This is a genomic window from Janibacter terrae (genome assembly GCF_039636765.1).
Classification (GTDB): domain Bacteria; phylum Actinomycetota; class Actinomycetes; order Actinomycetales; family Dermatophilaceae; genus Janibacter; species Janibacter terrae.
Genome location: NZ_CP144167.1, coordinates 1 through 55688 on the forward strand (window position 1 = coordinate 1; position 55688 = coordinate 55688).

Genomic DNA, 55688 nt, shown 5'->3' on the forward strand with positions numbered 1-55688 from the left:
CGCTCCCTGAGGAGGTCGCGCAGCGAGGCCCCCACCGCTCCCTGAGGAGGTCGCGCAGCGACCGTCTCGAAGGGTCAGATGTCCGTGCGGTGGAAGTTCGCGAAGGACCGGCTCGCCGTCGGCCCCCGCTGCCCCTGGTAGTGCGAGCCGTACGGGCCCGAGCCGTACGGGTGCTCCGCGGGCGAGGAGAGGCGGAAGAAGCACAGCTGGCCGATCTTCATCCCCGGCCACAGCCGGATGGGCAGGGTGGCGACGTTGCTGAGCTCGAGGGTCACGTGCCCGGAGAAGCCGGGGTCGACGAAGCCGGCCGTCGCGTGGGTCAGGAGGCCGAGGCGCCCGAGCGAGGACTTGCCCTCGACACGGGCGGCGAGGTCGTCGGGCAGCGTCACGGTCTCGTAGGTCGAGCCGAGCACGAACTCGCCGGGGTGCAGCACGAAGCCCTCGTCCGGCTCGACCTCGATCAGCCGGGTGAGGTCGGGCTGGTCGGCCGCCGGGTCGATGACCGGGTACTTGTGGTTGTCGAAGAGACGGAAGTACTTGTCCAGCCGCACGTCGACGCTGCTGGGCTGGACCATCGTCGGGTCCCAGGGGTCGAGGACGACCCGCCCGCCGTCGATCTCGGCCCGGATGTCCCTGTCGGATAGCAGCATGGCCCGACCTTAGGGGAGCACGCCGGGCACATGCACCAGGGCGGCCATGCTCCGGGTCACCCACAGAGCGCGTTGCAGGCTTCGACATCAGTTGGCTTACACCGTTTGCATTCCTTAGATTACTGCGTAAGCATGGAAGCCCTCAACGCCGAGAAGAGAGTCCTTTCAATGGATAACGCACTGAACGAACTATGGGTCGCGGTCGCCCTGTACGTACCCAAGATCGTCATGTTCCTGCTGATCCTCGTGATCGGCTGGATCGTCGCCAAGATGATCGGCAAGACCGTCGACAAGGTCCTCGAGCGCGTCGGCTTCGACCGCGCCGTCGAGCGCGGTGGCATCAAACGGGCCCTGGCGGCGTCCCGGTATGACGCCTCGTCCATCGTCGGCAAGCTCGTCTACTACACCCTGATCCTGTTCGTGCTGCAGCTGGCCTTCGGGGTCTTCGGGCCCAACCCGATCAGCGACCTGCTCACCCGGGTCATCGCCTTCCTGCCCAGCATCGTCGTGGCCATCGTCATCGTGGTCATCGCCGCCGCCATCGCCACTGCGGTGCGTGAACTGATCGCCAACACGCTCGGCGGGCTGTCCTACGGCAAGGTCCTGGCCAACATCGCCGCCGCCTTCATCCTGGGCCTGGGCATCATCGCCGCCCTCAACCAGGTCGGCATCGCGACGACCGTCACCCTGCCGGTCCTGATCACCGTCCTGGCCACCATCGGCGGCATCCTCGTCGTCGGCGTCGGCGGCGGCCTCATCAAGCCGATGCAGGCGCGCTGGGAGAGCTACCTCGGCACGATGGAGACCGAGACCCAGAACATCAAGGACGAGGCAGCCAAGGCCCCGTCGGTCAAGGCCCAGGCCCAGCAGGCCAAGGAGGAGATGCAGACCAGCGGGGCACGCCCTCACCCCATTGCGGGCGCCACCTCCACCGACGCTCCCTTCGACGGCACCCGAGGCTGAGCCGGGCTGCGCCGGCGAACCCAGAGAAACAACACGACTTATCGCGTAAACCTATTCCTACGGAGGATCGCATGATTTCCACAGATCAGATCAACACCTTGGTTTCCGGCGGCATCGTCACCGACACGTCCGGCGAGAAGGTCGGGCAGGTCGGGCAGATCTACCTCGACGACGCGAACGGTCGGCCCGAGTGGGTGACCGTGTCCACCGGCTTGTTCGGCACCAGCGAGTCCTTCGTCCCCCTGCGTGGAGCAACGGTGCGCGACGACTCCGAGATCCAGGTCGCCTTCACCAAGGCCGTCATCAAGGACGCACCGCGGGTCGACGCCGATGGCCACCTCGACGCGGACGACGAGGCGGGGCTGTACCGGTACTACGAGATCGAGGACACCGGTGGCGGCGACGAGCGTGTCGGCGAGGGCCAGGACACCTCCGGCCCGAACACCGACGACGCGATGACTCGCTCCGAGGAACGTCTCGACGTGGGCACCGAGAAGGTCGCCACCGGACGAGCGCGTCTGCGCAAGTACGTCGTAACCGAGAACGTCACGACCACCGTGCCCGTCCAGCGCGAGGAGGTCCGCCTCGAGCGCGAGCCGATCACGGACGCCAACCGCGACCAGGCGCTGGCCGGGGGCGAGCTCACCGAGGAGGAGCACGAGGTCACCCTCACGCAGGAGCGCGTCGTGGTGAACAAGGAGACGGTCCCCGTCGAGCGGGTCAGGCTCGGCACCGAGACGGTCACCGAGGAGCAGCAGATCACCGAGCAGGTCCGCAAGGAGCAGATCGAGGCGGACCTGCCCGACGGGGTCGACCCGCGCGACCGCTCCTGAGCCTCGAGCAGCAGTCCCCCATGGCCCGACGCGGGCCGTGGGGGACTGCCCGCGTCACCCCTCGCAACCGCAGCCCACAGGAGCATCATGTGCACGAGCCCCGGCGGTACACAGGTCGGCGTGGTCTTCGTCGGATGGCTCACAGCAGTCGTCCTGGCCCTCCTCCTGACCGCCCTCGCGGCCGGCGTCGGCGTGACCATCGGGACCGGAGCGCACGACTCAGCGACCTACGCCCCCGACAGCGGCAGGGGCATCGGCCCGGCCCGGATGGTGACGCTGCTCGTCATCCTGTTCATCGCCTTCCTCGTCGGAGGCTATGTCGCCGCCCGGCTCGCCTCGTCGGGCGGTGGCCGGCAGGGCGTCGCCGTCTGGCTGGGGGCCGCACTGGTCTCAATCGTCCTCGCGGCCCTCGGTCTCGTCGCGGGTGACAGCCTCGACGTGCTGACCCAGATCGACGTCCTCGCCAGCATCCCCGTCCGCCCCCAGCAGGCAGCGACCGGGAGGCCCCTGCCCCTCGTCACCACCGCGCCAGTCACGCTCCTCGGAGCAGTCCTCGGAGGCTTCGCCGGGGAGCGGCACCGACGCATGATCCATGCCGCCGACTTGCCGATGTAGGCAGCAGTCCGACGGTGGCCGCCCTCACTGCGACATGTGCAGCTCGATCCGCTCGATGAGAGTCTCCAGTCCGATCTCGAACTCTGCCTTCGAGTGGTCCTCGCTCAGCTCTCGCCGCAATCGCTCCACCGTCGGGAAGCCGCTCAGGTCCATGTCGGCGTCGCCCTCGGGGATCGACGCCTGCCCCTCGTCGAGCGCCACCTCCACCGGAGCGGTCTCGGCCCCGCGCACCACCGACTCCAGCAGCAGATGCCCCAGGAGGAAGCTGCTGAAGGCCCGGTACACGCGCACTGCCTCCTTCTCGCCGAACCCGTGGCCGATCATCGTGTGGAGGAAGTCCTCCACCAACGACAGGCTCCGCAGCGGAGGACGCAACCAGGGAGCGGCCGGGTGTCGGGTCGCGATCAGGGGAAAGGCCGATGGATGTTCGGTCGCCACCCGCCGGACCTCGTGCGCGAACGTCTGCAGGTAGCCCTGCCACGTGTCGACAAGCTCGACGTCGAGATCATCCTCGAGGCCGCGCAACAGGTGAGCGACCACCGCCTCGAGCAGGTCCTCGCGACCGGAGACGTGCCGGTACAAGGACATGGCTTCCACGCCCAGCGCCTTCCCCAACGACCGCATCGTCAGCTTCTGGGGTCCCTGGGCGTCGATGTATGCCAGGGCCGCACGCACGATCAGGTCGCGGCTCAGGCGCCCCCGGGTCAGCGTCCCGCTCATCCCGATCAACCCCCCACATCCGTCTCGGCCGGGCTGCTCCCCGTCGAGCTGAGTCTTGACCAGCCTAACCTCGGCGCCGTCAGCCGTCTCGGCCTGCGTCGGCGACCGCGCGTCGCGCGGGCCAGAACCCGAAGCAGTCGATGACCACCGACAGCAGGGGGAAGGTCACCGCGAGCAGCGCCGAGGCGAGCCAGACCTCGCCCTGGTACCCGGGGCCACCGAAGGGCACATCTCCTGACACCCGCGTGGCGAGGACGGCGTACAGTCCGGCCAGCACCAGTCCGATCACGGCCGCAAGGACGGCGGAGGCGAGGCCTCGCACGGGCTGGGCAGCGGGCAGAGGCAGAGCCCCCTCGAAGACGTTGAGCACGACGATCGAGCCGAAGATGAAGGGGATGGCGACCCCGACGAGGAAGGTCGGCGGGTCCAGGCCCCCGACACCGGTCCCCAGCCACATCGCGAGGGCACTGACCACCAGGATGACCGCCGTCAGCGCTCCCGCGCGTCGCGCCCCACCCGCGAGCGCCGGGGTGCCGGCGAGCGGCCAGAGGTCCAGGTGCAGCAGGAGCAGCGCCACGGCCATGGTCGTGACGACGAAGGTCATCAGCGCCCAGGCGTCGAAGGGCCCACCGGGGTCGATGGCCGCGACGTAGGCGGGCCCGGCCTTGAAGGAGTCGTAGCTGGCCAGGGCCAGGTAGGCGGCGACGGCGACGAGGTAGGCGGCCAGCTGGAGCGCGAGGCCCGCCAGGACCTGGTGGCCCATCCGCCGGAAGGGCCACCCGTCCCACACCACCGCGAAGAGGAAGGTGAACGGCACCGCCATGATGACGATGTGGGCGACGTTGGGCGAAGGGGGTGTCCGCCCCTCCCCGAGCACGACGTTGACCACGACGGCCACGATGGCCGCGACCACGAGGGCGAGTCCGGTCAGTGCGAGGCCACGCCAGGGCTGCGCCAGGCGGGTGAGCGCCCGCGGGTGCTCTCCCCGCCAGAAGGGCCCGACGACGAAGAGCGTCGGCACCGCGCAGACGAGGTAGTAGGAGACCGAGTCACGGAAGGTCGGCCATTCGAGCGTCGCGATGAGGCCGAGGGAGACGATGACGACGCCCACCAGGACGAGGAGACCGAGGAAAGGCTGCCGCAGCGCGGGTCCCGGCCCTCCGTTCGTGCGGGCGGTACCGGTCACGGGTTCGGCTGCTGGCATGGGGCGAAGGTAGGTCGCCCCCGACGTCCACGGGCTCGGTGTTCCTCGGACGGAAACTGCGGTCGGCGGTGTTCGGGATTGTTCGGAGTGGTCGCTCCGGGCGCCGCGTGTGCCGCATCCTCGATCACGGACGGTGAGGGACGCCGATCAGGCACTGCCAGTGACCTCCGGGGGGAGGATCCGTTCGCCGACGCGCGGCGAACGGACGACGTCCGGTGATGACCCGTCCGGGGGACGGGACGGGTCATCACCGCGCCACTCGGGGCCCGCGATCGCGTCGGCCGTCGTCAGCCCGATGAATCCCGAGACCAGCTTGTCGAGGACCGAGGTCAGCAGGTTCATCACGAGCACGGCCGCCGGCAGGCTGTGCAGGCCCAGCCGGACGCGCTCGGTGAGCTCGTCGCCGGAGTGGCCGACCGACCCGCCGTAGACCACCAGCAGGGTCGGGGTCGCGACGAGCGTGCAGACGAGCGCCGCGACGAGGTTGAGCACGAAGAACCGCGGCATGGTCCGCGCCATGCCGAACCGGCGCGCGCCGTACCCCCACACCAAGGCGCCCGCGACGTTGACCAGCGTGAAGGCGGACGAGACCCCCGGTGGGGAGCCGGCCTCGCCGAGGACATTGGTGCTCACCCCCACGAGCGCGCCCCACCACGGCCCGAGAGCGAGCGCGGAGACGGCCGTGCCCATCATGTCGAGGTAGAGCGGCAGGTGCAGGGTGTCGACGAGGAGCCGACCCAGCAGGTTGAGCACGACGCACCCCACGAGGACCGCAACCAGCCGGCGCACCGGCAGGGGCAGCCGCGGTCGAGGGGCCGGCGGCTCATCGCCCTTCGCAGCCGCGGGCGCGGCCTCCGCCTCCGGCGCGGGCTCCGGCACGCTCTCCCCCGGCTCCGGCTCCTCCGGGGCGGGCTCGCGCACCGGCGCCGGCTCCACGCTCAGGTCGTGGTGGCGCTGCGTCCACGCCTCGACGTCGTCCTCCGTGCCGCCCAGTGCCCGGACGATGTCGCGCAGGAGGTTCACGTCGAGGCGGCGCCGACCGGACCGGAAGGCGTCGTACACGGTCGTCCGTCCGGGTCGCGCGCTGCCAGCAGGTATCCCGCGCTCGCCTCGTACGCGGTCGATGCGCAGGGCGATCTCTGCGTAGGAGGGGTTCCCGGCGTGATGGCGCAGCTCGCGCAGGTCCGCCGCCAGGGCGTCGAGCCCGCGGGGCGCTGCGTCGTCGCCGACGGGCTCGCCGTCGTCGCCCGGGGCCGCCTCAGTCACGGGGGTCAGGTTAGCCGTCGCAGGACAGGAGAAAAGGGAGAGAAGAGAGCCGGTGACGGGAATCGAACCCGCGTGTCCAGCTTGGGAAGCTGGCGCTCTACCATTGAGCTACACCGGCGCGCGAGGCGCAGCGGCCATGCTAACCCACCGATGCAGGGCTACGGACACCAGTCGTCCCTTCGAGACGTTTGCAGCGCAAGCTCCTCCGGGAGCGGTGGCCGGAGCGGCGGTCGGGTCCGCGCGGACCAGACCTCAGATGACGATCGTCCCGCCCTCGAAGGTGCACGACCACCGACCATCGGAGCGGCGGGTCGTGTCGGAGGTCGGGTAGCCGTAGGGGCCGGAGTGTCCCCCCTTCGCCACCCACGCGTCGAGCATCGCGGTGGTGACGAGGCGAGGCGTGCCCGACCCCAGGCGCCAGAGCTGGCCGCCGGCGAAACGTTGGCGGCTGCCGCGCAGGGTCTTGGCCGCGACGGCCACGGGCAGCACGAGCACGCCGCTCTCCGCGCCGTGCCGGCGCCAGGCCCTGGCGAACTCGCCGGAGACGTGCACCCCCCGGGCGCTGCCACGCTGGCTGATCGCGCCGCGCTGGAAGTGCTGCACCCACCCGGACGAGACCGTCCTGCGGTTGGACGTCGGGTAGCCCAGCTCGCCCGAGGTGCGGCCGGTGTCCTCCCAGATCGTCCAGGCCCCGGCGTACACCGCGTAGAGCGTGCCGAGCGAGGGCCCGGCGACCGCGCCCTTCTCGAACCGCTGGGTCAGTCCCCCGGACTTCGAGAGGTACTCCAGGCCCGACGGGTAGCCGAGGCGCCCCTTGACCGAGCCCTGGGAGACGAGCACGTCCACGACGCCCTTGCGGATCGGGATCGCCCGCTTGACCCGGGTCGAGTGGTAGATGCGACCGTTCGAGTACCGCACGTAGGTGCCGACACCGTCCCCGACGGAGCGCACGGGACCCATGGAGTGGCCGAGGTGGGAGCGCTGCTCCCCCATGGCGTAGTACCGCGAGGAGATCGCGCCCCACTTCGGCAGGAGCGAGGTCGAGTGCTCGGAGGTGCGGTTGTCGACGAGGGAGGTCGTCGTGCAGTTCTCCCACTGATAGGGCGGCGTGCAGCTGACGACGCGGCAGTGGACGCCGCCGCTGCACGAGACGTGCGTGTTGCACTGCCCGTAGCGGAAGGCGTTGCAGCAGATCCGGCGCTGGTCGCACGTCGCGCTCGAGCCGGTGCCGCAGCTGCAGGACCAGCAGCGGGAGTCGCAGATGTGGTCCCGGCAGCCGGTGGTGCACCGCGAGCAGGTCGCGTTGCAGTCGACGATGTACCGGTACCTGCCGCCGCACCACGAGGAGCCGGCGGCCTTCCACCAGCCGGCCGCGAAGCTGCCAGGCGGGCAGGCGTTCGCCCCCTTGTTGATCGTCGCGCAGAAGACCGTCCAGCCGGAGGAGGCCGTGCTGCCGGGGCCGCAGACGGTCGCGTAGGCCGAGACGGGGCGAAGGGCGTAGGCCTTGGGGTCGACGACGAGGGCCGACCCGGCGACCGCGGAGCCGACGAGGACGTCGCGCCGGGACACCTCCGGCAGGCGTCCGGCGATCGAGTCGACGAGGCGCGCGGTCCACGACCCCCTGCTCATCGGACCCCCTCCACGGTCCCGGCCCCGGAGACCCTGATGCCGGCGACGACCCGCGCGATGCGCGGCACGACCGCCATCCGGCGCGAGTGCGCCCCGGTGACGGCGTAGAGGCAGAAGCCGTGGCCCCCTTCGCTGAAGAACCACTGGCCGGCGCTGCGGCCGGGCACGTACCTGGCCAGCCGGTTGGCGGCGAACTGCGAGGGCGAGACGACCGGGCGCCCCTGCCGGGCGAAGAGCCCCGTCCCCGCGACCTCCGGACCGTGGTCGATGAGCGCGACGAAGCCGTCGTCCGGGCCGAGGACGTCGATGAGCTCGCCCCCGAAGTCCCCGAGATCGGTCGGGAGCGGCCGCGAGGCCGCGTGGAGGATCGGGCGGGTGTGGTCACCGGCCCCCGATGTCGCTGAGCGCAGGGGCACCTGCGGCCGCCGTCGCACCCGCACGTGCCACCCCGTGGGCACCTGCGCCGAGATCGTCACTGCCATGTGATGCGCTCCCCTTCAGACTCCGACCGCCGTGCCGGCGCACAGCAGCGCGGCCAGGGTCAGTGTGGTCCACGCCACCCTAGCGGCCGGGGCCTCCCAGCGGCCGAGTACGCCGAAGACGTCGTGCAGGTCCTGCGGCGAGTCCACGCGGCGCACCAGCGCGAGCGGGAGCGAGCGCACGAGCCCGAAGACGAGCCCGATGAGCGCGCCGGCCCACCACCGCCCGGCGAGGAGCTCGGCGAGGAAGACGGCGTAGGTCGTCGTGCTCGTGATGATCGTGACGAAGCCCAGCCCGAGCTGCACGCCGAATCCCAGCCCGGTCACCCAGCCGCGGTAGCGCCCGATCCACTCGCGCTCGACCTGCCGCCGCCACGAGGGCACGCCGTGCCCACCCGAGCGCACGTCGAGCACGAGCCCCACGACCAGCAGCAGCGCGAACCCGCCGAGCACCGGCGCCGACCCCCGCACGCCGTCGGGCACGAGGGAGCCCACGAGGCCCAGCAGCGCTCCCACGAGGCCGGCCGCGAGCACCGAGCCCACGAGGTACGCCGCGGCCGTGCGCGTCCAGCTCGCTCCACGTCCCCGCTCACCGAGCGGGGTGATGCTCGAGAGCATCGACTCGCCTCAAGGCGACCACGTGGCGCGGATGGCGGCGACGACCGCCACCGGCACGCCGAGCACCAGCCCGAGGAGGACGGGCGTCATCTGGGGTCGGCGCCCCGCCCCGGCTCGCCCCCGCGCCCCGGCAGCGGCTCCGGCCGCAGGCTCGGGTGGTCCGGGCCGATCCCGGCCGCCAGCAGCTCGGCGTCGACCGACGCCGGGTGGTCCCGGTCGCCCCGGTCGACGAAATCCTCGTTCGCACCCGGCCGCTGCTCGTCGTCCGCCACGGCCTGGGCCATGAGGTCGCTCACCTGGGCCCACGTCGTCGCGGAGCCCTCCCCGAGCACGCGTCCACCCTCGACGTAGACGAAGTACGGGCTGCCCGGGATCTCGAAGTCGCCCCACGCGGTGCTGGAGCGCACGAGGTCGAGGTGGGGCGGGGCGACCTTGGCGAGGGCGGACGGGGACTCCTCGTCGTCCCCCTTCGTCACGACGAGCAAGCGGCCGCCGCCCGGGACGTCGACCGGCTGCCGGAACTCGGTCCAGAAGCTCGCGCACACGCTGCACCCGGTCGTGAGGAAGGCGAGCAGGGTGCGCCCGGAGAGGTCCTCGCGACGCTCGTCGCCGCCACCCAGCCGCGTCCCGACGAGCTCGGGCACCCCGGCACCGTCGGCGCGGCCCCGCGCGACGACCCCCGTCTCGAGCTCGACGGGGACGGGCCCGGGCGAGCCGGTGGCCGCCTCCGCGGCGCGGTCCAGCTCGAGGCCGGCGCCGAGGTCGTGGAGCGACTTGAGGATGAGCGCGTGGCTGCGCAGGAGCCCGAGGACGAGCACCGACAGGAGCACGAGGACGACGAGCTCGCCGATGACGAGGGTGAGCAGGAGCGGGTTCACGGGGTCAGGCCTTCCGGGTCGAGCGGATCGCGGCAGCGGTCGTGGTGGGCAGGACGGCGATGACCTGCCAGGCGAGGAAGCCGACGAGCCCGGCGAGCACCACGGTCACGGCGAGCCCGCCGATGTCCGCACCCCACCACGGGGCGGCGGGCGGGGCCACCGCGACCGCGAGCGCGGCGAGCGCGAGCAGCCCGGTGACGAGGGCGTGGCTGCGGGTCGGGGGCGTGTCCGCCCGACCGAAGCACCCGCACGAGGCGAGCACTCCCCCCTTCGCCAGGGCGAGGAGGACGAACCCGGTGAAGCCGGCGTGCAGGAGGGCCACGGCGAGCGCGCTCCACCGTCCGGGCAGGACGAGGGCGGCCGCGCCGGCGACCACCTCGGCCGCGGCGAACCCACGGACGACGAAGGGGGGCACCCGCGCCCCGACGGAGCGCAGCGCGCGCACGAGGTCACCCGGGTCGAGGACCTTGGGCAGGCCGGCGAGGACGAGCAGGGCCCCCGCGGCCAGGAAGGTCGGACCGGCCCACGCCCAGACGAACATGCGGATCCCCCTCACGGGTCTCGGTTCCCGCGGCACGCTACCCGTTCGTGTGCGTCAGGTCACCGCGACCGCCGCTTGCCACAGCTCGCACCTCGGGTGAAGATGGATGAAAAGCCGAGGTAAGCGCTTGCTTACCCCACCCGAGCAGACCAGGAGTCACCCCCGATGGGTCACTACAAGAGCAACCTGCGCGACATCGAGTTCAACCTCTTCGAGGTCTTCGGTCGCGACGAGGTCCTGGGCCAGGGCCCCTACGAGGCGGTCGACGCCGACACCGCGCGCGAGATGCTCAAGGAGTACGCGCGTCTGGCCGAGAACGAGCTCGCCGAGTCCTTCGCCGACGCCGACCGCAACCCCCCGGTCTTCGACCCCGAGACCTCGTCCGTGGCGATGCCCGAGTCCTTCAAGAAGTCGTACAAGGCCTTCCAGGACGCTGGCTTCTGGTCGCTCGACCTGCCCGAGGAGCTCGACGGCACCGTCGCTCCCCCGTCGCTGCGCTGGGCGATGAACGAGCTCGTCCTCGGCGCCAACCCGGCCATCGGCATGTTCGGCGCGAGCTACTCCTTCGCCAAGCTGCTCTACCTGCTCGGCACCGACGAGCAGAAGAAGCTCGCGAAGTGGATTGCCGAGAAGGGCTGGCACTGCACCATGGTGCTCACCGAGCCCGACGCCGGCTCGGACGTCGGCGCCGGGCGGACCAAGGCCACCGACAACGGCGACGGCACGTGGAACATCGAGGGCGTCAAGCGCTTCATCACCTCGGCCGAGTCGGACATGACCGACAACGTCGTCCACTTCGTCCTCGCCCGCCCCGAGGGCGCCGGCCCGGGCACCAAGGGCCTGAGCCTCTTCATCCTCACCAAGTACGCCGTCGACCTCGAGACCGGCGAGTTGGGCGAGCGCAACGGCGTCTACGTCACCAACGTCGAGAAGAAGATGGGCCTGAAGGTCTCGACGACCTGCGAGGTGACCTTCGGCGAGAAGCACGCCGCCGTCGGCACCCTCTTCGGCGACGTCCACGACGGCATCGCCCAGATGTTCCGCGTCATCGAGAACGCCCGGATGATGGTCGGCACCAAGGCCATCGCCACCCTCTCCACCGGCTACCTCAACGCGCTCGAGTACGCCAAGGAGCGCGTCCAGGGCGCCGACCTGACGACGCCCGCCAAGGACGCGCCGCGTGTGACGATCACCCACCACCCGGACGTGCGCCGCAGCCTCATGCTGCAGAAGGCCTACGCCGAGGGCCTGCGGGCGCTCGTCACGCTCACGTCGAGCCAGCAGGACACCGTCGACGTCGAGCAGCTCGCGACGGGCGTCGAGGAGATCGCCGACGACTCCCCCGCCGCGATGGCCAACCGGGTCAACGACCTGCTGCTGCCGATCGTCAAGGGCCTGGGCTCCGAGCGGGCCTGGACCCTCCTCGGCACCGAGTCGCTGCAGACCTTCGGTGGCTCCGGCTTCCTGCAGGAGTACCCGATCGAGCAGTACGTCCGCGACGCGAAGATCGACACCCTCTACGAGGGCACCACGGCCATCCAGGGTCAGGACTTCTTCTTCCGCAAGATCGTGCGTGACAACGGCCAGGCGCTGGGTCACCTCGCGATGCAGATCCAGGAGTTCGCCCAGGACGTCGACGCGCAGGGCGGTGCGCTCAAGCACGAGCGCGAGCTGCTCGGCCAGGGCCTGGAAAACGTCCAGGGCATCCTCGGCGCGATGTTCCAGGCGCTCATGGCCTCCGACCCCAAGCAGGAGGGCTCGGACATCACCAACATCTACAAGGTCGGCCAGAACACCTCGCGTCTGCTGCTCGGCGCCGGCGACCTCGTCGTCGGCTGGCTGCTGCTGCGCCAGGCCGCCGTTGCCACCGAGGCCCTCGAGGCCGGCGCGGAGGGCAAGGACAAGGACTTCTACACGGGTAAGATCGCCGCGGCGAGCTTCTTCGCCAAGAACGTCCTGCCGCTCCTGGCCGGCGAGCGCGCCATCGCCGAGGCCACGGACAACACCCTCATGGACGTGCCCGAGTCGGCCTTCTGACCGGATGGGCACATGACGAAGGGGGCGCCCCGCCAGCTGGCGGGGCGCCCCCTTCGGGCTGTGCCCGGTGCGTCAGAAGCGACGGTCGTCGTGCACGACCGTCTCGCGACGACTGCGGTTGAGCACGAGGCTGAGGATGATGGCGAGGACGCCCAGACCGATGGCGATCCAGCCGATGACCCCGAGGTCGAGGCCGACGACCGTCATGTCGCCGTTGTAGGCGAAGACGATGACCAGGCCGACGAGCAGGAGGAAGATCCCGGCTCCGATGTACATGTGGCGCTCCTTCTTGTCTCCGGCTCAGAGCCGGCTGTCGGTCTCTCTGACGTCGACCCGCGGGGCGGGGTCATGACGGCCACGCGGCTCACGAGGATCGGTGTGGACCGAGAGCTTGGTGGGGATGCTGCGCTTGCGGGGCGGACGGTCGAGGAGGAAGAAGGCGACCAGCATGACGAGGCTGAACACGACGACGAAGATCCAGAACACGGCCTCACCACCCATCGCGCACCTCCCTCCTCGGCGTTTCGGTCCAGCGTAACGCGGGGAAGGGGGCACACTCGGGGTTGTGACCCCGCGAGTCACAGCAGCCACACTCGCCACACCCTTGGAGCTCCTCATGCACCCGACCCGCGCGATGTCCCTGACCGCCACGGCCGCCCTCGCCCTCTCGCTCGCCCCCACCGCCGCGAACGCCGGGACCGAGGCCTCGGCGGCCACGACCGCGGCCTCCGCCAAGCGTTCGTCGACGGTGACGATCACCGTCGAGCCGCTGTGGAGCGGCATCGGCGAGAAGCTCGTCGCCCGCGGCGAGGTCTACGAGACCGACACCTACCGACCGCTCGCCAACCGCTCCATCGTCTTCCAGGCGCGCAACGTCGGCTCCTCCACGTGGACGACCATCGCCCGTCCCGAGACCAGCTCGGACGGCGCCTTCCGCGTGGACCTCAAGCCCGACCGCTCCAAGACCTACCGCGCCGTCTACAAGGGCAACGCGTGGTACGACGGCGACCACAGCAACTGGGAGCGCCAGACCGCGACGCCGGGCACCAAGGTGCGCACGAGCGTGCGGCTCTACCAGACCTCCACCGGAGGCACCCAGGTCAGGGGGCGTCTCACCAAGCTGTGGTCGAGCTCGATCCGGCCGCTGCGCTCGGCCAACGTCTACATCCAGGCCCGCCAGGCCTACGGGACCTACTGGTTCGACGCCGGTCACACCAAGACCAACGGCCACGGCTACTACGCGTGGAGCACGTCGGTGAAGCCCAACGCCTGCTACCGCTACCGCGCCATCTACAAGGGCAACAGCACGTGGGCGGCCAAGAGCAACGAGGCCGAGTGGACCAGCTGCAGCTGACCCCACACCCCACGGCGCCGACCGGCCGAGCTCAGTCCTGACGACCGAGCTCGGCCAGTCGCGCGTTGTAGGCCTCGAGCTCGGCGTCGCCGTCACGGTCTGCCGTGCGGTCCCGGCGACGGGTCTCCTTGTCGTCGTTGCGCATCCACTGCCAGGCGACCGCGACGGCGAGCACGAGCGTGGGCGCCTCGCCGACGCCCCACGCGATGGCCCCACCGGTGCGCTGGTCGCCGAGCGGGTCGTCCATCCACGGCAGGTTGAGCCGGCCGAAGAAGTCCGGCGCGAGCAGCTCCGTGGACTGCGTGAGGATCACGCCGAAGAAGGCGTGGAAGCTGATCGTCGTGAAGAGGACGACGAGCAGCGCCAGGGGCGACCAGCGCCTGGGCCCCGGGTCGATGCCGATGAGCACCCAGGTGAACATGTACCCGGTCGCGAGGAAGTGCACCATCATCAGCACGTGGCCCGTGTGGGTGCTCATCGCCAGCTCGAAGAGCGGGCTGTAGTAGAAGATCGCCAGGCTGAAGAAGAAGAGCGCGGCCGCGACGGCCGGGTTGGCGAGCACCCGCAGGTAGGTCGAGTGGACGGTCGCGAGGACGAGCTCCCGGGGACCGAGGGTCTTGTCCCTGCGAGCCGGCAGCGCGCGCAGCGCCAAGGTGATCGGCGCCCCCGGCACCATGAGCAGCGGGGCGATCATCGCCACGCCCATGTGCTCGACCATGTGCCAGGAGAAGAGGAGCTTGCCGTAGACGGCCGGCCCCCCCGAGGTGAAGTAGACGAAGACGAGCCAGCCGGCCACCCAGCTGAGCGTGCGCAGCGTCGACCAGTGGTCACCGCGGGCGCGCAGCCGCAGGACCCAGCGCACGTAGACGAAGATCGCGATGGCCGCGACGGCCAGCCACAGCCAGTCCACCTGCCAGGCGGTGAGCCAGCTCGAGCCGGTCGGCGCCCCCGGGTCCGGGTAGCCGCTGAGGTCGTAGACGATCGCGTTCTCCGGAGCGGTGGGCGCGCTGCCGGGAGTCGGCGTGCGGCCCACCGCAACGCCCAGACCCATGGCAGCGGCCATGACGGCGACCTCGCCGACGGCCAGCCGGACGAAGGGGGCGACCCCCTCCGCGCCCGCCTCCAGGACGGCGATGGTCCGGCTGCGGTGCCACCAGCCCAGGGCGCCGAGCACGACGGCCGCGACGGTCTTGGCGACGAGGAGGACCCCGTAGCGCGACGCGAGCCCGCTGAGGTCACCGATGTTGATCCACGCGGCGAGCAGGCCCGAGCCGACGAGCAGGACGAAGCACCACGCCGCGATGCTCGAGTACCGACGGACCGTCACCGCGACGTGCGAGCCGAGCGAAGGGCGGACCACGAGGAGCGCGACGAGCCCGCCGACCCACACGGTCGCCGAGACGAGGTGGAAGGCGAGGGCGTTGACCCCGCTCATGTGGTCCAGGCTCGCCGACGAGTGCCCGGACAGGGCGAGGGGCAGCAGCGCCAGGACCGAGCCGCCGGCGCACCAGGCCAGGGCCCCCTTCGTCCTCGCCAGCGGGGCGGCGAGGGCCACGACGGCCACGAGGAGCGAGGAGATGACCGCCGTGCGGGTGCTGTCGAGGTCCCAGACGAAGGCGGTGAGCTGCGAGACGTAGGCCGGGTCGGTGAGGGGGATGCCGGCCAGCGAGGCGAAGTCGGTGAGCAGGCGCCCGACGCCCGCGAGGAACCAGACGATCGCCGCCACGCCCGCGAGCTGGGCGAGCGTCTCGCGCCGAGCCGTCCTCGTCGTCTCCGGCACGAGGAAGGCACCGACCACGAGGGCACCGACGGTGACCGCGGCGGCCGCGTCGTGGACGACCCGCAGCACCGGCAGCGACCAGCGCACGAAGGGACCGGGGTCGCCGAGCTCGAGCGGTGCCGCGCCGCCACCGAAAACCGTCGCGGCGAGGACCACCGCGACCGCCACGACCCCCAGGACCACCAGGGGGACGGGGGTGCTGCGGGGGGTGCTCGACGTGCTCGACATGCCCTCTAATCTAGGCAACGAGGGGGCCGGCGCCCGCATCGGTGCGCGGGGCCCCCTTCGTCGACCTGAGGAGGACCGGTGCCCACCACCCCACGCCAGCTGAGCCTGAGCGTCATCCGGATGCTGCGGATGCTGCACGCGACGCGTGCCCGCGCTCCACGCGTGCACCCCTCGGTCGAGCCGAGCCACCACTCCGTGCTCGTCGCGGTGCGCGACGCCCCGAGCCGCGTGGGCGACATCGCCGAGCGCAACCTCTCCGACGCCTCGACCGTGAGCCGGCAGGTGAGCCACCTCGTCGGCCTCGGGCTGCTGGAGAAGGTCCCGGACCCCGACGACGGCCGCGCCCAGCTCGTGGCCCTCACGCAGGAGGGCACGGCCCTGCTCGACGACCTCGTCGCCCGCCGCGAGGCCTGGTTCGGCGAGCTGCTCGCCGACTGGAGCGACGAGGACCTCGACGCCTTCATCGGGTACGTCGACCGGTTCTGCGACGCGGTCGCCGCGGACCAGCGACACCGTCCCTGAACCGCGCGGCGCAACCGGGCCCGTCCCCCCTGCGTCTGGGATGATGTCCGCGTCGCACCGCCACCCAGGGGGATCCACCATGTCGCACCGCCGCGCCGTCCTCACGGCCCTCGCACTCAGCACCTCCGTGGCGCTCGCCGCCGCCCCGGCGACCGCCGTGCCGGGGGACGTCACCGCTCCCCAGCCGGTCGAGCTCGACGTCATCTGCGACGGCATCGGCGCCGACACGGTGACCGTCACCGGTGACCTCGCCGACGGCGGCACCGCGAAGATCGAGCGCGGACCGCTCCGGGTCGTCGGCCGCCCGGGCTTCACCGGCACCGATGCCGACGGCGACCGGGTCGCGGTCGCGCCGAGCGGCACGGGCACCACCTGCACCGTGCAGGAGCCCACGCGCGACGAGGCGCTCGACGAGGTCCTCCCCCGAGCCCAGGCCGCCAAGGCTGCGCCCACGGGCGACGTGACCGGCGCGCTGACCTTCACCGTGACCGTCGACGACTCCGTCGCCAAGGCCACGCGGGGCGTCGACTCGACGACCGCCGCGCAGGCCGCGCTCCCCTTCGAGTCCGAGCTGCGTCGCTACCTCGGTTCCCGCCCGGGCGCCGTCGGCGTCGCCGTCCGCCTGCCCGGCACCGGCCGCTCGTGGACCTACACCAAGACCTCGTCGCGCAATGTGACTGCCAGCATCGTCAAGGTGCAGATCATGTCCGCCGTGATGATCAAGGCGCAGGAGGCCGGCCGCGGGCTCACCTCCTGGGAGAAGTCGAAGATCGTCCCGATGATCCGCTACAGCGACAACAACGCGACGACGGCCCTCTTCGACCACATCGGTGGCCGAGCCGGCCTCGACCGCGCGGGCTCGCGGCTCGGCATGACCCAGACCTACGCCGACCCGTACAACCACTGGGGGCTGACGAGCACGACCGCCTTCGACCAGGCCCGGCTCATGGAGCACTACGCCCGCCCGTCGTCGGTCCTGAGCTACAGCAACCGGGTCTACGGCCTGAGCCAGATGCGCCAGGTCACCGCGAGCCAGGACTGGGGCGTGAGCGCCGGCCCGCCCGCCGGGACCGTCGCCCTGAAGAACGGCTGGCTGCCGCGCACCGACGGCTGGCACGTCAACAGCATCGGCTGGTCGAACTACGGCTCCGCCGACTACACGATCGGCGTCCTGACGCACGACGACCCGGGATCGATGGGCACGCAGATCTCGACGATCGAGGGCGTCTCGCGCATCGTCTACAAGAACCGGCTCTCGCTGCTGCCGAGCACCCCGCCCGCGCAGCGCGGCGCACGCGGTGACCTGGACGGCGACGGCAGGGTCGACCTCATGGGCACCTCCGGCACCGGACGGGTCTACGTCATGAAGGGCAACGGCAGCGACGACTTCGGCGGCAAGACCCTCGTGAAGTCCGCGCTCTCCGACGCCACCTGGTTCGGCCACGCCGGCGACGTCAACAGGGACGGTCGCTCCGACGTGCTCGTGCGCCGTGGCGACGGCCGGCTGCAGCTCATGTACGCGACGAGCACCGGTCAGCTCGGCGTGCTGAAGACGATCGCCACGGGCTGGGGCTCGTACACCGACATCGCCTCCGGTCTCGACGTCGACGGCAATGGCCGCCTCGACGTCGTCAACCGCAAGGTCGGCGGGTACGTCGACCACTACGAGCTGAGCGACTCCGGCACCCTCAAGCGGGTTCGCTCGATGGGTCGGCCGGCGCGCTACTACCCCAACGTCGAGCTCGTCCAGGACGTCGACGGCGACGGCCGGGACGACCTGCGCGGCATCGCCTCCGGCGGCCGGATGCGCACCTGGACCTCGCAGGGCACCTCGTGGAGCCAGACGGCCGCGACGAGCACCGGCTGGGACACGTACCGCACCGTGCTCGTCCCCGGTGACGTCAACGGCTCCTCGACCCACCAGGACGACATCGTCGCCGTCCTGCCCTCCGGTCGTGGACGGGTCTGGTACGGCGCGACGGGCGGCGGCCACACGAGCAGCTACCACGTCCTCTCGGAGGGCCTGGGCAACCTGCCCTTCCTCTTCTGACCCGGCCCCCTCCCTTCCCTCCCGATGCTGCATTCCCCTAGGGCAACGCAGACCTGAACCCGCATTGCCCTAGGGGAATGCGGGTTCAGGTCTGCGGGCTCGGACCCGGGTCCTGCGGGGGGGGTCAGGCCCAGAGGAAGGCGGTGCCGGGGTCGTGCAGGAGGGCTCCGACATCGGCGAGGAGCTTGGAGCCGAGCTCGCCGTCGACGAACCGGTGGTCGAAGGAGAGCGCCAGCTGGGTCACCCAGCGCGGCTCGATCGACTCGCTGCCGTCCGCAGCCGTGACGACCCACGGCATGCGGCGGACCGCGCCGAAGGCGAGGATCGTCGCCTCGCCAGGGTTGAGGATCGGCGTGCCCGTGTCGACGCCGAAGACGCCGACGTTGGTGATCGTCGCCGTGCCGCCACCGAGGTCTGCCGGCTGGGTGCGACCCTCGCGCGCCGTCGCGACGAGCCCACCGAGCGCGGCGGCGAGGTCGTGCAGCGAGAGCGAGTCGGCAGCCTTGATGTTGGGCACGAGCAGCCCGCGCGGCGTCGCCGCGGCGATGCCCAGGTTCACGTCGGCGTGCAGCACGATCTCCTGCGCCGCCTCGTCCCAGCTCGCGTTGGCCTCGTGGTTGCGGCGCAGCGCCAGGCAGAACGCCTTGGCGACGAGCAGCAGGGGCGTGACCTTGACGTCCTTGAAGGCCTTGTCCCGCTTCAGCCGCTCGACCATGTCCATCATCGCCGTGACGTCGACGGTGACGAACTCCGTCACGTGCGGCGCGGTGAAGGCCGAGGCCACCATCGCCTCGGCGGTCGCCTTGCGCACACCCTTGATCGGGACCCGGACGTCCTGACCCGGCGCTCCGCGGCCCACCTGGCCCACCGCTCCCTGAGGAGCTTGTCCAGCAGCCGTCTCGACGGGGGCGGCCGACGCACCCGACGCCGCCGACTCGACGTCGGAACGGGTGACGATGCCCCCTTCGCCGGTGGGGGTCACCGACTGCAGGTCGACGCCGAGGTCCTTGGCGAGCTTGCGCACCGGTGGCTTGGCCAGGGCGCGGGTCTGCGCCCCGGTGAGCGGCGCCGGGGCCGCAGCCACGGGCGCCGCCGGTGGCTCGGGAGCCGGTGAAGGAGCCGCCTCCGCGGCAGGGGCGACGCCTCCCCGGCGGGCACGCCGACGGGTGCTGCCCGCCTTGGCGCCGTAGCCGACGAGGTTCGGCCCGGAGGCCTCCTCGGTCTCGCCCGGCGCGGCCGGGGCACTGGCCGGGGCCGCGCCGGCGACCTCGACCGAGATGATCGGGGCACCGACGTCGACGGTGTCGCCCTCGGCGACGAGGAGCTCGACGACGGTGCCCGCGAAGGGGATCGGGAGCTCGACGAGCGACTTGGCGGTCTCGACCTCGATGACGATGTCGTTGACGGCGACCTCGTCACCGACCTGGACCTTCCAGGTGGTGACCTCGGCCTCGGTGAGGCCCTCGCCGGGGTCGGGCAGGTTGAAGAGCTGGACGGCCACGGGGGTCCTCCTGGTCAGTGGGCGAGCGAGCGGTCGACGGCGTCGAGGACCCTGTCGAGGGTCGGGAGGAACTCATCCTCGAAGCGGCTGGGCGGGTACGGGATGTTGTACCCACCGACCCGGAGGACGGGCGCCTCGAGGTGGTAGAAGCACTCCTCCTGGATGCGCGCGACGATCTCCGCGCCCAGGCCGACGAAGGTGGACGCCTCGTGGACGACGACCGCCCGGCGAGTCTTCTTGACCGACTCGATGATCGTCGGCAGGTCGAGCGGGCTGAGGCTGCGCAGGTCGACGACCTCGAGGTCGCGGCCCTCCTCCTGCGCGGCCGCAGCCGCCTGGAGACAGGTCTTGACCATGGGGCCGTAGCAGAGCAGTGTCGCGTCGCTGCCCTCCCGGACCACACGGGCGTCGTACAGACCGAGGTCCGGGGACCCCCCTTCGTCGATCTCGGTCTCGCCGCGCTCGTGGTAGCGACGCTTGGGCTCGAAGAAGATCACCGGGTCGTCGGTGCGGATCGCCTGCTGGATCATCCAGTACGCGTCCGCCGCGTTGCTGCAGGAGACGACGCGCAGGCCCGCGGTGTGCGCGAAGTAGGCCTCGTTGGACTCGCTGTGGTGCTCGACCGCGCCGATGCCGCCGCCGCAGGGGATGCGGATGACCATCGGCACCCGGAGGTGGCCGAGGGAGCGGGCGTGCATCTTGGCGACCTGGCTGACGATCTGGTCGAAGGCCGGGTAGACGAAGCCGTCGAACTGGATCTCGACGACCGGGCGGTACCCGCGCAGGGCCAGGCCGACCGCGGTGCCGACGATGCCGGACTCGGCGAGCGGGGTGTCGAGGACGCGGTGCTCGCCGAAGTCCTTCTGCAGCCCCTCGGTGATGCGGAAGACGCCGCCGAGCTTGCCGACGTCCTCACCGAGGAGGACGACCTTGGGGTCCTCCTCCATGGCGCGGCGCAGCCCGGCGTTGAGGCCCTTGGCCAGGGACAGGCGGGTGCCGGTCATGCCCGGCCTCCTTCCTCGGCGAAGCCGGCGTGGTAGGCGATGAACTCCTCGCGCTCCGCGTCGACGAGCGGGTGCGGCTCGGTGTACTGGTGGTCGAACATCGTCGACAGCTCAGGATCCGGCATCTCCTGGCAGGCCGTGCGGATCCGGGCGGCGACCTCGTCGGCCTCCGCGTCGACGGCGGCGAAGAAGTCCGGGTCGGCGTGGCCGCGCTCGGCCATGAAGCCGCGCATGCGCTTGATCGGGTCCTTGTGCTTCCAGATCTCGACCTCGGCGTCGCTGCGGTACTTCGTCGGGTCGTCGGAGGTCGTGTGCGCACCCATGCGGTACGTGTACGCCTCGATCAGGGTCGGGCCCTGGCCGCTGCGGGCCTTGTCGAGCGCGTGCTTGGCGACCGCGTAGCTGGCGAGCGGGTCGTTGCCGTCGACGAGGACGCCGGGGAAGCCGAAGCCGCGGGCGCGCTGGTAGGGCGGGATGATGAACTGCTTGTCGTTGGGCTCGGAGATCGCCCACTGGTTGTTCTGGACGAAGAAGACGACCGGGGCGTTGCTCACGGCCGCGAAGACGAGGGCCTCGTTGAAGTCGCCCTGGCTCGTGCCGCCGTCGCCGGTGAAGGCCATGACCGCGCAGTCGCGCTCGGGGTCGCCGGTGCCCACCGCGCCGTCGGCCGTGATGCCCATCGCGTAGCCGACCGCGTGGAGCATCTGGTTGCCGATGACGATCGTGTACAGGTGGAAGTTGTTCGCGTTGGAGTCCCACCCGCCGTGGTTGACCCCGCGGAACATGCCGAAGAGGCTCACCGGGTCGACGCCGCGGCACCAGGCGACGCCGTGCTCCCGGTACCCCGGGAAGGCGTAGTCGTGGGGGCGCAGGGCGCGGCCGGCACCGACCTGGGCGGCCTCCTGGCCGAAGAGGCTCGGCCACAGACCGAGCTCGCCCTGGCGCTGCAGCGCGAAGCCCTCGGCGTCGATGCGCCGCACGAGGACGAGGTCACGGTAGATCGTGCGCGCGTCCTCGCTCGTCATGTCCTCGACGATCTGCGCGTACGGCTCGTTGGTCGCGTTCGTCGCGAGCCGGTTGCCGTCGGCGTCGACGAACTGGACCATCTCCGGGTTGTCGTCGGAGAAGTGGCCGGTGATCGCCGACGGGGGCTTCGGGCCGCTCTCCGGCGAGGGCTCGAAGGCCCCGGCCATCTGGGTACCGGCGCGGCCGGTGACCTCGTTGTCACTCACGGTTGGTGCTCCCTTCGGCCCGGCACGGGGGTCGCCCGCACCGCGGCTGTGCTGCGTGCGGCGGGTTGTGACCCGAGCCACAGATCTCTGGTGGGGGCCAACCTAGCGTCTCACCCACTGGACACCAAAAGCGCTGGCGCGGGCTCACCGGGGAGGGCGTTAGGGTGCCGCGCATGGACACCCCGCGGCTGCGCCCCGCCCTCGACCAGGTCCCTGCGTACGTGGCCGGGAAGCCGCCCGTCCCCCGCGAGGGCCTCACGGTCTACAAGGTGTCGTCCAACGAGAACCCCAACCCGCCGCTCCCCTCGGTCGTCAAGGTCATCGAGGAGGCGGCGACGCAGGTCAACCGCTACCCGGACATGGGCGTCACCGCCCTCACCGACGCGCTCGCCGCCCACCTCGCCGTGCCCCGCGAGCAGATCGCGACCGGCACCGGCTCCGTCGGCGTGCTCGCCCAGATCATCCAGTCGACGTGCGACCCGGGTGATGAGGTCGTGTACGCGTGGCGCTCCTTCGAGGCGTACCCGATCGTCGTCGCGATCGCCGGTGCGACGTCCGTCCAGGTCCCGCTGACCGCCGACCACCGCCACGACCTCGACGCCATGGCCGCCGCGATCACGGACCGCACACGGGTCGTGCTCGTCTGCACCCCCAACAACCCCACGGGCCCGTCGGTGCAGCACGCCGAGCTCGAGGACTTCATCGCCAAGGTCCCGAAGGACGTCCTCGTCGTCGTCGACGAGGCCTACCTCGAGTTCGTCGAGGGCGAAGGGGAGGTCGACGGCCTCGACCTGCGCCGGCGGCACGACAACGTCATGCTCCTGCGCACCTTCTCGAAGGCCTACGGCCTGGCGGGCCTGCGCGTCGGGTACGCGGTCGCGCCGGAGCCGGTGGCCGAGGCGCTGCGCAAGACCGCGACCCCCTTCGGCGTCAACCTCATCGCGCAGGCCGCGGCCATCGCCTCGCTCGAGGCCCAGCACGAGCTCGACGTGCGGGTCAAGGAGATCGTCGCCGAGCGCGGTCGGGTCCTGGACGCCCTGCGCGAGGCGGGTTGGGAGATGAGCGAGAGCCAGGCGAACTTCGTGTGGTTCCCGCTCGGCGCGCGGACGCCCGACTTCGTCGCGGCCTGCGGCGAGGCCGGGCTGTCGGTGCGCCCGTACGGCACCGACGGCGTACGGGTGACGATCGGCGAGCCCGAGGCCAACGACCGGCTCATCGAGGTGGCTCGGGCCTTCGGCCCCGCCTGATCCGGCCGGGAGGCTGCATTGCCCTAGGGGAATGCAGACGAACGGTCGGCGTGGGGTCCGGGCACGAAGGGGGGCTCACGCCGGCCCGGCCACCGCGACGGCGTCGCGGACGCGTCCGAGCAGGATCGAGGGATTGTCGAGATCGCCCCAGCCGATCCGCACGAAGACCCACCCCTCCGCCTCGAGCGCGGTCTGCCGCGCCAGCTGCGCCTGCATCACCTCGGGGCCGGTGTACTTGACCTCGCCGTCGAACTCGATGGCGACCTTGCGACCCCGCAGCGCGAAGTCGAGCCGGTACCAGCGACCCCCGGCCCGCACCCAGACCTGCGGGTCGTACTCCCAAGCGCCCAGGCGCAGGACGGCGGCGGTCAGCGTCTCCCCCGGCGACTCGTGCCGGGGGTCGACGTGGGCCAGGGCACGACGCGCCGCCGCGACACCTCGCGTCCCGGACCGCACCCGGAGGCCCTCCTCGAGGTCGGCTACCGTGCACAGCCCGTGGCGGACTGCATGGTCCGCCGCCACGAGCGCCCCCGACGGGCTGTTGGCGGCGGCCATGCCCACGATCGCCGTCGCCGGGTCGACGACCCGCACCCGGCCGCCCACCAGAGGCACGTCGATGAGTCGGCAGTCCGCCCCCTTCGCCGCGAACTCGCTGACGCGCACGCTGCGGCGGGTCCGGCCGTGACCAGCACCCAGGACCGCGATCTCGACGGTCGCGAGGTCGCACCGGGCGATCGGCATCCCGTGGAGGAGCACCGCGGAGACGCGGCAGGCCGCGGCGCCGTCCCCGAGGAGTCGCAGGTTGGCGGCCACGCGCAGGACGTGGCGCTCCTCGTCCGTCGCGTCCGGGCGGCACGAGTACCACCCCGGCGCCGGCCGCCAGATCAGCTCGCGGCGGACCAGGGCGGCCAGGTCGTGGCCGGAGATCGCTGCGTCATGGGCCTGCGCGGTCGAGAAGAGCGCCAAGTCCTGGAAGGCGGAGATGTCGACGTGCCGCGGTCTGGTGGGGGCCATGGACCCACCGTGGCCGAATCCTGAGTCACGCGCGGCGACTTGTCCACAGGCAGCCCCAGAGGGGTGCATTGCCCTAGGGGAATGCAGCCTCTGGGCGACCGCTCGTCTGCATTGCCCTAGGGGAATGCAGGGGTGCGGGGCCTCAGCGGTCGAGGTCCTCCTTGTCGGGGAGGACCCAGTTGAGGACCATCGAGACGATGGTGATGACGAGCGCGCCGATCACGGCGTCCCACCAGAAGTCGGTGATCTCGAAGCTCAGCCCGAGCGGCGAGGCGATCCACTCCGTCAGCTGCAGCAGGAAGGCGTTGACGACGAACGTGAACAGCCCGAGCGTGAGGACGATGGCGGGGAAGGCGATGACCTTGGCGATGGGCTTGACGACCGCGTTGACCAGACCGAAGAGCAGCGCCACGAGGACGACCGTGGCGAACGTCGAGGCGAAAGTCGCATCGTCCTCGGCGAGGACGATGCCGTCGATGAGCCAGGCGGCGACCCACAGCGCGACCGCGTTGACACCCGTGCGGATGAGGAAGTTGGTCATGCACGCCAGCATGGCAGGTGGGTGACGATCCGCACACGGCGCCGACGAGGCCGTCCGGCGCGGTCCGTGGGCCATACTTGACCGGCCGGTAACCAAGCGCCCGGTAGGCACGGCACGGCACGGCACGGAGGAGAAAAGATGAGTGGCGACGGCCGCCCCGACCGCCCCACGCGGCGACACGACCTGTGGGACGAGGCAGAGTCCTCCCAGACCTCCCAGACCTCCCAGACCTCCCAGACCTCGCAGACCGCCCGGACCGCGGAGCCGCCCCGCTCCCGCCGGGAGCACCGCGCGAGGACGAAGCGCTCCCGCCGCGGCTGGCTCGTCCCCCTCGCCATCGTCCTCGTGCTCGCCCTCTGCGGTGGCGGCGCCTTCGCCGCCCTGCGCGGCGGAGACGACGTCGCCGGTTGCGGCGGCACGACGATCACGGTCGCCGCGACCCCCGAGATCGCCGGCCCCCTCGAGGAGGCCCTGGCCACGGTGAGCGCCCGGGACGAGTGCGCGGAGTTCGAGGTGAGCTCGACCTCCGCGGCACAGGCCGCCAAGGACATCAGCGAGAGCAACGCCCCCGACGTGTGGATCCCGGACAGCTCGACCTGGATCGACGCCGTCGACTCCAGCCGGTCGCGCGGCCAGTGGCTGGAGGGCCAGTCGATCGCCTCCTCCCCCGTCGTGCTCGCCGCTGGCACCGAGCTCGACGACGAGGTCGGCCCCGTCTCGTCGTGGGGCACCCTGCTCAACACCGAGGGCAGCGTGCACATGGCCAACCCCGAAGTCGACACCGCGAGCCGACTGGCCTTCCACGCCAGCCGGATCGGCCAGCCCGGCCGCATCGGGCTGGACACGGGCAAGCGCCTGATCTTCATGTCGCGCTTCGCCGCGCCCTCGCTCGACACGCTCTTCGCCGACTACCGGGCGGACACCAGGACGTCCGAGCCCTTCCCCGCATCCGAGCAGCAGATCGCCGCGTTCAACGACGAGAACCCGCAGGTCGCCCCCCTTCGCGCCGTGATGCCGAAGAAGGGGACGCTGACGCTCGACTACCCGTGGATCATCAACCCGGCGCTCACCGGTGATGCCCTCAGGACCGCCGACAGCGCGCGGACCCGGCTCGGCACGCTCGAGGTGCGCGAGGCGCTCACCGAGGCGGGCTTCCGCGACTCCAGCGGTCGGGGCGGCCCCCGGGTCGACGGCCGCGCCGCGGCAGAGCTCACCGAGCTCGAGCCGCTCGACCGCGACGAACGCCTGGCCGCCGTCGAGCAGTGGGACCTCATGCGCACCGACATGCGCATGCTCGCGGTCATCGACGTCTCCGGCTCGATGGAGTGGGACAGCCCCACCCCCGGCCTGACCCGCTGGGACGTCACCCAGGGTTCGCTGCAGAAGGGGGTCGACATCCTGCCTGCGGGCAGCCAGGTCGGCGGCTGGATGTTCAGCAGCGACCTGACCAGGACCGCCGACCACCGCGAGCTCGCGCCCATCCGTCGGCTCGACGCCACGGTCGGCAGGGGCACCCAGCGCGACACCCTGCGACGGCTCGTCGGCGACGGTGACGAGTACATCGGCGGGGACACCGCGCTGTACGACACGATCTGGGCGGCCCACCAGAAGATGGTCAAGGAGTACGACCCGGACTACGTCAACTCGATCGTCGTCTTCACCGACGGGGAGAACGACGACCCCAACGGTGGCCTGAGCCTGAAACAGCTGCTGAGGAAGCTCGACGACTCCTACGACGCCGAGCGCCCCGTCCGCGTCATCACCATCGGGATGGGCGAGGCCAACCCCACGGCCCTGCAGAGGATCGCCGACGAGACCGGCGGCACGAGCTACATCGCCGAGACGCCGGGGGACATCGAGCGGGTCTTCGTCCAGGCGCTCCTGGCGCGTGGCCGCAGCTGACCGGAGTCACGGCTGAGTGACGGTCGCGGCGGGGTGCTCCCCGTTGGGACCGGCACGATGGCACGATGTCCCGCACCGGGCACGTACCCAGTGCCCCTCGTGCATCTGGAGGACCACCATGCGCCGTGCCCACGTCGCTCTCTTCACCACCCTCGCCCTCGGGACGGCTGCCCTGTCCGCGTGCGGTTCCGACACGCTCGAGGGCAGCGGGGGCGGGTCCGACTCCCCCACGTCGGCCGCCGAGGTCTCGGTGGACGAGGACGTCGCGTCGCTGGTGCCGGAGGACGTCAAGAGCAAGGGCACGCTCAAGGTCGGGTCCGACGCCTCGTACGCGCCCAACGAGTTCCTGGGTGACGACGGCAAGACCGTCGAGGGCATGGACGTCGACCTCTTCGACGCCGCCGCGGCGAAGATGGGCCTGAAGACCGAGTGGAGCAATGCCCCCTTCGACTCGCTGATCCTGGGCGTCACCTCCGAGAAGTACGACGTCGCGGTCAGCTCCTTCACGATCAACGACGAGCGGAAGAAGTCGGTCAACATGATCAGCTACTTCGACGCCGGCACGCAGTGGGTCACGACCAAGGGCAACCCGGCCGAGGTCGACCCCAAGGACCCGTGCGGCAAGACCGTCGGCGTCCAGAAGGGCACCGTCCAGCTCGACGAGCTCGAGGCGCTCAACAAGAAGTGCGACGACAAGATCAAGCTCGTCATCGAGCAGGAGCAGTCGAAGGTCACCGCGAGCCTCGTCTCCGGCAAGACCGAGGCGATGGCGGCCGACTCCCCGATCAGCCTCTACGCCGTCAAGCAGCAAGGTGACAAGCTCGAGGCGCTCGGCGAGACCTACGACTCCGCCCCCTACGGCATCGTCACCCCCAAGGGCCAGGAGAAGTTCGGCGAGGCCATCGCCGCCGCCTTCGAGAGCATGAAGGAGGACGGCTCGTACGAGGAGATCCTCAAGAACTGGGGCAACGAGTCCGGCGGCATCGACGAGTTCGCCGTCAACCCCTGATGACCGCGGACCACAGCGTGAGAGTCCCCCCGACGCCCGGCGAAGGGGGGACCTCCGCCGCTCTCGACACGGGCCCGATCAAGGCCGTCCCCGTGCGCCATCCCGGGCGGTGGGTCGCCCTCGTGGTCATCGGCATCGTCTTCGCGATGATCATCAGCAGCTTCGTGACCAACGAGCGCTGGGACTGGCCCTTCGCCTTCCAGGTGATGAACTACAGCCCCGTCCTCGAGGGGCTGCTCAAGGGCACGATCCTCGCGACGATCGGCTCGATGATCATCGGGGTGAGCCTGGGCATCGTCATCGGTGTCATGCGGCTGTCGGACAACCCGGTGCTGAAGCTCGTCGGGTTCGCGTACACGTGGTTCTTCCGCGGGATCCCGCGCCTGGTGCTCGTCGTGCTCTTCGGTACCGGCATCGGCTACCTGTACCCGCGCTTCGACATCGGCCCCTTCCCCTTCAGCCAGCAGCTGGCCGGGGCGCTCGGGCTGAGCAGCGACCTCACGATCCTCACGCTCAACGTCAACGACATCAGCAACACGCTCATCTGGGGCATCATCGCGATGGGCCTGTCCGAGGCGGCCTACATGGCCGAGATCGCCCGCGCCGGGATCATGTCGGTCGACGAGGGGCAGCGCGAGGCCGCCGCCGCGCTCGGCATGAAGCCGAGCCTGTCGATGCGCCGGGTCATCCTGCCGCAGGCGATGCGGGTCATCATCCCGCCCACCGGCAACGAGACGATCGCGATGCTCAAGGACACCTCGCTGCTCATGGCTCTGCCCCTGAGCACCGAGCTGTTCTTCCAGGCGCAGGCCATCGGCAACCGGACCCTGAAGATCATGCCCACGCTCATGGCGGCCTGCATGTGGTACCTGGTCATCACCTCGGTCCTCATGGTCGGTCAGTACTTCCTCGAGCGTCGCTTCGGACGCGGCTACGGCAACACCGCCACGCAGACCTCGACGGACACGACGAGGACCCGCCTCATGGGTCTGACGATCGGAGGCGGCAAGTGAGCCAGCCACTCGTGCGCGCGGCGCAGGTCCGCAAGTCCTACGGCAGCAACGAGGTGCTCAAGGGCATCGACATGGACGTCGCGGCCGGTGAGGTCGTCTGCCTGCTCGGGCCGTCGGGCTCGGGCAAGACGACCTTCCTGCGGTGCATCAACCAGCTCGAGGACATCCAGGCCGGCCGGATCTGGGTCGACGACGACCTCATGGGCTACCGCGACACCGGGACGCCGGACGCCTCCAAGCTGCACCGGCTCAAGGACAAGGAGATCGCCGCCCAGCGCCGGGAGATCGGCATGGTCTTCCAGCGGTTCAACCTCTTCCCCCACATGACGGCGATCGACAACGTCATGGAGGCCCCGGTCAAGGTGCAGAGGCGACCGCGGGCCGAGGTGCGCGCCGAGGCGCAGGAGCTGCTCGACAAGGTGGGTCTCGCCGACAAGGCGCACGCCTACCCCAACCAGCTCTCGGGCGGGCAGCAGCAGCGCGTCGCGATCGCGCGGGCGCTGGCCATGAAGCCCAAGCTCATGCTCTTCGACGAGCCGACCTCCGCCCTCGACCCCGAGCTCGTCGGTGAGGTCCTCGAGGTCATGCGAGACCTCGCCGGGCTGGGCATGACGATGATCGTCGTCACCCACGAGATGGCCTTCGCCCGCGACGTCGCCGACCGGGTCGTCTTCATGGACGACGGCGTCGTCGTCGAGCAGGGCGTGCCCAAGGACGTCATCAACAACCCGCAGCACGCCCGGACCAAGGACTTCCTCAAGCGCCTGCGCTCGGAGCACGAAAAGGTCGCCGAGGCGGCCGCGGAGCTCATCTGACGGCGGAGCGTAGGGTGACGCGGTGCGTCGCCTCCGGGGCCTGCTGGCCGACACCCGCCCCCTCCAGGTCCCGGCGTACCGTCGTCTCTTCACCGCCCAGATCGTCACGGTCATCGGGGCGCAGCTGACGGTCGTCACCGTCCCGGCGCAGATCTACTCGATGACCGGGTCGAGCGCCTACGTCGGGCTGACCGGGCTCTTCGGGCTCGTGCCCCTGGTGGTCTTCGGGCTCTACGGCGGCTCGCTGGCCGACCACTTCGACCGACGGCGGCTGCTCACGGTGACGACGTGGGGGCTGATCCTCACCTCCGCGGCGTTCTGGGTCCAGGCGGCCCTCGGCAACACCAATGTCTGGCTGCTGCTGTCGATCTTCTCCGTGCAGCAGGCCTTCTTCGGCGTCAACCAGCCGACCCGCTCGGCGGTGCTGCCGCGGATCCTGCCGGTCGAGCTGCTGCCGTCGGCCAACACCCTCAACATGACGGTCTTCACCGGCGGCGCGATCGCCGGGCCGCTCGTCGGCGGCGCGCTCATCCCCGTCCTGGGGTTCTCGTGGCTCTACCTCGTCGACACACTCTTCCTCTTCGCCACGCTCCGCGCGGTGATCTCCCTTCCGCCCCTGCCGGTCGAGGTCGTCGCCGGCTCCTCCCCCGGCGTCCGCTCGGTCGTCGACGGGTTCGCCTACCTCGCGACGCAGCCGGTGCTGCTCATGTCCTTCGTCGTCGACCTCATCGCGATGGTCTTCGGCATGCCCCGCGCCCTCATCCCGGAGATGGCCCACGTCGACTTCGGCGGGCCGGCCGAAGGCGGCCTGGCCTTCGCCGTGCTCTTCGCGGCCATGCCGATCGGTGCCTTCCTCGGCGGTGTGATGTCGGGCTGGGTCTCCCGGGTGGAGCGGCAGGGGCTGGCGGTCACCGCCGCGATCCTCGTGTGGGGTGGCGCGATCATCGGCTTCGGTGTCGCCGTCGCGCTGGCCGACGGCCTCGTCGTGCCGTGGCTGGCGATCGCGTGCGTGTCCTTCGCCATCGGCGGCGCGGCCGACACGGCGTCCGCGGCCTTCCGCTCGACGATGCTGCAGACCTCCGCGACGGACGCGATGCGCGGGCGCCTGCAGGGCGTCTTCGTCGTCGTCGTGGCCGGCGGGCCCCGCGTGGCCGACGTGCTGCACGGCCTCGTCGCCGGGGAGATCGGCACCGCGGCGACGACCATCGGTGGCGGCGTGCTCGTCATCGTGCTGACGCTCGTCGCGACCGCCGTCAGCCCTGCCTTCGTGCGGTACCGGGTGCCGCGGGCCTGACTGTTCGCTGACCGGGTCTTCATGCCCGGACCACGAAGGGGGAGGGTCTGGTTCATGCGGCCTGCCCGGTGGGTTCACGTCGCTGCGGGAACGTGCCGCCATGACCCTCTCCCGTCGCCACGTCCTCGCCGGCGGTCTCGCCGCCGGCACCATCGCCACGACCTCCGCGGTTGCGTCCGCCGCCCCCGCCACCTCCCTCCTCGTCGCCACCGGACCGATCCGGGATTCCCCCTTCGCCCTCGGGATCGCGTCCGGCGACCCGACCCCCTCGGGCGTCGTCCTGTGGACCCGCCTGGCGCTCGAGCCGCTCGCCGAGGACGGGAAGGGAGGCATGCCCAGCCGTGCAGTCGCCGTCCAGTGGGAGGTCGCGACCGACGAGGGGATGGGCCGCCCGGTCGCGCGCGGCACCGCCGTCGCCCGTCCCGAGGACGCGCACGCCGTGCACGTCGAGGTCGAGGGGCTGCGTCCCGGCCGCGAGTACTGGTACCGGTTCCGCGTCGACGGCCACCTGAGTCCCGTCGGACGCACCCGGACCGCCCCGGCGCGGCACGAGCTGCCCTCGTCCCTGGCGATGTCCTTCGCGAGCTGCGCGCACTTCGAGGCGGGGTACTTCACCGCCTACCGCTACCTCGCCGACGACCAGCCGGACCTCGTCCTGCACCTCGGCGACTACCAGTACGAGGGCAAGGGCAACCCGACCGCGGTCCGCACGCACGCGGGCACCGAGACCGTGACCCTCGGCGGGTACCGGCTGCGGCACGCGCAGTACAAGGCCGACCCCGACCTGCAGACGGCGCACGCCGTCGCCCCCTGGCTCGTCGTCTGGGACGACCACGAGGTCGACAACAACTGGGCGGCCGGCATCCCGGAGAACCAGCGCGCCGACCAGTGGAACGACACCCCCGAGCGCTTCCTCGCCCGCCGGGCCAACGCCTTCAGGGCCTACTACGAGAACATGCCGCTGCGCCGCTCCTCCCTCCCGAACGGTCCGGACATGCGGATCTACCGGCGGATGCAGTGGGGTCAGCTGGCCAACTTCCACATGCTCGACACCCGCCAGTACCGCGACGACCAGGCCTGCGGGGACGGGTGGGACACCAACTGCGCGGAGGCGAGCGACCCGAGCCGCAGCCTGACCGGCGACCAGCAAGAAGCCTGGCTGCGCGACGGCTTCTCCCGCAGCCGCGCCCGCTGGGACTTCCTCGGTCAGCAGGTCTTCTTCGCGCAGCGCGACGGCAAGGTCGAGCCGGAGCTGCTCCACACGAGCAACGACAGCTGGGACGGGTACACCGGCTCGCGCGACCGGGTGACCCAGGCCTGGGTCGACGCAGGCGTGCGCAACCCCGTCGTGCTCACCGGCGACGTGCACAAGCACTGGGCCGCGGACCTCAAGGCCGACTACGCCGACCCCGACAGCGCCGTCGTCGGGACCGAGCTCGTCACGACGTCCATCACCTCGGGCGGCGACGGCAACGGGGCGTGGTCGGACCCGATCATGGCGTGGAACCCGCACCTGAAGTTCTCCGGCAACCAGCGCGGGTACGTGCGCACGACCGTCACCCCCACCTCGATGCGCGCGGACTTCCGCTCGCTCGACAGGGTGACGACCCGCGGCTCCGCGGTGCGGACCCAGGCGAGCTTCGAGCTCGCGGACGGCCAGCGGGGGCTGCAGCGGGTGGGGTGACCCCCCTTCGCTCGACCCGACAAACCTCGCCTTCGCAAGAGTTTCAAACTCTTGCGAAGGCGAGGTTTCTCGGGTCACCCGAGAAACCTGGGACGGACGAGGTTTGGACCCGCCCCGCAACAGGCGTACCGTCTACGACGATCTGTAGTACTAGACGTCGTAGGAGATGCGATGGACGTGCTCGACCTCGCGCGGTGGCAGTTCGCGATCACCACCGTGTACCACTTCTTCTTCGTGCCGGTCACGATCGGCCTGTCGGCGATCGTGGCCTGGTACCACTCGCGGTGGATCCGCACGCGCGACGAGGGCCACCTGCGGATGGCGAAGTTCCTCGGCAAGCTCTTCACGATCAACTTCGCGCTCGGGCTCGTCACGGGCATCGTCCAGGAGTTCCAGTTCGGGATGAACTGGTCCTCCTACAGCCGCTTCGTCGGGGACATCTTCGGTGCGCCGCTCGCGCTCGAGGCGCTGCTCGCGTTCTTCCTCGAGTCGACCTTCCTCGGCCTGTGGATCTTCGGCTGGGGACGCATCCCCGAGCGGTTGCACGCCGCGACGATGTGGATCGTGCACATCGGCACGCTGCTGTCGGCGTACTTCATCCTCGCCGCCAACTCCTTCATGCAGCACCCCGTCGGCTACCGGATCAACCCGGAGACCGGCCGCGCCGAGATGGCCGACTTCCTCGCGATCCTCACCAACAAGGTCCAGCTCGTCGCCTTCCCCCACGTCATCACCGCCTGCTACCTCGTCGGTGGCGCGCTCGTCATGGCCGTCGCGCTGCACAAGCTGCGCCTGCACCGGGCGAAGGGGGGACCCGACGCCGACCGCAGGATGTACCGCCACGCGGCGCGCCTCGGGGCCGTCGTCGTCCTCGTCTCCGGCATGGGCGTCGCGATCAGCGGCGACCTCCAGGGCAAGGTGATGACCGAGGTCCAGCCGATGAAGATGGCGGCGGCCGAGGCCCTGTACGACACCCCGCCCGCGGGTGAGTGCGCCCCCTTCTCCGTCCTGACCGTCGCCGGGCTCGGCGGCGAGGACCCCAAGCACGTCATCGAGATCCCCTGCCTGCTCTCCTTCCTCGGCACCGGCAGCTTCGACGGGCAGGTCCGCGGCATGGTCGACCTCGAGAACGAGTACCGAGCGACCTTCTCCGACGGCGAGCTGACGCAGGCCGGCACCTACATCCCGCCGATCGCCATGACCTACTGGAACTTCCGGCTGATGATGGCCACCGGCTTCTTCGCCATGGCCGTCGGCGCGTGGGTCCTGTGGGCCACCCGCAAGGACCGTGTCCCGATGCAGCGCTGGGTCCAGGCCCTCATCGTGCTCACCCCGATCGCGACCGTGCTCGGCCACAGCTTCGGCTGGATCTTCACCGAGGTCGGGCGCCAGCCGTGGGTCGTCTTCGGCGAGATGGCCACGCACACCGCCGTCTCCCCGAGCGTGGGCAGCGCCGACGTGTGGACCTCGATGATCGTCTTCACCCTGCTGTACGGCGGGCTCGCGGTCGTCGAGGTCAAGCTCCTCCTGTCCTACATCCGCCGCGGCGCCGACCCCTTCGAGGAACCCCGCCTCGTCGAGGACGACGAGCCGCTCGAGTTCGCCTACTGACCCGGGAGCACCGACATGGATCTCATCACCATCTGGTTCGTCCTGCTGGCCGTCCTATGGACCGGCTACCTCGTGACCGAGGGCTTCGACTTCGGGGTCGGCATGCTGCTGCCGGTGCTCGAGGGAGAGCACGACGAGGAGGACCGCCGCCGCACGATGCTCACGACCATCGGCCCCCACTGGGACGGCAACGAGGTGTGGCTGCTCACCGCGGGCGGCGCGACCTTCGCGGCCTTCCCCCACTGGTACGCCACCATGTTCTCCGGCATGTACCTCGCGCTGTTGCTCCTGCTCGTCACGCTCATCCTGCGCAACATGGGCCTGGAGTACCGGCACAAGCGCCACGACGCGGAGTGGGTGCGCCGCTGGGACCTGGCGATCGTCGCGGGCTCGTACATCGCCCCCTTCCTCGTCGGGGTGGCGCTCACCAACCTCGTCGCCGGCCTGCCGATGACCGAGCACACGATGGGCAGCACGCGGTACACGGAGTTCGACGGGTCGCTCCTCAGCCTGCTCACGCCGACCGCGCTGCTCGGTGGCCTCACCCTCACCGTCCTGTGCATGGCGCACGGCGCGCACTTCCTCGCGCTGAAGACCGACGGGCCGATCCGGGCAGAGGCGCGCGCGGTCGCGACCAGGGCCGGCCTCGTCTCCGCCGTCCTCGCCGTCGCCCTCTTCGCCACCCTCGGCCTGCAGCGCGGGACCGCCGGCTCGTGGGTGGTCGCGGGCCTCGCCGCCGTCGCGCTCCTCGCCGCCATCGCCGCCAACGCGAAGGGGGCGGAGGGCCTGGCCTTCACCGGCACCTCCGTGACGATCGGCCTGACCGTCGTGAGCTACTTCCTCATGCTCTTCCCCAACGCGATCAACGGTCGGGGGGACAGCGCCGACCTCACCCTCGACGCCGCCGCGAGCTCGCCGCTGACCCTCGAGATCATGACCTGGGCCGCGGTCGTCTTCACGCCGATCATGCTCGCGTACACGGCGTGGACCTACTGGGTCTTCCGCCGCCGCCTGACCGTCGAGCACCTGCCGCAGCGCGTCGAGGTGCACTGACGATGCGTCCCTTCGACCCGCGCATCCTCCGGGTGGTCCCGGCCACCCGGAGGCCCGTCGCTGCCCTCGCGGGCATCGGTGTGGCACAAGGCATCTCGACCATCGCGACCGCCTTCGCGCTGGCCGCACTCGTCGTCGCCGTCGTGCGGGGGGAGGCGCTGCTCGAGCCGGCGCTGTGGACCGGCGGGCTGTTCGCCCTTCGTGCCCTGCTGGGTGCGGCCTCGGAGACCATCGCCGCCCGCTCGGGTGCGCTCGTCGCGACCCGGCTACGGGAGCAGCTGCTCGCCGTCTGGCGCGAGCGGACGATCGACGAGCGGCCCTCCCGGGACGTGGCGCTCACGCTCGCGACCCAGGGCACGAGCACCGTCGAGCCGTACATCGCGAAGTACCTGCCCGCCCTCGTCTCGGCCGCGGTCGTGCCACCGCTCGCGGTCATCTGCCTCGTCGTCGTGGACTGGCCGAGCGCGCTCGTCGTCGTCCTCACGGTGTGGCTGCTGCCGCTCTTCGCGGCACTCATCGGCGCGACGACGCAGGAGGACACCGACCGCCGCTGGGGTGCGCTGACGGACCTGGCCGGGCACTTCCTCGACGTCATGCGCGGGTTGCCGACGCTCGTCGCGTACGGGCGCGCGGACCGACAGGTGGAGACCATCGGCACGGTGAGCCAGCGCCACCGCCGGGCGACGATGCGCACGCTCCGCCTGGCCTTCATGTCGGCCGCGGCGCTGGAGCTGCTCGCGACGATCTCGGTCGCGATCGTCGCGGTCGCCGTCGGCCTGCGCCTCACCCACGGCTCGATCGCGCTCTCGGTCGGGCTCACCGCGATCCTCCTCGCGCCCGAGGCCTACTGGCCGATCCGGCGCGTGGGGACGGAGTTCCACTCCGCCGCCGACGGCGCCGCCGCCCTCGAGGAGGTCCTCGCCGAGCTCGAGCCGCGCTCGTCCGGGACGGTGCGGGCGAAGGGGGGCGCGACGGGCGGGGTCGAGGTCACCGGCGTCGACTACACCTACCCGGGCACGAGGCACCGCGTCCTCCAAGGCGTCGACCTCACCGCCGGTCCGGGTCTGACGGTCGTCACGGGCCCCTCCGGGTGCGGCAAGACGACGCTGCTCGAGGTCATCGCGGGGATCCGCCGACCCGATGCCGGCGAGGTCCGCACGGGCGAGGTGCACCTCGTGACGCAGCGGCCCTTCCTCGGGGCCGGGAGCCTGCGGGCCAACCTGACGATCGCCGGGCCGGTCGACGACCACGAGATCTGGCGCGTGCTGCGCGAGGTCGGGCTCGACGGCGCCGTCGCGGCCCTGCCCGACGGGCTCGACAGCCCCATCGGCGACGACGGCTTCGGGCTCTCCGCGGGCCAGCGGGCCCGGCTCGTGCTCGCCCGCGCGCTCCTCTCCCCCGCGCCCGTCGTGCTCCTCGACGAGCCGACCGCGCACGTCGACCCCGCCTCCGCCGCTGCCATCGGCGAGGTCATCGCCGGCCTCGCCCGCCGGCGCACGGTCCTGGCCGTGACGCACCAGCCCGACCTCGTCGGCCGCGCCGGCGCGCACGTCCGCCTCGGGGAGCTGGTGGCCCGATGAGCCCGCGTCTGCCCCGCCCCCTTCGCCTCGACCGCGGACTGGTCGTCGCCGGCCTCCTCGGCGGAGTCGCCACCGCTTCCGGGATCGCCCTGACGACGACCTCGGGGTGGCTCATCGTCCGAGCCGACCAGCGACCCCAGATCATGCTGCTGCTCACCGCGATCGTCGCGGTGCGCACCTTCGGCCTGGCGCGCCCGGTCTTCCGCTACTGGGAGCGCCTGCGCAGCCACGACGCCGCGCTGGCCGACCTCGCCGAGCGGCGGACGGCCACGTACGCCGCGCTCGTCCCGCTCACCCCCGCCCGCCTCGGCTCGCGGGGTCGCGCCGACGTGCTCACCGGCGTCGTCGACGACCTCACCGAGGTCGTCGAGGCCTCGGTGCGCGTCACCGTCCCCGCACTCTCGGCCCTGCTCGCCGGGGTCCTCGCCGCGGCGCTCACCGCGCTCGTCGACCCGCGCGTCGGGCTCGTCCTCGCTGGCATGCTGCTCGCCGCCTGCGCGACCGCGCTCGTCGCCGACCGGCTCGAGTCGCGGGCGCAGACCTCCGTGCTCGCGGCGCGGGCCGAGACCGCCCGCGTCGCCCACCTCACCGCCGAGCACGCCGACGAGCTGCGCTCGATCGGGGGCGGCGCGACCGCCGACCGTTGGTTGGCGAAGGCGCACGAGCGGCTGCGCTCGAGCATCGCCCGCCAGGCGCGTGGCCGCGCCCTCACCGCCGCGATGGTCCTCGTCATCACCGGCACGGCCACCCTCGCCGCGGCGGCCCTCGCCACGACCTCGGGTGCCGACACCCCGGTCATGGCGCTGCTCGTCCTCGCGCCCGTCGCGACCGGCGAGGCCCTCGGCGTCCTCACCGACGCCACCCGCGCCCTCGCCCGGGCCCGGGCCTGCCAGCAGCGCCTGGACGCGCTGCTCGACCAGGAACCGGCGGTGGCAGGAGACGGGCGCCGGCCCGTGCACCTGCACTCCCCCGAGGCGACCCGGACCCGCGCACCGCGCCTCGAGCTGCGGGGCGTCACCGCGGGCTGGACCGGGGCCCGGACCGACCTCGGTCCGGTCGACCTCGTGGTCGAGCCCGGCGAGCACGTCGCGCTCACCGGGGCCAACGGCGCCGGCAAGTCCACCGCGCTCGCCGTGCTCGCCCGCCACCTCGACCCGACCGGCGGCACGTACACCGTCGACGGCGCCGACGTCGCGGGGCTGGCGCTGCAGGACGTGCGCGGGCTCTTCGCGATCGTCGACGACGAGCCGCACGTGCTCGCGGCGACCCTGCGCAACAACCTCGCGCTCGCGGCGCCGGAGGCGGACGACGAGGTGCTCGTCGACGCCCTTCGCCAGGCCGGTCTCGGCGCCTGGTTCGACGCGCTCGAGGACGGCCTCGACACGCGGCTCGGCACCCACGGGCTCGGCGTCTCCGGCGGCGAGCGCACCCGGCTGTCGATCGCCCGCGCCATCGCGAGCGGCCGTCCCGTGATCCTCCTGGACGAGCCCGTCGCGCACCTCGACCACCCGACCGCCGACGCGGTCCTCGCGGACCTGATGCGTCACGCGCGCGGTCGATCGGTGATCATGGTGACCCACCACGACGTCGGCCTGGACCGCATGGACCGGGTCGTCACCATCGAGCAGGAGGGGGCGTCCCGTGCCCAAGAACGCATCCCTGGGTGACCTCGAGCAGGCGATCATGGACGTGCTCTGGGCCGAGGACGCCGCGCTCACCGTCCGCGAGGTGCTCGACCGGCTCGCCGGCCGCGACCCCGCGTACACGACCGTGATGACCGTCCTCTCCCGCCTCGAGGCGAAGGGGGTCACCACCCGCGAGCGCGACGGCCGTGCCTGGCGCTACCGCCCGGCCTCGAGCCGCGAGTCGCTCACCGCCGAGGCCATGCGCAGCCCGTTGCACGACCTGAGCAGCGCGGACCGGCAGGCGGCGATCCTGCACTTCCTCAACGAGGCGAGCCCTGACGACCTCGCTGCCGTCCGCGAGGCCATGGCCGAGGTCGAGGCGAAGGGGGATCGCCCCCGACGCCGCGGCAGGGGTGCGGCAGACTCGCACGGGTGATCGCCGCCCTGCTGCTGCTGTGCGCAGCGGCACTCCTCACCGCACCTCGCCTGCTCGTGCGCATCGAGCGCCTGCGCCGCAGCCCGCGCGCAGCCCTGCTCGTGTGGCAGTCGCTCTCCCTCTCCGCGGTGCTGTGCCTGCTCACCGCCGCCCCCGTCGCGTGGCTGCGGCCCCACCCCCTGCCGACCGTCCCCGGGGTCGTCGTGCTCGTCGTCGCGACGATCGCCTCGACCGGCGTGCTCGTGCGGCTGCTCGGCAACGGCCACAGCGTCGGCACGCGGATCCGGGCCGCCCGCGCCGCGCACCGCCAGCTCGTCGACATCGTCGGCCGGCACGAGGGCGACCACACGCGGGTCCTGCCCTCCCACCGGCTGTCGGCCTACTGCGTCCCCGGCGCCGGCTCCCGGCTCGTCATCACCGAGGCCGCGCTCGCCGCGCTGCCCGACGACCAGCTCACTGCCGTCGTCTCCCACGAGGAGGCCCACCTGCGCGAGCGGCACGACCTGGTGCTGGAGTTCTTCACCGTGCTGCACACGGCGACCCCCGCGTGGTTGCGCACCGACGCGGCGCTGCGCGAGGTGGCCCTGCTCGTGGAGGTCCTCGCCGACCGCGCGGCCCGCGAGGAGGCCGGTGAGGTCGCGCTGGGTCGCGCGATCCTCTCCCTCGCCGAGGCCGCCGGCGCGAGCGAGCCGGGGGTCCTCGGGGTCAGCGCGGGCGCAGGCGCCGCCGCCACCCGGATCCGGCTGCTCGTCGCCGACGACCCGGCCCCGTGGCAGACGTTCGTGCTCTACGGCATCTGCGTCGCGGCCTTCGTCCTGCCGGCCGGGCTCGCGACAACCGTCGCGGTCAGCTGACCGAGGCTCCCCCCTTCGGCCCGGTCCTACTCGTCGTCGCGGGCGCGGACGGGCTGCCAGCGCACAGGACCGGCGCTCCCCTGCTGCGGTGGGCCCCACGTGCCACCGATGCTCGGGGGCGGCGGAGGGGTCGGGCGCGGACCGGTGGTCCCGTCGGGGTCGCTCGGCGCCCACGTGCTCTCCGACGCGCGCGGCTGGCCGAGGAAGTCCCCGTGCCGGCCGGCGCGCTCCGGCGGCGGCTGCGGGATCCCGTCGGAGCCGCCGGGTCGCTGCGGGACGGGCGGCGCACCCACCGCCGGCTGCCCGGTCGTGCCGAGGACGAAGTCGCGGATCGCCCCGCGCTCCTCGTGCCCGCGCAGCACCGCGAGCAGCTGCCGCTGCGCCGCCGGGTCGACCGCCCGGCCGGTCGCGGCGAGGTACGCGAGCAGGCCGAGGTCGCGGTAGTGCCGGTCGATCTCGCCGAGCTCAGCCCCTGCGCGGGCCTTGTCGAAGAAGCTCATGCGCGTCCCTTCGCTGCGGTGGCTGTCCCCCCTGCGTCATGGGGAGCTCTCACCCTAGATGCCCCCGGGCGCGCCCTCTACAGTTTGCAGGGTCGGCGCCCACAGGGGGACGCCGCGACTGCCGAAGGGGCCCACAGACATGCCGATCCACGGTTCGCTCTTCCAGGAGTTCAAGGAGGAGCAGAGCACCGACCAGTTCTCCCTCCAGAACAAGAAGCTGCTCAAGATCCAGATGGGCCACGGCCCGGTCATGGCCCGCACGGGCTCGATGGTCGCCTACCAGGGCGACATCCGTTTCGAGAACCAGGGCTCCGGCGGCCTGGGCAAGATGCTCAAGAAGGCCACCACCGGCGAGGGCGTCAACATGATGACCTGCTCCGGCCAGGGCGAGCTCTTCGTCGCCAACGAGGCGCAGGAGATCCAGGTGATGTACCTGGAGAACGACATGATCTCGGTCAACGGCAACAGCATCCTCGCCTTCTCCTCCTCCATCGACTGGGACATCCACCGCATCCAGGCCCGCGGCGCGGCGATGACGGGCGGCCTGTACAACGTCACCCTGCGCGGCAGCGGCTACGTCGCGATCACGACGAAGGGAGAGCCCGTCGCCCTCGACGTGGGCAGCGCGCCCACCTTCGGTGACGCCCAGGCGGTCGTCATGTGGACCGGTGGCGTCCGGATGGACATCAGGGTCGACACCGGTGGCCTGAAGTCGATGATCCGCGGCGGCACGGGCGAGACCTTCCAGATGGCCTTCGGCGGGCAGGGCTACGTGCTCGTCCAGCCGGCCGAGTCGGTCACCGACGGTGGCCACCAGAGCTCCGGCGGCGGGGGTGGCAGCAGCCTGTCCGACCTGCTCGGGGGCTGATCGGCGGCACCGCCGCGCACCACCCGGGGTCGATGGGAGAGAATCGGCGGCATGACTGACCTGCCCACCGCCGGGGACTCCGGCTGGAGCGACCCCGACACCCTCGGGGCGATCCCGCCCGTCATCGCCGTCACCTACTGCGGACACTGCGGCGACTCCGCCAACCGCGGCAACCACGTCCTGTGCCGCCAGCGGTTGGCCGTCGAGCCTCCCGTGCACTGCACGACGTGCCGACGCGAGCTCGCCGTGGAGCGCGACCGGTCCGGCTGGACGGGGACGTGCAAGAAGCACGGCGAGACGAGCGGGACGCTCGAGACCGCCTGATCAGCAGGAGCCGTCACCGAGGAGCTCGGTGAGGGCCGCCCGCATCGCGGCGACCTCGTCGCCCCCGATGCGGGCGGCCCAATCCTCCTCGACCTCGACGAAGAGGCGGCGGACGACGACCTGGGCGCACTCCCCCTTCGTCGTGAGGCTGACGACCCGGGCGCGCTGGTCCTCGGCATCGCGCCCGACGGCGACGAAGCCGTTGCGCTCGAGGTGGGCGATCTGCTGGCTCACCGCCTGCTTGGTCACGCCGCAGCGGTCGACGATCTCGCGTGCGCGGCGCGGTCCGTCGGAGAGGTGACGCAGGACGTTGCTGGAGTGCGCGAGCGAGAGGTGCTCGATCTCGGAGGCGCGTAGCCGGTCGTCGAAGTCGGCGACGAAGGCCGCCTGCGCCCTGGCGAGGAGGTTGACGAGCGGGGGTGCGCCGTCCGCGCCGGCGCAGGCTGCGGGGGCGAGCTCGTCGGGGGTCATGGGCCAAGAGTAGGGCATTGGTCAAGGACTTGACATTATCGAGGACGAGCGCGCACCCTTTCTCTGGTCAAGTGCTTGACCATCAAACTTTCCACCACCTGCGGGAGTCCCCATGAACGTCCTCGTCCTCGTCGGCAGCCTGCGCGCCGGCTCCACCAACCGCACCCTCGCCGAGGCGGCCCTCGCCCACCTGCCCGAGGGGTCGACCGCGACCGTCTTCGACCGCGGCGCCGAGCTGCCCCACTACTCCGAGGACCTCGACGTCGAAGGCTCCGCCCCCGCCGTCGCCGCCGACCTGCGCGAGGCCACCGCGGCCGCCGACGCGGTCATCGTCGTCACCCCCGAGTACAACGGCACGCTGAGCAGCGTCGTCAAGAACCAGATCGACTGGCTCTCCCGCCCCCGCGGCGAGGCCGCGATCCAGGACAAGCCGGCCATCGTCATGGCCGCCTCCGGCTCCCCCTACGCCGCCAAGTGGGCGCGCCAGGACGCCGTCCGCTGCCTCCAGGTCGCCGGCGCGGCCGTCGTCGAGGACACCTTCGGCCTGGGCGCCTCGTACGAGGCCTTCGCCGAGGGCAAGCTCGTCGACGCCGACCTCGACACCGAGCTGCGCGGCCTCGTCGGCCGCCTCGTGCCGGTCAACGCCTGACCCGCACCGCACCGCCCGGAGCCCGCTCCCCCACCCGGGGGCGGGCTCCGGGCGTCTGCATTGCCCTAGGGCAATGCAGACGGTTTTGCACTGAGTGAGCCAGAGTGCAAGACTGCACTCCATGAGCATCAGTGCAAGGACGGCGAAGGGGGACCGCCGCAGCGCGATCATCGCGGCCGCCCAGAGGCTGGCCGTCGACTGCGGGTACTCGGGGTTCACCTTCGACGACCTCGCCCGCGCGGTCGGGTGCTCGCGACGCACGCTCTTCAACCACGTCTCCTCCAAGGAGGAGGCGGTCCTCGGCGCCCTGCCCCACGTCACCGACGAGCAGGTCGAGCTGCTGCGCTCCGGCGGGCCGACCGGCGACCTGCTCGAGGACCTGACCCTCGTCGTCGTCGAGGCCCTCGGTGGCGACCAGGCGACCGCCGGCGACTGGCAGCGCCTCCACGACATCGTCCAGCGCAACCCCCAGCTCCACGAGCGGGTCCAGGCCCACGTCGAGGGGCTCGCCGACGAGCTCGTCGGCCACCTCACCACCCGCGAGGGCGTCACCCCCGACCGCGCGCGCGTCGCCCTCGCGATCGTCGGCGGCATCGTCGGCCGGACGATCCAGGACCTCATCGCCCGCCCGAGCGACGTCGACCTGTCGACCGGCGTCCACGCCAACCTCGCCACCGCCCGGGAGATCTTCGCCGCCCGGGGGTGACCCCCTTCGCCCTTGCACCGCCGGCCCCGACGACGAGGCCACCCGCCCTCACCACCGACGCCTCGAAAGGCACCCCCATGGCGCACGCCCTCTACCGGCTCGGCCGGACTGCGTACCGGCGCTGGCCGGCCGTCCTCATCGGCTGGCTCGTCGTCCTCATCGGGATCGGCGTCGCCGCCGGCACGCTGTCGAAGCCGCTGAGCGACAAGTTCACGATCCCCGGCATCGAGTCCGAGCAGACCCAGGAGCTGCAGCAGGAGCTCTTCCCCGGCACCCAGGACGCCTTCGACCGGGCCACCGGCACGGTCGTCGTCCAGGCACCCGCCGGTGAACAGCTGTCCGACCCGGCCAACACCCGCGCCGTCGAGGCGCTGCTCGCGGACCTGCGCAGGGTCCCCCAGGTGGGCGACCCGGCGCAGCTGGTCAACCCCGTCACGGCGGCGAAGGGGGTCGAGAAGACCTACCTCGACAACGCCGCGAAGAACGGGCAGCCGGAGGCCGTGGCCCGGGCCGACGCCCAGGCGGTCTCACCGCTCACCGAGGACGGCCGCACCGGCCTCGTGCAGTGGACCTTCGACGTCGAGGCCGTCACGGACGTCGAGCAGGAGAGCCGGGACGCGGTCCACACGGCCGTCGACGACGCCCGCGACTCCGGCCTGACCGTCGAGGCGACCGGCACCGGCATGCAGGGCATGCCCGAGATGGGCATGACGAGCGAGCTCATCGGCGTCGCCGTCGCGCTCGTCGTCCTCGTGCTGACCTTCGGCTCGCTCGTGGCCGCCGGCCTGCCGACCCTCACCGCGCTCGTCGGCGTCGGCATCGGCATCACCGGCATCACCGCGTCCACCGCCGTGTTCGACCTCGGCACGACGACCCCGATCCTCGCGTCGATGCTCGGCCTGGCCGTCGGCATCGACTACGCGCTCTTCATCCTCTCCCGCTACCGCACGGAGCTGCGGCACACGAGCGACCGTGAGCACGCGATCGGCCTGGCCGTCGGCCGCGCCGGCTCGGCCGTGGTCTTCGCCGGGCTGACCGTGATCATCGCGCTCGTCGCCCTCGCCGTCGTCAACATCCCCTTCCTCACCGCCATGGGCCTGGCCGCGGCCGGCACCGTCCTCGCCGCCGTGCTCGTCGCGCTCACCCTGCTGCCCGCCGTGCTCGGCGCCCTCGGCCGACGCGCCTTCGCCGGCCAGCTGCGCAAGGACCGGGCCGTCGACGAGGGCCAGCACGTCGACAACGGCGGCACCCGCTGGGCCGGCGCCATCGGCAGGCACCCGGTCGTCGCCGCCCTCGTCGCGGTCCTCGCCCTCGGCGCCCTGGCGGTCCCGGCCAAGGACCTGCACCTCGCCCTGCCGAGCGACTCGACGGCGGCGGCCGACACCCCGCAGCGCCGGGCCGCCGACCTGCTCACGGCCGGCTTCGGTCCCGGCCAGGAGGCCCGCATGGTCGTCGTCGTCGACGGTCGCGACCTCGAGGACCCGCGCCGGGCGCCCAGGGCCTACGGCGAGGTCGCGCAGTGGCTCGGCGACCTCGACGGCGTCACCAACGCGCAGGTCGTCGCGATGAACGAGGAGGGCACCGGCGCCCAGGTGATGGTCACCCCCGCCACCGGGGCGAGCGACGAGGCGACCGAGGAGCTGCTCCACACGATCCGCGACGGCATCGCCGCCCAGGAGGAGGCGACCGGCACGACGATCGGGGTCACCGGACTCACCGCGATCCAGACCGATGTCTCGGAGAAGCTGCAGGGTGCCCTCGTCCCCTACCTCGCGGTCGTCGTCGGGCTCGCCTTCATCCTGCTGATGCTCGTCTTCCGCTCCGTCCTCGTGCCCCTCACCGCGACGCTGGGCTTCGTGCTCTCGACCCTCGCGACGATCGGCGCGACGGTGGCGGTCTTCCAGGAGGGCGCCTTCGGCCTCGTCGACGGCGCACCGCTCGTGAGCTTCCTGCCGATCCTCATGATCGGCATCGTCTTCGGGCTGGCGATGGACTACCAGGTCTTCCTCGTCACCCGGATGCGTGAGGCCTACGTCCACGGCGACACCGCGCGCGAGGCCGTCGTCGACGGGTTCCGCCACGGCGCCCGCGTCGTCACCGCGGCCGCGCTCATCATGATCTCGGTCTTCGCCGCCTTCATGCTGCAGCCCGACAACCTCATCAAGTCCATGGGCTTCGCGCTCGCGACGGCCGTCCTGCTCGACGCCTTCGTCGTGCGGATGGTCCTCATCCCGGCGCTCATGTACCTGCTCGGGGACCGGGCCTGGGCGATGCCCGGCTGGCTCGACAAGGTGCTGCCGAACGTCGACGTCGAAGGGGAGGCCCTCACCGAGCGCACCTCCGCCCGGGACGCGGACGAAGACCTCGTCACGACGGGCTGAGCCAGCGTCCCCTTCGTCCACGACGACGTAGGATCGCCGGACGCACCGCACGAGTCGTCAGGGGGAAGCCATGGACCGAACGCGCGTGGCCGTCATGGGAGCCGGCAGCATCGGCTGCTACCTCGGCGGGTGGCTGGCCGCAGCCGCCGACGTGACGCTCGTCGGCCGGCAGGCCACCATGGCCGCGATCGACCGCGAGGGCCTGACCGTCACCGACCTGTCCGGGCGGACGCGCACCGTGCGCCCGGACGGGCTGGCGACGGCGACCGACGCGAGCGCGGTCGTCGGTGCACGCTATGTGCTGATCACGACCAAGACGCTCGGCACGGAGACCGCGGTCCGGCAGATCGCGCCCTACCTGCAGCACGACAGCGTCGTCATCTCCTTCCAGAACGGCATGCGCAACGCGTCGCTGATCGACGAGGCCCTCGCCGCGGCCTTCCCGAGCCGCGCCTCCCGCCCGCTCGTGCTGTCGGGGATGGTCCCCTACAACATCGTGCACGACGGCGGGGCGAGCTGGACCCAGACGACGAACGGTCGGCTCAAGGTCAAGGACCACCCGCGGGTCGACCCCTTCGTCCGGGCGGCGTGCGGCGGGGGGTTGCGCATCGACGTCGAGCCGGACATGCGGGCGGTGCTCTTCGGCAAGCTCCTGCTCAACCTCAACAACGCGATCAACGCGCTCACCGGCCTGCCCCTCACCGTGGAGCTGCGCGACCGTGACTGCCGCGTCGTGCTCGCCGCCTGCCAGGACGAGGCGCTCGCGCTGGCGCGCCGCGTCGGCGTCGCGCCGGCCCGCATGACCCCGCTGCCGCCCTCGGCCCTCCCCGCGCTGCTCCGCGCGCCGACACCGCTCTACGCGAACCTCGCCCGTGCCACGCTCAAGGTCGCACCGACCGCCCGCTCCTCGATGGCCGACGACCTCGACGCCGGCCGACCCACCGAGATCTCCGAGCTCCAGGGCGCCGTCGTCCAGCTCGGCACCGACCACGGGTCCGCGGCGCCGGTGTGCGCGCGCATCGTCGAGCTCGTCCGGGAGGCGGAGGCCGGCGGCCCCGACCGTCGACGCTGGACGGGTGCGCAGCTGCGCCGGGCGGTGGGCCTGTGAGCGCGCTCACCGAGCTCTCGCTCCCCCGCGTCGTGCTCCTCGCCGACGCCCTGGGCGTGGACGAGACGGAGGCCGCCACGGCCTTCGTCGGCGCCCTGCGCGACCTGGCCCGCCCGGTCGTGGCGGTCTCCCTCGCCGGCGACCCCGGCACGCCCGTCGCCCGGCGGGCGCTGGCCGCCCTCGAGACCGCCCCGGACCTGCTCGTGCTCACCGCCCCCGGGCTGCTCAGCCGGCTCGACGCCCGGGGTGGGACGCTCGCGGACGCGGGGACCGCCCTTCGCTACAAGGGGGTCTCCACCGGCATCGTCCTCGGGACCGTGGCCGGCTCCCCCGGGCTCGGCCACGCCCTGGCCCTGCACGCCGAGGTGCTGCGCGCCCGAGAGCTGCCGCTGCTCGGGGCACTGTCAGGGGGTCCACAGGACCTCTCCTGGTCCGTCCCGGACCAGTGGGGGACGATGGCGCCATGAGCGACTACCGGATCACCGTGGTCTGCACCGGCAACATCTGCCGCTCGCCGATCGCCGAGTGGGTGCTGCGCGAGCGCTTCGAGGCGGCCGGTCTGGGCGACCGCGTCGCCATCGACTCCGCCGGGACGACCGCGTGGGAGGAGGGCAACCCCGCCGACCCGCGGAGCCTCGCGGCGATGCAGCGCCACGGTCACACGGGCGACTACACGACGCACCGGGCGCGGGTCTTCGACAAGCGGTGGTTCGCCGACCGCGACCTCGTCCTCGCCGCCGACCACGGTCACTACACCGTGCTGCGGCGCCTCGCCGGCGTGCCCGACGCCAAGGACCGCATCCGGATGATCCGCAGCTTCGACCCCAGCGGGCCGAAGGGGGACGACCTCGCGATCCCCGACCCCTGGTACGGCGACGACAGCGACTTCGACGCGACCTACGCGGCGGTCGAGGCCGCTGCGGACGGCATCGTCGAGCACGTGCGCAGCCGGCTCGAGGGCCCTCCGGACGCATGACGACGAGCGGCCCACTCCCCTGAGAGTCGACCGCCCGCCGAGCGCATCATGCCCGATCACGCACCTTCGGTGGCCCTCAGACCGCGGCTCGGGCGCCGCCGCAGGACGAGCCCGGCGCCGACGAGCCCGACGGCGAGCAGCACCGTCCCCGCCACGGTCCGCGCCCACCAGTCCGCCGGACCGTTGGCGAACGTCGGGGCGATCAGCCCGGTGACGAAGGGCTCCGTGATCGCGCCGGCCGGCACGACGAGCCGGGCGAGCAGGCCCCGCAGGTTGGTCCGGCGGGCCGCCGCCCCGACGAGCCCCAGCGGGCCGGTGAGGACGATCGCGGCGACGAACCACGAGATGTTGTCGCCCCACGACGCCCACGGCATCGTGCCGGTGCCGCTGCCGATGGCGTAGTGCACGACGAGAGCCAGCTCGCTCGCCGCGACCGCCGCGAGCACGGCGTGCCCGGGGCGGCGCACGAGCCACCCGGCGAGCACCCCGAGACCCGCCCAGACCACACCGGCGTTGACGAGCACGCTGATGCAGGTGCGCACCGCCCACAGGAGCCGGTCGGAGCCATCGAGCTGGGCGGTCGTGGTGATGTTGACCGACCACGCGGCGACGCCGAGTGCTGCGCCGGCGGCGAGGGAGCGGAGCCAGGCGCGGGTGAGGGGCGGCACAGGGGCACGCTAACCGTCCCGAGCACCGACCGAGGTGACGGGGACCCCCTTCGCCTCTGGGAGGATGGGCGCATGCAGAGCCTCGCTGACGCCACGCCCCAGATCGCTCTCGGCGCGCTCGACGGTCGCTACCGTCCCGCCGTCTCGCCGCTCATCGACCACCTGAGCGAGCCCGCGCTCAACCGGATGCGCGTGCACGTGGAGGTCGAGTGGCTGATCCACCTGACCACCCAGCAGGTCGTGCCGGGCGTGCGGCAGCTGACCGAGGACGAGCAGGCCGCGCTGCGTCAGGTCGTCGAGGACTTCGGGCCGGAGGCGATCGCCGAGCTCGCCGCGACCGAGAAGGTCACCCAGCACGACGTCAAGGCCGTCGAGTACTACCTCAAGGAGCGGCTGCGCAGGATCGCGCCGGCGCCCGAGGACGCGGGCCTGAGCGAGCTCATCCACTTCTGCTGCACGAGCGAGGACATCAACAACCTCGCCTACGCGCTCATGGTCCAGGGGGCCGTCGAGCAGGTCTGGCTCCCCCGCGCCGACGCGCTGGCCGAGGCCGTGGGCACGATGGCCGACGAGCTGCGCGACGTGCCGCTGCTCGCCCACACCCACGGGCAGCCGGCCACCCCGACGACGATGGGCAAGGAGCTCGCGGTGCTCGCCCACCGCCTGATGCGCCAGCTGCGCCGCATCCAGGCCGACGAGTACCTCGGCAAGATCAACGGCGCGACGGGCACCTTCGGCGCCCACCTGGCCGCCGTCCCCGAGGCCGACTGGGTGGAGGTCTCGCGCACCTTCGTCGAGGGTCTCGGCCTGACGTGGAACCCCCTCACCACGCAGATCGAGTCGCACGACTGGCAGGCGGAGATCTACGCCGACATCGCGCGGTACAACCGGGTGCTGCACAACCTCTGCACGGACCTGTGGTCGTACATCTCGATGGGCTACTTCGCGCAGGTCCGCGGGCAGGGCACCGTCGGCTCGAGCACGATGCCGCACAAGGTCAACCCGATCCGCTTCGAGAACGCGGAGGCCAACCTCGAGGTGAGCAACGCGCTCCTCGATGTGCTGGCGTCGACGCTCGTCACCTCGCGCCTGCAGCGCGACCTCACCGACTCCTCGATGCAGCGCAACATCGGCACGGCCCTCGGCCACTCGCTGCTCGCGATCGACAACGCGGGCCGCGGCCTCGCCGGCCTCGACGCCGTGCCGGAGGCCATGCTCGCCGACCTCGACGCCAACTGGGAGGTGCTCGGCGAGCCGATCCAGTCGGTCATGCGGGCACTGGGCGCCCAGGGCGTCGAGGGCATGGACGAGCCCTACGAGCGGCTCAAGGAGCTCACCCGCGGGCGCCGCATCGGCCAGCCGGAGCTCGTGGAGTTCGTCCGCGGCCTCGGCCTGCCGGCCGACGTCGAGGAGCGCGTCGCCGCGATGACGCCCGCGACCTACATCGGCCTCGCGCCGATGCTCGTCGACCTGCTCGACTGAGGCGAAGGGGGCGGCCCCGGTCCCGGGAGAGCCTCAGCCGAAGGCCGCGCCCATCCGCAGCACGACCGGACCCAGCAGCACGATGAAGAGCACCGGCAGGATGCACAGCATCAGCGGGAAGATCACCTTGACGGGGATCTGCATGGCCTTCTCCTCGGCCCGCTGGCGCCGCTTGGTCCGCATCTCCGCTGCCTGGGTGCGCAGCACGTCGACGATGGCGACGCCATAGGCGTCGGCCTGGATGATGGCCCGGACGAACCGTCGCAGGTCGGGGACATCGGTCCGGTCCGCGAGCGCCTCGTAGGCCTCTCGCCGGGACTGGCCCAGCTGGATGTCCTGGAGGGTGCGCACCAGCTCTTCGGCGAGCGGCCCCTTCCCGTTCTTCCCCGCCCGTGCCATGGCGGAGTCGAAGCCGAGACCCGCCTCGACGGCGATCATCATCTGGTCCAGGGTGTCGGCCAGCTTGACGGTGATCTCCGCACGCCGTTCCATCCCGCGGCTGTAGAGCAGCAGCTCCGGCACGAAGTAGCACACGAGCGTCACCAGGAGCCCCAGCAGGATCAGCACCGGCTCGCTCGCCAGGAGGAGGGTCAGGACCGCCCCGAACAACGGCAGCAGGGTCTTGACCACGAGCAGCCGCTCGATGGGCCACGCCGCCGGACGTCCCGCCCGCCCGTGGAGGTGGTCCAGTCGTCGCAGGACCCCGGGCGGCGTGAGGCGGCGCGCCAGGACGGGCAAGCCGGCGGCGACCCGCTCGTGCGACTCGTCGTCGGACGTGCCGTGGGGAGTGAGGCCCCGGCGGAGATTGGCCAGGGCGCGCCGGCGCGTCATGTCCGGACCCGCGAGAGCCGCCCAGACGAGGACGCCCCAGCACAGCGCCGTGACGAGGGTGGTCAGCGCGATCATCGCTGGCACGATCGGTCTCCTTCCATGTCCGAGACGCTCAGAACTTGATGCGGGCGGTCTTGCGGAGCCAGAGGCCGCCGACGATGAACATGACGACGGACATCGCGAGCATGCCGTAGCCGAGCAGGCTCTCGGTGAACGGCGCCAGGTAGGCAGGGTTGGTGACCCAGAGGAACCCGGCGATGCCGACCGGCAGGGCCATGAGGACGTAGACGGAGATCTTGCCCTCGGCGGCCAGCACCTTGACCTGACGGCGGATCTGGTTGCGCTCGCGGATGGTGTCGCCGACGCCGTCGAGCACGTCGGCGAGGTTGCCGCCCACCTCGCGGTTGATGCTGATCGCCTGCGTGACCCAGTTGAAGTCCTCGCTGCCCATGCGGTCAGCCGTCTCCTCGAGCGCCTCGTTGAGCGGACGACCGACCCTCGTCTCGTTGATGATGCGGACGAACTCGGTCGAGGTCGGCTCCTCGGCCTCCGTGGCCACGGACGCCACCGCCTGCAGCAGGCTGTGACCCGCCCGCAGGCTGGAGGCCATGAGCTGGAGGGAGTCGTCCAGCTGGTCGGCGAAGGCGACCCTGCGCCGGCTGGCGAGGACACGCAGACCGATCTTGGCGACGAAGGGGGCCGAGGCGGCGAGCGGGAGGGCGAGCAGCGGGCCGGCCAGCAGCAGACCGATCGTGGCGGCGACGAGAGCACCGATGCCCACGAGGAAGGCGAAGTCCTGGACCCGCGTGGTCAGCCCGGCGTTCTCCAGGGCAGCGGCGATCCCTTCGGTGGCGCCACGACGACGAAGGACCCGGTCGACCAGGCCCGTCATCGTGTCGGTGGCCCCGGTGAGTGCGCTGGCGTGGGCGGTCTGGGGACGACGCCGGTCCTTGCTCAGCCGGGGTGGGCCCGGGCTGAGCAGCAGGTAGGCGAGGACGAGCACGCCGAGGCCCAAGGCGATGACCCCCGGAGCGACCGGAGAGGCCAGGACGCCGCTCACCGGAGGTCACCTCCGCCTGCCGGGAGGCCGAAGACGCCCGGGGACAAGGTGATGCCCAGGTCGGCGAAGCGATCGGTGAAGGTGGGCCGGATGCCCGTCGGCATGGGCTTGCCGAGGAACCTCCCTGAGGGGTCCACGCCCGCCGAGTAGTCGAAGAGGAAGGCGTCCTGCAGGGTGACGGTCTGCCCCTCCATGCCTTGCAGCTCGGTGACCGCCGTCACCCGCCGGGTGCCGTCACGCAGCCGGGTGAGCTGGACGATGACGTCGACCGCGGAGGCGATCTGCTCACGGATCGCGCGCAGCGGCAGATCCATGCCGGCCATCAGCACGAGCGTCTCCAACCGGGCCACGGCGTCGCGCGGGGAGTTGGCGTGCACGGTCGAGAGCGAGCCGTCGTGGCCCGTGTTCATCGCCTGCAGCATGTCCAGGGTCTCCCCGCCCCGGACCTCGCCGACGACGATGCGGTCGGGGCGCATGCGCAGCGAGTTGCGCACGAGCTCCCGGATGCTGACCTCGCCCTTGCCCTCGATGTTGGGCGGGCGGCTCTCCAGACGTACGACGTGCTCCTGCTGCAGCTGCAGCTCGACCGCGTCCTCGATGGTGACGATCCGTTCGCCCTCGGGGATGAAGGACGAGAGCACGTTGAGCAGGGTCGTCTTCCCCGTGCCGGTCCCGCCGGAGACGATGATGTTCAGTCGTGCCTCGACACAGGCCTGGAGCAGCTCGGCCATCTCGTGGCTGAGGGTGCCGAAGCCGATGAGGTCGTTCACCTTGAAGGGGTCCTTGGCGAACTTGCGGATCGTCAGCGTCGACCCGCTGAAGGCCAGGGGCGGGATGACGGCGTTGACGCGGGAGCCGTCCGCCAGCCGCGCGTCGACCAGGGGCGAGGACTCATCGATCCGACGCCCGACCCTGGAGACGATGCGTTCGATCACGCGACGCAGCTGCTCCTCGGAGGTGAAGCGCGCGTCGCTGCGGGTGAGCTTGCCCTGGTGCTCCACGTAGACCATGTCCGGTCCGTTCACCATGATCTCCGTGACGTCCGGGTCGTCCAGCAGTCGCTGCAGCGGACCGTGACCGAGGACGTCGTCCTGGACGTCGCGGATGAGTCTGCGGCGCTCGTCCCCCGAGAGGGGCACCTTCTCCTCCTCGACGACGTGGTTGAGCTCGTTGCGCACGATCTTGTGGAGCTGGTCCTCGTCGAGCGAGGGGTCGTTGAGTCGGGAACCGATCCGTTCGAACAACGCCGCGGTGGCCCGGTCCTTCAGCTTCGTCAGGGCGTCGTTGCCTTCCGTCCCCACGGTGGCCACGGGCTCACGGGGGGAGGGCACCGGCGGCTGCGGCGGGCGGGCGGCCGGTGGCGTGACAACGCCGCTGGACGGGGGTACGGACGAGGCGGTCGAGGGACGCGTGGTCGGCGGCGCTGCCTCGGCCGCCGGCGCGGCCCGGTGTGCGCCCTGCTCACCACGCACCGCCTGCAGTCGTTCTGACAGGTTCATCGTCCTCTCCTTCGTCCGTGGCGGGCTGGACGGTCCTGCGGGCCCGGCGGTGCGACCGCGACCTGGTCGACCACGAGTCGTTCGACGAGTCGTCGCAGCTGCTTCGTCACCGGGTCGCGCCCACCGGACTGCAGCAGTGGGACGCCCTTGTTCGTGGCGACCCGGGTCGCGGGCGAGACCGGCAGCCTGACGTCGACCTTCGTCCCGATGGTGGCCTCCACGTCCGCGATCGAGAGACCGCCTCGCTTGTCGGCGAAGTTGACGACCACGTGCTTGGAAGGGGGGAGCATCCCGAGCTGCCCCAGCGTGTCCAGCTCCTTGCGCAGGCCCCGCACGCCCGGCACGTCCATGCTGGTCAGGAGGACGTGGTCGGTGGTGCGGTCGAGCGCGGCGAGGGTGTGCTCGGACAGGCCGGGCGCGGTGTCGACGACGACGTAGCGGAACTCAAGGGCCAGCATCGCCAGCAGGTGCGAGACGTCCTCGCTCGAGATGGTGTCGGCCACCGCGGGCGAGGCGGGAGCGCAGATCGCGTACAGGCCGGTCTCGTGCAGGGTCAGGAAGGTCTTGAGGACCATCGAGTCCCGCGTCGCCGGGCCACGGACGACGTCAGCGAGGGTGAACTCCGGGGCCAGGTCCAGCGCGCTCGCGACATCGCCGAACTGCACATCGAGGTCGACGAGGACAGTGCTGCCGGGGGCGCTGCGAGCGAGACCCACCGCCAGGTTCGTGGCCACGGTGGTCTTGCCCACGCCTCCCTTGGGAGAGAGGACGCTGATCACCCGTCCCGTCGCCGGCGCGGTGTCCGGCACGGCGGGCACGTGGTGCGCGAGCGCCTGCGCGGCGAGGGCCGCCCGGTCGAGGACCGACTGGATCTCGGCGATCTCGGCCTGCGGGTGCACGATGTCGCGGACTCCGGAGCGCATGGCCGCCAGACCGAGGTCGGTGCCGTTCTCGGCCACCAGGATCACGGCCACCTGCGGGCACTGCTCGTCCAGCTGCGTCGCCAGGTCGAGGGCGCGCTGCAGGTCCGACGCTGCGTCCAGAACCACCACCTCCGGTGCGGGAGCACCGTCGAGGAGCGCGAAGAGCTGCGCGGGATCGCTCGGCAACGACGGCGGGGTCAGCGAGAGGAAGGCACCTCCGGTCGCGGCCCCGAATCGGGCCTGCAGGTCCGGCGACGGGGACGTCACGAGGATGCGGGTCATTTGTACAGGTTCTCCCGGGTCACGACGCTGGTTCCCTTCGAGCCCGCCTTGGCGCCCTGCAGCGACAACCAGATCTGCTCGTACTCCGCCGCGAAGACGACCTTCTCGGCGTCGGCGGCATCCAGGGCCAGCGTGACCGTGACACTCTCGGCCGGCGGCGCCTGGTCTGCTGGTTGGTCCGCCGGCGGGGTGCTCGGCTCGGCTGCTCCCTCGGCCGGCGCGCCGACCCCTCCCTCGACCCTCGTGACCAGGACGCCGTCGACGGTCAGGTGGGTCGTGTTCTTCTCCTTGACCGCGCCGTTGGTGGAGACGAAGACGCCCACCTCCTGCCCGGCGAGCAGCTGGCCACCGAGCACGCGGGTGCGCTCCAGCTGGACAGTCACCTGGTGCTTGCCTGCCGGCACCTTGACGTCGCTCGCGACCGCCAGGACCTCGGGCTCGACGAATCTGTGGGCCAGCAGCTGCTCGCCGGGCTGCAGGCCCGTCTGCACCACCCGCCCAGAGACCTCGTCCAGGGAGGTCAGCGCACCGGGGCTCACCGCCGACGCCGGCACCTCCTTGGGGGCGACGAGGTCCGTCAGCTGGTCGACGGGCGTGCCCTCGGGGACCGGCGTGGTGACGACGAGGACCTCGACCGGGGCCATGTCGGACATGGCGCGCTCGTCCGCACCGGACACGTAGGCCACGATGACGAAGGTACCGACGAGGGCCAGGACGAGGGCAGCGACTGCGGCGACAAGGCGACGGGACACGTGGGTGCTTCCTCTTACTCGGTCAGGGAGACGACGGCGGCGCCGAGCTTCGGCGCGGTCGGGCTGTAGGTGAAGGCGCTGGACTGGTCCACGAACTGGGTGAAGTAGCCCCGGATGCATCGGGCATCACCGCTGCACGGGGCATTCCACTTGTACTCACCGTTGAAGCTGTACCCGGTGAGCGTGAAGGCGGCGTACCCGTATACCCGGTAGGTGGCCGAAGAGCCGGTGCCCGTCGTCCTGTCGAAGATCGGCAGGAGCACCGTGGCGTTCTGCAGGGCGACGAAGTCCGCCGGCGTGCACCCGCTCGAGACGGACACCCCGGTGTCCGTCAGGAGGGTCTGGAGGATGATCGAGGTGGCCTTGCAGGTCGCGCCGTCCGTCTTGAGCCAGCCGAAACCGCCCGGCACATTGCCCGAGGGCCCC

Annotated in this window: 55 protein-coding genes and 1 tRNA gene (1 of these 56 running past the window's edge); 29 read left to right on the top strand and 27 right to left on the bottom strand. The window is 71.7% G+C overall.

Annotated features, from left to right (window positions below; all coding sequences use genetic code 11):
- Positions 1-74: 74 nt before the first annotated feature.
- Positions 75-650, bottom strand: coding sequence for a dCTP deaminase (gene dcd, locus V3C34_RS00005; protein WP_068328965.1), 576 nt, complete (start codon positions 648-650; stop codon positions 75-77).
- Between the two features lie 168 nt (positions 651-818).
- On the opposite strand from dcd, the gene V3C34_RS00010 reads away from it, so the two are divergent.
- The 3 genes from V3C34_RS00010 (at position 819) to V3C34_RS00020 (ending at position 3061) form a co-directional block, all read left to right on the top strand.
- Positions 819-1613, top strand: coding sequence for a mechanosensitive ion channel family protein (locus tag V3C34_RS00010; RefSeq protein WP_082807728.1), 795 nt, complete (start codon positions 819-821; stop codon positions 1611-1613).
- A gap of 71 nt (positions 1614-1684) precedes the next feature.
- Positions 1685-2446 carry a DUF2382 domain-containing protein gene (locus V3C34_RS00015; protein ID WP_068328961.1) on the top strand — a complete coding sequence of 254 codons (762 nt, stop codon included), beginning with the start codon at positions 1685-1687 and terminating at the stop codon, positions 2444-2446.
- 87 nt (positions 2447-2533) lie between these two features.
- Complete coding sequence (locus V3C34_RS00020; protein ID WP_068328959.1) at positions 2534-3061, top strand: hypothetical protein; 528 nt, start codon at positions 2534-2536, stop codon at positions 3059-3061.
- Between the two features lie 24 nt (positions 3062-3085).
- Here the strand turns inward: V3C34_RS00020 and V3C34_RS00025 are convergent, their stop codons facing one another.
- The 9 genes from V3C34_RS00025 to V3C34_RS00065 all read right to left on the bottom strand — a co-directional run bounded on the left by V3C34_RS00025 (position 3086) and on the right by V3C34_RS00065 (position 10396).
- The gene (locus V3C34_RS00025; RefSeq protein ID WP_068328957.1) at positions 3086-3781 is read right to left on the bottom strand and encodes a TetR/AcrR family transcriptional regulator; all 696 of its coding nucleotides are present in this window, start codon (positions 3779-3781) and stop codon (positions 3086-3088) included.
- Positions 3782-3860: 79 nt separating this feature from the next.
- Entirely contained in the window at positions 3861-4985 is a 1125-nt protein-coding gene (locus V3C34_RS00030) for a hypothetical protein (protein ID WP_169702042.1), read from the bottom strand.
- Between the two features lie 147 nt (positions 4986-5132).
- Positions 5133-6251, bottom strand: a complete 1119-nt coding sequence (locus V3C34_RS00035; RefSeq protein ID WP_346007753.1) for an ECF transporter S component — start codon at positions 6249-6251, stop codon at positions 5133-5135.
- Between the two features lie 47 nt (positions 6252-6298).
- A tRNA-Gly gene (locus V3C34_RS00040) sits at positions 6299-6369 on the bottom strand.
- A 134-nt stretch (positions 6370-6503) separates the two neighbouring features.
- Positions 6504-7880, bottom strand: coding sequence for an LGFP repeat-containing protein (locus V3C34_RS00045; protein ID WP_068328945.1), 1377 nt, complete (start codon positions 7878-7880; stop codon positions 6504-6506).
- On the bottom strand, positions 7877-8362 hold the full coding sequence (locus tag V3C34_RS00050) for a hypothetical protein (protein ID WP_346007754.1): 486 nt from the start codon (positions 8360-8362) through the stop codon (positions 7877-7879). The genes V3C34_RS00045 and V3C34_RS00050 overlap by 4 nt, the downstream gene beginning before the upstream one ends.
- Before the next feature lie 15 nt (positions 8363-8377).
- Complete coding sequence (locus V3C34_RS00055; RefSeq protein ID WP_068328939.1) at positions 8378-8977, bottom strand: hypothetical protein; 600 nt, start codon at positions 8975-8977, stop codon at positions 8378-8380.
- 86 nt (positions 8978-9063) lie between these two features.
- Positions 9064-9855: a hypothetical protein gene (locus V3C34_RS00060; protein ID WP_346007755.1), complete on the bottom strand. Its 792-nt coding sequence runs from the start codon at positions 9853-9855 to the stop codon at positions 9064-9066.
- 4 nt (positions 9856-9859) lie between these two features.
- Positions 9860-10396 carry a MauE/DoxX family redox-associated membrane protein gene (locus V3C34_RS00065; RefSeq protein WP_068328933.1) on the bottom strand — a complete coding sequence of 179 codons (537 nt, stop codon included), beginning with the start codon at positions 10394-10396 and terminating at the stop codon, positions 9860-9862.
- A gap of 165 nt (positions 10397-10561) precedes the next feature.
- Between V3C34_RS00065 and V3C34_RS00070 the strand changes: the two genes are divergently transcribed.
- The gene (locus V3C34_RS00070) at positions 10562-12433 is read left to right on the top strand and encodes an acyl-CoA dehydrogenase (protein ID WP_084449842.1); all 1872 of its coding nucleotides are present in this window, start codon (positions 10562-10564) and stop codon (positions 12431-12433) included.
- A gap of 72 nt (positions 12434-12505) precedes the next feature.
- Here the strand turns inward: V3C34_RS00070 and V3C34_RS00075 are convergent, their stop codons facing one another.
- Entirely contained in the window at positions 12506-12709 is a 204-nt protein-coding gene (locus V3C34_RS00075; RefSeq protein ID WP_068328924.1) for a DUF6458 family protein, read from the bottom strand.
- A gap of 24 nt (positions 12710-12733) precedes the next feature.
- Entirely contained in the window at positions 12734-12934 is a 201-nt protein-coding gene (locus V3C34_RS00080) for a hypothetical protein (protein ID WP_068328922.1), read from the bottom strand.
- Positions 12935-13049: 115 nt separating this feature from the next.
- On the opposite strand from V3C34_RS00080, the gene V3C34_RS00085 reads away from it, so the two are divergent.
- The gene (locus tag V3C34_RS00085; protein WP_338537503.1) at positions 13050-13787 is read left to right on the top strand and encodes a hypothetical protein; all 738 of its coding nucleotides are present in this window, start codon (positions 13050-13052) and stop codon (positions 13785-13787) included.
- A gap of 31 nt (positions 13788-13818) precedes the next feature.
- Here V3C34_RS00085 and V3C34_RS00090 read toward each other — a convergent pair whose 3' ends face one another.
- Positions 13819-15795 carry a cytochrome c oxidase assembly protein gene (locus tag V3C34_RS00090; RefSeq protein WP_338537502.1) on the bottom strand — a complete coding sequence of 659 codons (1977 nt, stop codon included), beginning with the start codon at positions 15793-15795 and terminating at the stop codon, positions 13819-13821.
- Between the two features lie 78 nt (positions 15796-15873).
- Here V3C34_RS00090 and V3C34_RS00095 point away from each other — a divergent pair, with 78 nt between their 5' ends.
- Both V3C34_RS00095 and V3C34_RS00100 read left to right on the top strand, forming a co-directional pair.
- A complete protein-coding gene (locus tag V3C34_RS00095) occupies positions 15874-16317 on the top strand; it encodes a MarR family winged helix-turn-helix transcriptional regulator (RefSeq protein ID WP_068328915.1) in 444 nt (147 codons plus the stop codon).
- A gap of 79 nt (positions 16318-16396) precedes the next feature.
- A complete protein-coding gene (locus V3C34_RS00100) occupies positions 16397-18367 on the top strand; it encodes an FG-GAP-like repeat-containing protein (RefSeq protein WP_068328912.1) in 1971 nt (656 codons plus the stop codon).
- Between the two features lie 124 nt (positions 18368-18491).
- Here V3C34_RS00100 and V3C34_RS00105 read toward each other — a convergent pair whose 3' ends face one another.
- From V3C34_RS00105 to pdhA, 3 genes are read right to left on the bottom strand one after another with little or no spacing between them, the layout of a single operon-like run.
- A complete protein-coding gene (locus tag V3C34_RS00105; protein WP_346007756.1) occupies positions 18492-19868 on the bottom strand; it encodes a dihydrolipoamide acetyltransferase family protein in 1377 nt (458 codons plus the stop codon).
- 14 nt (positions 19869-19882) lie between these two features.
- A complete protein-coding gene (locus V3C34_RS00110) occupies positions 19883-20872 on the bottom strand; it encodes an alpha-ketoacid dehydrogenase subunit beta (protein WP_068424226.1) in 990 nt (329 codons plus the stop codon).
- On the bottom strand, positions 20869-22104 hold the full coding sequence (gene pdhA / locus V3C34_RS00115; protein ID WP_169702040.1) for a pyruvate dehydrogenase (acetyl-transferring) E1 component subunit alpha: 1236 nt from the start codon (positions 22102-22104) through the stop codon (positions 20869-20871). Before pdhA ends, V3C34_RS00110 begins: the two co-directional genes overlap by 4 nt.
- A gap of 173 nt (positions 22105-22277) precedes the next feature.
- Between pdhA and hisC the strand changes: the two genes are divergently transcribed.
- Entirely contained in the window at positions 22278-23351 is a 1074-nt protein-coding gene (hisC, locus tag V3C34_RS00120; protein WP_068328903.1) for a histidinol-phosphate transaminase, read from the top strand.
- 75 nt (positions 23352-23426) lie between these two features.
- Here the strand turns inward: hisC and V3C34_RS00125 are convergent, their stop codons facing one another.
- Positions 23427-24365, bottom strand: coding sequence for a hypothetical protein (locus V3C34_RS00125; protein WP_068328900.1), 939 nt, complete (start codon positions 24363-24365; stop codon positions 23427-23429).
- 142 nt (positions 24366-24507) lie between these two features.
- Positions 24508-24906, bottom strand: a complete 399-nt coding sequence (locus V3C34_RS00130; RefSeq protein ID WP_068424332.1) for a phage holin family protein — start codon at positions 24904-24906, stop codon at positions 24508-24510.
- Between the two features lie 138 nt (positions 24907-25044).
- On the opposite strand from V3C34_RS00130, the gene V3C34_RS00135 reads away from it, so the two are divergent.
- From V3C34_RS00135 to V3C34_RS00190, 12 genes are all read left to right on the top strand, one after another.
- Positions 25045-26808: a substrate-binding domain-containing protein gene (locus V3C34_RS00135; RefSeq protein ID WP_346007757.1), complete on the top strand. Its 1764-nt coding sequence runs from the start codon at positions 25045-25047 to the stop codon at positions 26806-26808.
- Between the two features lie 118 nt (positions 26809-26926).
- Positions 26927-27817: an ABC transporter substrate-binding protein gene (locus V3C34_RS00140; RefSeq protein WP_346007758.1), complete on the top strand. Its 891-nt coding sequence runs from the start codon at positions 26927-26929 to the stop codon at positions 27815-27817.
- A gap of 17 nt (positions 27818-27834) precedes the next feature.
- Positions 27835-28830 carry an amino acid ABC transporter permease gene (locus V3C34_RS00145; RefSeq protein WP_068329410.1) on the top strand — a complete coding sequence of 332 codons (996 nt, stop codon included), beginning with the start codon at positions 27835-27837 and terminating at the stop codon, positions 28828-28830.
- Positions 28827-29645, top strand: a complete 819-nt coding sequence (locus V3C34_RS00150) for an amino acid ABC transporter ATP-binding protein (protein WP_346007759.1) — start codon at positions 28827-28829, stop codon at positions 29643-29645. Before V3C34_RS00145 ends, V3C34_RS00150 begins: the two co-directional genes overlap by 4 nt.
- 22 nt (positions 29646-29667) lie before the next feature.
- Positions 29668-30939: an MFS transporter gene (locus V3C34_RS00155; protein WP_345913156.1), complete on the top strand. Its 1272-nt coding sequence runs from the start codon at positions 29668-29670 to the stop codon at positions 30937-30939.
- Positions 30940-31039: 100 nt separating this feature from the next.
- Positions 31040-32623, top strand: a complete 1584-nt coding sequence (locus tag V3C34_RS00160; RefSeq protein WP_346007760.1) for an alkaline phosphatase D family protein — start codon at positions 31040-31042, stop codon at positions 32621-32623.
- A 171-nt stretch (positions 32624-32794) separates the two neighbouring features.
- Entirely contained in the window at positions 32795-34234 is a 1440-nt protein-coding gene (locus tag V3C34_RS00165) for a cytochrome ubiquinol oxidase subunit I (protein ID WP_346007761.1), read from the top strand.
- A 15-nt stretch (positions 34235-34249) separates the two neighbouring features.
- Positions 34250-35287, top strand: coding sequence for a cytochrome d ubiquinol oxidase subunit II (gene cydB / locus V3C34_RS00170; RefSeq protein ID WP_068328879.1), 1038 nt, complete (start codon positions 34250-34252; stop codon positions 35285-35287).
- A gap of 2 nt (positions 35288-35289) precedes the next feature.
- Positions 35290-36867: a thiol reductant ABC exporter subunit CydD gene (gene cydD, locus V3C34_RS00175; RefSeq protein ID WP_346007762.1), complete on the top strand. Its 1578-nt coding sequence runs from the start codon at positions 35290-35292 to the stop codon at positions 36865-36867.
- Positions 36864-38534, top strand: a complete 1671-nt coding sequence (gene cydC, locus V3C34_RS00180; RefSeq protein WP_346007763.1) for a thiol reductant ABC exporter subunit CydC — start codon at positions 36864-36866, stop codon at positions 38532-38534. Before cydD ends, cydC begins: the two co-directional genes overlap by 4 nt.
- A complete protein-coding gene (locus tag V3C34_RS00185) occupies positions 38509-38928 on the top strand; it encodes a BlaI/MecI/CopY family transcriptional regulator (protein ID WP_082807726.1) in 420 nt (139 codons plus the stop codon). Before cydC ends, V3C34_RS00185 begins: the two co-directional genes overlap by 26 nt.
- Positions 38925-39782, top strand: a complete 858-nt coding sequence (locus V3C34_RS00190) for a M56 family metallopeptidase (RefSeq protein ID WP_068328870.1) — start codon at positions 38925-38927, stop codon at positions 39780-39782. The genes V3C34_RS00185 and V3C34_RS00190 overlap by 4 nt, the downstream gene beginning before the upstream one ends.
- A gap of 26 nt (positions 39783-39808) precedes the next feature.
- Here V3C34_RS00190 and V3C34_RS00195 read toward each other — a convergent pair whose 3' ends face one another.
- A complete protein-coding gene (locus V3C34_RS00195) occupies positions 39809-40282 on the bottom strand; it encodes a hypothetical protein (RefSeq protein ID WP_068328867.1) in 474 nt (157 codons plus the stop codon).
- Between the two features lie 139 nt (positions 40283-40421).
- On the opposite strand from V3C34_RS00195, the gene V3C34_RS00200 reads away from it, so the two are divergent.
- Positions 40422-41150 carry an AIM24 family protein gene (locus V3C34_RS00200; protein WP_068328865.1) on the top strand — a complete coding sequence of 243 codons (729 nt, stop codon included), beginning with the start codon at positions 40422-40424 and terminating at the stop codon, positions 41148-41150.
- Positions 41151-41201: 51 nt separating this feature from the next.
- On the top strand, positions 41202-41474 hold the full coding sequence (locus V3C34_RS00205) for a hypothetical protein (RefSeq protein WP_082807725.1): 273 nt from the start codon (positions 41202-41204) through the stop codon (positions 41472-41474).
- Here the strand turns inward: V3C34_RS00205 and V3C34_RS00210 are convergent, their stop codons facing one another.
- Complete coding sequence (locus V3C34_RS00210; RefSeq protein ID WP_346007764.1) at positions 41475-41945, bottom strand: MarR family winged helix-turn-helix transcriptional regulator; 471 nt, start codon at positions 41943-41945, stop codon at positions 41475-41477.
- Between the two features lie 112 nt (positions 41946-42057).
- Here V3C34_RS00210 and V3C34_RS00215 point away from each other — a divergent pair, with 112 nt between their 5' ends.
- The 6 genes from V3C34_RS00215 (at position 42058) to V3C34_RS00240 (ending at position 47765) form a co-directional block, all read left to right on the top strand.
- A complete protein-coding gene (locus V3C34_RS00215; protein ID WP_346007765.1) occupies positions 42058-42594 on the top strand; it encodes an NAD(P)H-dependent oxidoreductase in 537 nt (178 codons plus the stop codon).
- Between the two features lie 121 nt (positions 42595-42715).
- On the top strand, positions 42716-43300 hold the full coding sequence (locus V3C34_RS00220; protein WP_346007766.1) for a helix-turn-helix domain-containing protein: 585 nt from the start codon (positions 42716-42718) through the stop codon (positions 43298-43300).
- A 77-nt stretch (positions 43301-43377) separates the two neighbouring features.
- Positions 43378-45681, top strand: coding sequence for an MMPL family transporter (locus V3C34_RS00225; RefSeq protein WP_346007767.1), 2304 nt, complete (start codon positions 43378-43380; stop codon positions 45679-45681).
- A 70-nt stretch (positions 45682-45751) separates the two neighbouring features.
- Entirely contained in the window at positions 45752-46789 is a 1038-nt protein-coding gene (locus V3C34_RS00230; RefSeq protein WP_338537482.1) for a 2-dehydropantoate 2-reductase, read from the top strand.
- On the top strand, positions 46786-47256 hold the full coding sequence (locus V3C34_RS00235) for a hypothetical protein (RefSeq protein ID WP_068424196.1): 471 nt from the start codon (positions 46786-46788) through the stop codon (positions 47254-47256). Before V3C34_RS00230 ends, V3C34_RS00235 begins: the two co-directional genes overlap by 4 nt.
- Complete coding sequence (locus V3C34_RS00240) at positions 47253-47765, top strand: low molecular weight protein-tyrosine-phosphatase (protein ID WP_068328845.1); 513 nt, start codon at positions 47253-47255, stop codon at positions 47763-47765. The genes V3C34_RS00235 and V3C34_RS00240 overlap by 4 nt, the downstream gene beginning before the upstream one ends.
- Positions 47766-47821: 56 nt before the next feature.
- Here the strand turns inward: V3C34_RS00240 and V3C34_RS00245 are convergent, their stop codons facing one another.
- Entirely contained in the window at positions 47822-48433 is a 612-nt protein-coding gene (locus V3C34_RS00245) for a hypothetical protein (RefSeq protein WP_346007768.1), read from the bottom strand.
- A 72-nt stretch (positions 48434-48505) separates the two neighbouring features.
- Here V3C34_RS00245 and purB point away from each other — a divergent pair, with 72 nt between their 5' ends.
- A complete protein-coding gene (gene purB, locus V3C34_RS00250) occupies positions 48506-49915 on the top strand; it encodes an adenylosuccinate lyase (RefSeq protein WP_346007769.1) in 1410 nt (469 codons plus the stop codon).
- 33 nt (positions 49916-49948) lie between these two features.
- Here purB and V3C34_RS00255 read toward each other — a convergent pair whose 3' ends face one another.
- The 6 genes in view from V3C34_RS00255 to V3C34_RS00280 are tightly spaced (at most 37 nt apart) and all read right to left on the bottom strand, a layout consistent with a single transcriptional unit that may run on beyond the window.
- A complete protein-coding gene (locus V3C34_RS00255; protein WP_346008579.1) occupies positions 49949-50821 on the bottom strand; it encodes a type II secretion system F family protein in 873 nt (290 codons plus the stop codon).
- Between the two features lie 37 nt (positions 50822-50858).
- Entirely contained in the window at positions 50859-51806 is a 948-nt protein-coding gene (locus tag V3C34_RS00260; RefSeq protein ID WP_346007770.1) for a type II secretion system F family protein, read from the bottom strand.
- Positions 51803-53305: a CpaF family protein gene (locus tag V3C34_RS00265; RefSeq protein ID WP_068328826.1), complete on the bottom strand. Its 1503-nt coding sequence runs from the start codon at positions 53303-53305 to the stop codon at positions 51803-51805. Before V3C34_RS00265 ends, V3C34_RS00260 begins: the two co-directional genes overlap by 4 nt.
- Positions 53302-54510 (bottom strand): AAA family ATPase, encoded by a 1209-nt coding sequence (locus V3C34_RS00270; RefSeq protein WP_346007771.1) that lies wholly within the window; start codon positions 54508-54510, stop codon positions 53302-53304. Before V3C34_RS00270 ends, V3C34_RS00265 begins: the two co-directional genes overlap by 4 nt.
- Positions 54507-55262: a Flp pilus assembly protein CpaB gene (cpaB, locus tag V3C34_RS00275; protein WP_068328824.1), complete on the bottom strand. Its 756-nt coding sequence runs from the start codon at positions 55260-55262 to the stop codon at positions 54507-54509. The genes V3C34_RS00270 and cpaB overlap by 4 nt, the downstream gene beginning before the upstream one ends.
- Before the next feature lie 14 nt (positions 55263-55276).
- A protein-coding gene (locus V3C34_RS00280; protein ID WP_068328822.1) for a pilus assembly protein TadG-related protein crosses the window boundary here: on the bottom strand, positions 55277-55688 show its 3' end. It continues 539 nt past the right edge of the window; 412 of the gene's 951 nt are visible here — the last part of the coding sequence; its start codon lies beyond the right edge, outside the window; it ends in the stop codon at positions 55277-55279.

Bases quoted from the DNA above. Each gene is read 5' to 3' on its own strand.
- dcd (WP_068328965.1), bottom strand. From the start codon at position 650: ATGCTGCTATCCGACAGGGACATCCGGGCCGAGATCGACGGCGGGCGG.
- V3C34_RS00010 (WP_082807728.1), top strand. From the start codon at position 819: ATGGATAACGCACTGAACGAACTATGGGTCGCGGTCGCCCTGTACGTA.
- V3C34_RS00015 (WP_068328961.1), top strand. From the start codon at position 1,685: ATGATTTCCACAGATCAGATCAACACCTTGGTTTCCGGCGGCATCGTC.
- V3C34_RS00020 (WP_068328959.1), top strand. From the start codon at position 2,534: ATGTGCACGAGCCCCGGCGGTACACAGGTCGGCGTGGTCTTCGTCGGA.
- V3C34_RS00025 (WP_068328957.1), bottom strand. From the start codon at position 3,781: ATGAGCGGGACGCTGACCCGGGGGCGCCTGAGCCGCGACCTGATCGTG.
- V3C34_RS00030 (WP_169702042.1), bottom strand. From the start codon at position 4,985: ATGCCAGCAGCCGAACCCGTGACCGGTACCGCCCGCACGAACGGAGGG.
- V3C34_RS00045 (WP_068328945.1), bottom strand. From the start codon at position 7,880: ATGAGCAGGGGGTCGTGGACCGCGCGCCTCGTCGACTCGATCGCCGGA.
- V3C34_RS00050 (WP_346007754.1), bottom strand. From the start codon at position 8,362: ATGGCAGTGACGATCTCGGCGCAGGTGCCCACGGGGTGGCACGTGCGG.
- V3C34_RS00055 (WP_068328939.1), bottom strand. From the start codon at position 8,977: ATGCTCTCGAGCATCACCCCGCTCGGTGAGCGGGGACGTGGAGCGAGC.
- V3C34_RS00065 (WP_068328933.1), bottom strand. From the start codon at position 10,396: ATGTTCGTCTGGGCGTGGGCCGGTCCGACCTTCCTGGCCGCGGGGGCC.
- V3C34_RS00070 (WP_084449842.1), top strand. From the start codon at position 10,562: ATGGGTCACTACAAGAGCAACCTGCGCGACATCGAGTTCAACCTCTTC.
- V3C34_RS00075 (WP_068328924.1), bottom strand. From the start codon at position 12,709: ATGTACATCGGAGCCGGGATCTTCCTCCTGCTCGTCGGCCTGGTCATC.
- V3C34_RS00080 (WP_068328922.1), bottom strand. From the start codon at position 12,934: ATGGGTGGTGAGGCCGTGTTCTGGATCTTCGTCGTCGTGTTCAGCCTC.
- V3C34_RS00085 (WP_338537503.1), top strand. From the start codon at position 13,050: ATGCACCCGACCCGCGCGATGTCCCTGACCGCCACGGCCGCCCTCGCC.
- V3C34_RS00090 (WP_338537502.1), bottom strand. From the start codon at position 15,795: ATGTCGAGCACGTCGAGCACCCCCCGCAGCACCCCCGTCCCCCTGGTG.
- V3C34_RS00100 (WP_068328912.1), top strand. From the start codon at position 16,397: ATGTCGCACCGCCGCGCCGTCCTCACGGCCCTCGCACTCAGCACCTCC.
- V3C34_RS00110 (WP_068424226.1), bottom strand. From the start codon at position 20,872: ATGACCGGCACCCGCCTGTCCCTGGCCAAGGGCCTCAACGCCGGGCTG.
- hisC (WP_068328903.1), top strand. From the start codon at position 22,278: ATGGACACCCCGCGGCTGCGCCCCGCCCTCGACCAGGTCCCTGCGTAC.
- V3C34_RS00125 (WP_068328900.1), bottom strand. From the start codon at position 24,365: ATGGCCCCCACCAGACCGCGGCACGTCGACATCTCCGCCTTCCAGGAC.
- V3C34_RS00130 (WP_068424332.1), bottom strand. From the start codon at position 24,906: ATGACCAACTTCCTCATCCGCACGGGTGTCAACGCGGTCGCGCTGTGG.
- V3C34_RS00135 (WP_346007757.1), top strand. From the start codon at position 25,045: ATGAGTGGCGACGGCCGCCCCGACCGCCCCACGCGGCGACACGACCTG.
- V3C34_RS00140 (WP_346007758.1), top strand. From the start codon at position 26,927: ATGCGCCGTGCCCACGTCGCTCTCTTCACCACCCTCGCCCTCGGGACG.
- V3C34_RS00160 (WP_346007760.1), top strand. From the start codon at position 31,040: ATGACCCTCTCCCGTCGCCACGTCCTCGCCGGCGGTCTCGCCGCCGGC.
- V3C34_RS00165 (WP_346007761.1), top strand. From the start codon at position 32,795: ATGGACGTGCTCGACCTCGCGCGGTGGCAGTTCGCGATCACCACCGTG.
- cydB (WP_068328879.1), top strand. From the start codon at position 34,250: ATGGATCTCATCACCATCTGGTTCGTCCTGCTGGCCGTCCTATGGACC.
- cydD (WP_346007762.1), top strand. From the start codon at position 35,290: ATGCGTCCCTTCGACCCGCGCATCCTCCGGGTGGTCCCGGCCACCCGG.
- cydC (WP_346007763.1), top strand. From the start codon at position 36,864: ATGAGCCCGCGTCTGCCCCGCCCCCTTCGCCTCGACCGCGGACTGGTC.
- V3C34_RS00195 (WP_068328867.1), bottom strand. From the start codon at position 40,282: ATGAGCTTCTTCGACAAGGCCCGCGCAGGGGCTGAGCTCGGCGAGATC.
- V3C34_RS00200 (WP_068328865.1), top strand. From the start codon at position 40,422: ATGCCGATCCACGGTTCGCTCTTCCAGGAGTTCAAGGAGGAGCAGAGC.
- V3C34_RS00205 (WP_082807725.1), top strand. From the start codon at position 41,202: ATGACTGACCTGCCCACCGCCGGGGACTCCGGCTGGAGCGACCCCGAC.
- V3C34_RS00210 (WP_346007764.1), bottom strand. From the start codon at position 41,945: ATGACCCCCGACGAGCTCGCCCCCGCAGCCTGCGCCGGCGCGGACGGC.
- V3C34_RS00215 (WP_346007765.1), top strand. From the start codon at position 42,058: ATGAACGTCCTCGTCCTCGTCGGCAGCCTGCGCGCCGGCTCCACCAAC.
- V3C34_RS00220 (WP_346007766.1), top strand. From the start codon at position 42,716: ATGAGCATCAGTGCAAGGACGGCGAAGGGGGACCGCCGCAGCGCGATC.
- V3C34_RS00225 (WP_346007767.1), top strand. From the start codon at position 43,378: ATGGCGCACGCCCTCTACCGGCTCGGCCGGACTGCGTACCGGCGCTGG.
- V3C34_RS00230 (WP_338537482.1), top strand. From the start codon at position 45,752: ATGGACCGAACGCGCGTGGCCGTCATGGGAGCCGGCAGCATCGGCTGC.
- V3C34_RS00240 (WP_068328845.1), top strand. From the start codon at position 47,253: ATGAGCGACTACCGGATCACCGTGGTCTGCACCGGCAACATCTGCCGC.
- purB (WP_346007769.1), top strand. From the start codon at position 48,506: ATGCAGAGCCTCGCTGACGCCACGCCCCAGATCGCTCTCGGCGCGCTC.
- V3C34_RS00255 (WP_346008579.1), bottom strand. From the start codon at position 50,821: ATGATCGCGCTGACCACCCTCGTCACGGCGCTGTGCTGGGGCGTCCTC.
- V3C34_RS00265 (WP_068328826.1), bottom strand. From the start codon at position 53,305: ATGAACCTGTCAGAACGACTGCAGGCGGTGCGTGGTGAGCAGGGCGCA.
- V3C34_RS00270 (WP_346007771.1), bottom strand. From the start codon at position 54,510: ATGACCCGCATCCTCGTGACGTCCCCGTCGCCGGACCTGCAGGCCCGA.